46 protein-coding genes (2 of these 46 only partly in view) are annotated in these 57671 nt (G+C 33.9%); 18 read left to right on the plus strand and 28 right to left on the minus strand.

Going from position 1 to position 57671, the window contains the following annotated elements; genetic code table 11:
• The 10 genes in view from murC to AC1EUV_RS01160 are tightly spaced (at most 13 nt apart) and all read right to left on the minus strand, a layout consistent with a single transcriptional unit that may run on beyond the window.
• On the minus strand, positions 1-247 hold the start of the coding sequence (gene murC / locus AC1EUV_RS01115; protein ID WP_480196812.1) for a UDP-N-acetylmuramate--L-alanine ligase. Its footprint begins 1103 nt before the window's first position; only the first 247 of its 1350 coding nucleotides appear in the window; the start codon lies at positions 245-247; the stop codon falls past the left edge of the window.
• Entirely contained in the window at positions 244-1335 is a 1092-nt protein-coding gene (murG, locus tag AC1EUV_RS01120) for an undecaprenyldiphospho-muramoylpentapeptide beta-N-acetylglucosaminyltransferase (protein ID WP_480196813.1), read from the minus strand. Before murG ends, murC begins: the two co-directional genes overlap by 4 nt.
• Positions 1319-2524, minus strand: coding sequence for an FtsW/RodA/SpoVE family cell cycle protein (locus AC1EUV_RS01125; RefSeq protein ID WP_480196814.1), 1206 nt, complete (start codon positions 2522-2524; stop codon positions 1319-1321). Before AC1EUV_RS01125 ends, murG begins: the two co-directional genes overlap by 17 nt.
• Positions 2525-3859: a UDP-N-acetylmuramoyl-L-alanine--D-glutamate ligase gene (murD, locus tag AC1EUV_RS01130; RefSeq protein ID WP_480196815.1), complete on the minus strand. Its 1335-nt coding sequence runs from the start codon at positions 3857-3859 to the stop codon at positions 2525-2527.
• 1 nt (position 3860) lies between these two features.
• Positions 3861-5096 carry a phospho-N-acetylmuramoyl-pentapeptide-transferase gene (gene mraY / locus AC1EUV_RS01135; protein ID WP_480196816.1) on the minus strand — a complete coding sequence of 412 codons (1236 nt, stop codon included), beginning with the start codon at positions 5094-5096 and terminating at the stop codon, positions 3861-3863.
• Positions 5097-5109: 13 nt separating this feature from the next.
• Complete coding sequence (locus tag AC1EUV_RS01140; RefSeq protein WP_480196817.1) at positions 5110-6573, minus strand: UDP-N-acetylmuramoyl-L-alanyl-D-glutamate--2,6-diaminopimelate ligase; 1464 nt, start codon at positions 6571-6573, stop codon at positions 5110-5112.
• Between the two features lie 3 nt (positions 6574-6576).
• Positions 6577-8556 (minus strand): penicillin-binding protein, encoded by a 1980-nt coding sequence (locus tag AC1EUV_RS01145; protein WP_480196818.1) that lies wholly within the window; start codon positions 8554-8556, stop codon positions 6577-6579.
• Positions 8557-8561: 5 nt separating this feature from the next.
• Positions 8562-8882 carry an FtsL-like putative cell division protein gene (locus AC1EUV_RS01150; protein ID WP_480196819.1) on the minus strand — a complete coding sequence of 107 codons (321 nt, stop codon included), beginning with the start codon at positions 8880-8882 and terminating at the stop codon, positions 8562-8564.
• Positions 8882-9787, minus strand: a complete 906-nt coding sequence (gene rsmH, locus AC1EUV_RS01155; protein WP_480197537.1) for a 16S rRNA (cytosine(1402)-N(4))-methyltransferase RsmH — start codon at positions 9785-9787, stop codon at positions 8882-8884. The genes AC1EUV_RS01150 and rsmH overlap by 1 nt, the downstream gene beginning before the upstream one ends.
• Positions 9762-10235, minus strand: coding sequence for a division/cell wall cluster transcriptional repressor MraZ (locus AC1EUV_RS01160; RefSeq protein WP_480196820.1), 474 nt, complete (start codon positions 10233-10235; stop codon positions 9762-9764). The genes rsmH and AC1EUV_RS01160 overlap by 26 nt, the downstream gene beginning before the upstream one ends.
• A gap of 237 nt (positions 10236-10472) precedes the next feature.
• Between AC1EUV_RS01160 and AC1EUV_RS01165 the strand changes: the two genes are divergently transcribed.
• The 3 genes from AC1EUV_RS01165 to AC1EUV_RS01175 are packed head-to-tail and all read left to right on the plus strand — an operon-like array spanning position 10473 to position 12542.
• Positions 10473-11237 carry an alpha/beta fold hydrolase gene (locus AC1EUV_RS01165; RefSeq protein ID WP_480196821.1) on the plus strand — a complete coding sequence of 255 codons (765 nt, stop codon included), beginning with the start codon at positions 10473-10475 and terminating at the stop codon, positions 11235-11237.
• 11 nt (positions 11238-11248) lie between these two features.
• Positions 11249-11854, plus strand: a complete 606-nt coding sequence (gene yihA, locus AC1EUV_RS01170) for a ribosome biogenesis GTP-binding protein YihA/YsxC (RefSeq protein ID WP_480196822.1) — start codon at positions 11249-11251, stop codon at positions 11852-11854.
• Position 11855: 1 nt separating this feature from the next.
• The gene (locus AC1EUV_RS01175) at positions 11856-12542 is read left to right on the plus strand and encodes an RluA family pseudouridine synthase (RefSeq protein ID WP_480196823.1); all 687 of its coding nucleotides are present in this window, start codon (positions 11856-11858) and stop codon (positions 12540-12542) included.
• Here AC1EUV_RS01175 and AC1EUV_RS01180 read toward each other — a convergent pair whose 3' ends face one another.
• A complete protein-coding gene (locus AC1EUV_RS01180) occupies positions 12543-14084 on the minus strand; it encodes a hypothetical protein (protein WP_480196824.1) in 1542 nt (513 codons plus the stop codon).
• Positions 14085-14238: 154 nt separating this feature from the next.
• Between AC1EUV_RS01180 and AC1EUV_RS01185 the strand changes: the two genes are divergently transcribed.
• Genes AC1EUV_RS01185 through leuB form a run of 4 tightly spaced genes read left to right on the plus strand, consistent with a single transcriptional unit; the run spans position 14239 to position 18526 of the window.
• Positions 14239-15411 carry a 2-isopropylmalate synthase gene (locus AC1EUV_RS01185; RefSeq protein ID WP_480196825.1) on the plus strand — a complete coding sequence of 391 codons (1173 nt, stop codon included), beginning with the start codon at positions 14239-14241 and terminating at the stop codon, positions 15409-15411.
• Positions 15412-16809, plus strand: a complete 1398-nt coding sequence (leuC, locus tag AC1EUV_RS01190; RefSeq protein ID WP_480196826.1) for a 3-isopropylmalate dehydratase large subunit — start codon at positions 15412-15414, stop codon at positions 16807-16809. It begins immediately after the preceding gene.
• 3 nt (positions 16810-16812) lie between these two features.
• Positions 16813-17400 carry a 3-isopropylmalate dehydratase small subunit gene (leuD, locus tag AC1EUV_RS01195; RefSeq protein ID WP_480196827.1) on the plus strand — a complete coding sequence of 196 codons (588 nt, stop codon included), beginning with the start codon at positions 16813-16815 and terminating at the stop codon, positions 17398-17400.
• A 7-nt stretch (positions 17401-17407) separates the two neighbouring features.
• Positions 17408-18526: a 3-isopropylmalate dehydrogenase gene (leuB, locus tag AC1EUV_RS01200; protein WP_480196828.1), complete on the plus strand. Its 1119-nt coding sequence runs from the start codon at positions 17408-17410 to the stop codon at positions 18524-18526.
• A gap of 103 nt (positions 18527-18629) precedes the next feature.
• Here the strand turns inward: leuB and AC1EUV_RS01205 are convergent, their stop codons facing one another.
• Genes AC1EUV_RS01205 through ilvD form a run of 6 tightly spaced genes read right to left on the minus strand, consistent with a single transcriptional unit; the run spans position 18630 to position 27020 of the window.
• Positions 18630-20228 carry an NADP-dependent glyceraldehyde-3-phosphate dehydrogenase gene (locus AC1EUV_RS01205; protein WP_480196829.1) on the minus strand — a complete coding sequence of 533 codons (1599 nt, stop codon included), beginning with the start codon at positions 20226-20228 and terminating at the stop codon, positions 18630-18632.
• Between the two features lie 41 nt (positions 20229-20269).
• Positions 20270-21532: a threonine ammonia-lyase gene (gene ilvA, locus AC1EUV_RS01210; RefSeq protein ID WP_480196830.1), complete on the minus strand. Its 1263-nt coding sequence runs from the start codon at positions 21530-21532 to the stop codon at positions 20270-20272.
• A gap of 4 nt (positions 21533-21536) precedes the next feature.
• A complete protein-coding gene (gene ilvC, locus AC1EUV_RS01215; protein WP_480196831.1) occupies positions 21537-23036 on the minus strand; it encodes a ketol-acid reductoisomerase in 1500 nt (499 codons plus the stop codon).
• Between the two features lie 17 nt (positions 23037-23053).
• The gene (ilvN, locus tag AC1EUV_RS01220; RefSeq protein ID WP_480196832.1) at positions 23054-23572 is read right to left on the minus strand and encodes an acetolactate synthase small subunit; all 519 of its coding nucleotides are present in this window, start codon (positions 23570-23572) and stop codon (positions 23054-23056) included.
• 2 nt (positions 23573-23574) lie between these two features.
• Complete coding sequence (gene ilvB / locus AC1EUV_RS01225) at positions 23575-25308, minus strand: biosynthetic-type acetolactate synthase large subunit (RefSeq protein WP_480196833.1); 1734 nt, start codon at positions 25306-25308, stop codon at positions 23575-23577.
• Between the two features lie 35 nt (positions 25309-25343).
• A complete protein-coding gene (gene ilvD / locus AC1EUV_RS01230) occupies positions 25344-27020 on the minus strand; it encodes a dihydroxy-acid dehydratase (RefSeq protein WP_480196834.1) in 1677 nt (558 codons plus the stop codon).
• A gap of 524 nt (positions 27021-27544) precedes the next feature.
• On the opposite strand from ilvD, the gene AC1EUV_RS01235 reads away from it, so the two are divergent.
• The 4 genes from AC1EUV_RS01235 (at position 27545) to katG (ending at position 32202) form a co-directional block, all read left to right on the plus strand.
• Complete coding sequence (locus AC1EUV_RS01235) at positions 27545-28072, plus strand: DUF4252 domain-containing protein (protein ID WP_480196835.1); 528 nt, start codon at positions 27545-27547, stop codon at positions 28070-28072.
• A 1-nt stretch (position 28073) separates the two neighbouring features.
• Complete coding sequence (locus tag AC1EUV_RS01240; RefSeq protein WP_480196836.1) at positions 28074-29114, plus strand: alkane 1-monooxygenase; 1041 nt, start codon at positions 28074-28076, stop codon at positions 29112-29114.
• Between the two features lie 13 nt (positions 29115-29127).
• Positions 29128-29862 carry a nitroreductase family protein gene (locus AC1EUV_RS01245; protein ID WP_480196837.1) on the plus strand — a complete coding sequence of 245 codons (735 nt, stop codon included), beginning with the start codon at positions 29128-29130 and terminating at the stop codon, positions 29860-29862.
• Positions 29863-30003: 141 nt separating this feature from the next.
• Positions 30004-32202 (plus strand): catalase/peroxidase HPI, encoded by a 2199-nt coding sequence (gene katG / locus AC1EUV_RS01250; protein WP_480196838.1) that lies wholly within the window; start codon positions 30004-30006, stop codon positions 32200-32202.
• A 335-nt stretch (positions 32203-32537) separates the two neighbouring features.
• On the opposite strand, the gene AC1EUV_RS01255 is transcribed toward katG, so the two are convergent.
• The 11 genes from AC1EUV_RS01255 to AC1EUV_RS01305 form a co-directional block, all read right to left on the minus strand.
• Positions 32538-33008: a hypothetical protein gene (locus AC1EUV_RS01255; RefSeq protein ID WP_480196839.1), complete on the minus strand. Its 471-nt coding sequence runs from the start codon at positions 33006-33008 to the stop codon at positions 32538-32540.
• Positions 33009-33012: 4 nt separating this feature from the next.
• Positions 33013-33903 (minus strand): mechanosensitive ion channel family protein, encoded by an 891-nt coding sequence (locus tag AC1EUV_RS01260; protein ID WP_480196840.1) that lies wholly within the window; start codon positions 33901-33903, stop codon positions 33013-33015.
• Positions 33896-36283, minus strand: coding sequence for a penicillin acylase family protein (locus tag AC1EUV_RS01265; RefSeq protein ID WP_480196841.1), 2388 nt, complete (start codon positions 36281-36283; stop codon positions 33896-33898). Before AC1EUV_RS01265 ends, AC1EUV_RS01260 begins: the two co-directional genes overlap by 8 nt.
• 219 nt (positions 36284-36502) lie before the next feature.
• Complete coding sequence (locus AC1EUV_RS01270) at positions 36503-38275, minus strand: cytochrome c oxidase subunit I (protein ID WP_480196842.1); 1773 nt, start codon at positions 38273-38275, stop codon at positions 36503-36505.
• 22 nt (positions 38276-38297) lie between these two features.
• Complete coding sequence (locus AC1EUV_RS01275; protein WP_480196843.1) at positions 38298-39341, minus strand: cytochrome c oxidase subunit II; 1044 nt, start codon at positions 39339-39341, stop codon at positions 38298-38300.
• A 22-nt stretch (positions 39342-39363) separates the two neighbouring features.
• Positions 39364-40941: a quinol:cytochrome C oxidoreductase gene (locus AC1EUV_RS01280; RefSeq protein WP_480196844.1), complete on the minus strand. Its 1578-nt coding sequence runs from the start codon at positions 40939-40941 to the stop codon at positions 39364-39366.
• Positions 40942-40973: 32 nt separating this feature from the next.
• Positions 40974-41531 (minus strand): c-type cytochrome, encoded by a 558-nt coding sequence (locus AC1EUV_RS01285; RefSeq protein ID WP_480196845.1) that lies wholly within the window; start codon positions 41529-41531, stop codon positions 40974-40976.
• A 6-nt stretch (positions 41532-41537) separates the two neighbouring features.
• The gene (locus tag AC1EUV_RS01290) at positions 41538-42062 is read right to left on the minus strand and encodes a DUF3341 domain-containing protein (protein ID WP_480196846.1); all 525 of its coding nucleotides are present in this window, start codon (positions 42060-42062) and stop codon (positions 41538-41540) included.
• Between the two features lie 2 nt (positions 42063-42064).
• Complete coding sequence (nrfD, locus tag AC1EUV_RS01295; protein WP_480197538.1) at positions 42065-43798, minus strand: NrfD/PsrC family molybdoenzyme membrane anchor subunit; 1734 nt, start codon at positions 43796-43798, stop codon at positions 42065-42067.
• Positions 43799-43817: 19 nt separating this feature from the next.
• Positions 43818-46877: a TAT-variant-translocated molybdopterin oxidoreductase gene (locus AC1EUV_RS01300; RefSeq protein ID WP_480196847.1), complete on the minus strand. Its 3060-nt coding sequence runs from the start codon at positions 46875-46877 to the stop codon at positions 43818-43820.
• 50 nt (positions 46878-46927) lie between these two features.
• Positions 46928-48136 (minus strand): c-type cytochrome, encoded by a 1209-nt coding sequence (locus AC1EUV_RS01305; RefSeq protein ID WP_480196848.1) that lies wholly within the window; start codon positions 48134-48136, stop codon positions 46928-46930.
• A 223-nt stretch (positions 48137-48359) separates the two neighbouring features.
• Here AC1EUV_RS01305 and AC1EUV_RS01310 point away from each other — a divergent pair, with 223 nt between their 5' ends.
• The 7 genes from AC1EUV_RS01310 to AC1EUV_RS01340 all read left to right on the plus strand — a co-directional run.
• On the plus strand, positions 48360-48758 hold the full coding sequence (locus AC1EUV_RS01310; protein ID WP_480196849.1) for an SPOR domain-containing protein: 399 nt from the start codon (positions 48360-48362) through the stop codon (positions 48756-48758).
• Positions 48759-48833: 75 nt separating this feature from the next.
• The gene (gene ruvB / locus AC1EUV_RS01315) at positions 48834-49856 is read left to right on the plus strand and encodes a Holliday junction branch migration DNA helicase RuvB (RefSeq protein WP_480196850.1); all 1023 of its coding nucleotides are present in this window, start codon (positions 48834-48836) and stop codon (positions 49854-49856) included.
• 133 nt (positions 49857-49989) lie between these two features.
• Positions 49990-50595 (plus strand): hypothetical protein, encoded by a 606-nt coding sequence (locus AC1EUV_RS01320; RefSeq protein WP_480196851.1) that lies wholly within the window; start codon positions 49990-49992, stop codon positions 50593-50595.
• 183 nt (positions 50596-50778) lie between these two features.
• Positions 50779-54867, plus strand: a complete 4089-nt coding sequence (locus AC1EUV_RS01325) for a hybrid sensor histidine kinase/response regulator transcription factor (protein WP_480196852.1) — start codon at positions 50779-50781, stop codon at positions 54865-54867.
• 172 nt (positions 54868-55039) lie between these two features.
• Complete coding sequence (locus AC1EUV_RS01330; RefSeq protein WP_480196853.1) at positions 55040-56104, plus strand: class I SAM-dependent methyltransferase; 1065 nt, start codon at positions 55040-55042, stop codon at positions 56102-56104.
• 102 nt (positions 56105-56206) lie between these two features.
• Positions 56207-57169: an alpha/beta fold hydrolase gene (locus AC1EUV_RS01335; RefSeq protein ID WP_480196854.1), complete on the plus strand. Its 963-nt coding sequence runs from the start codon at positions 56207-56209 to the stop codon at positions 57167-57169.
• A 76-nt stretch (positions 57170-57245) separates the two neighbouring features.
• Positions 57246-57671, plus strand: partial view of a hypothetical protein gene (locus tag AC1EUV_RS01340; protein ID WP_480196855.1) — the 5' portion only. 240 nt of this gene lie beyond the right edge of the window; the window shows 426 of its 666 coding nt (coding positions 1-426); its start codon is at positions 57246-57248; its stop codon lies off the right edge, out of view.

A 57671-nucleotide genomic window follows, 5' to 3' on the forward strand; every position in this document is an offset into this window, starting at 1 on the left:
TAGGTATAGCGGGTGTATAAACAACAATTGAATTTTTATTATTGAGAAATTTTTCATCTATTAGCGAAACTTCATCTTGGTAATTGATTTTAATTCCCAAATCTTCGAGTGCTTTTGTATTTACCGATTGAACACGGTCATAGCCAGAAATAAGTACACCGTTTTTATGGAAATATCGAGCTAAAGCACTCATACCGATTCCACCGATTCCTATAAAATATATACTATGTATTTTTTTTAAATTCAACAGATCAAGGCTTCTATTTCGTTTACTATATCTTTTGTGGCATTAGGTAATGCTAATTGCTTTATATTCTTACTTAATTCTTCTTGTTGTTCCTTATCATTAATCAGTTTGTCCATTAAAGGTTGAAAAGTCTCAAGCTTACTTTCTTTAACTAATAAAGCTGCATTTTTAGAAGACACCGCTAAAGCATTCTTAGTTTGATGATCTTCTGCAACATTAGGAGATGGAATAAAAATTACAGGTTTACCAACTATGCATAGTTCAGATATAGAACCAGCACCAGCTCTACTTATAATTATATCTGCCGCTGCATATGCTAAATTCATATTGTTTAAGAATGCATGCGTCTGAATTCCATTTGAATCGCTATGCTTTTTGTATTCATCTATATATAATTTACCCGTTTGCCATATGAGTTGAATGTCATTTTTCATGAACCAATCTACTTGATTCTCTATCAATTTATTGATTGCTCTAGCGCCAAGACTTCCACCTAGCACTAAAACAGTTTTCTTTGTGTCATTTAGCTTAAAAAAATCTTGCGCTTCTTTTCTTTGATCTGAAACTTCTAATAAGTCTTGTCTTACCGGGTTGCCTGTTTTTACAATTTTATCTTTTGGGAAAAACCGTTCTAATCCGTCATACGCCACACATATTTTGTTAGCTTTTTTCGATAGGATTTTATTTGTAATACCTGGATATGAATTCTGCTCTTGAACCAATGTTGGGATTCCTTTTCTATTGGCCATTTGTAATGTTGGTCCTGATGCAAAACCGCCAGTACCAATTACGACATCAGGTTTAAATTTTCTAATAATACCGCTGGCTTTCCATAAACTACTTATTAATTTAAATGGAAACATCAAGTTCTTAAGTGTCAATTTTCTCTGGATACCAGAAATCCACAATCCTTCGATTTCGTAACCAGCTTGTGGTACTTTTTCCATTTCCATACGGTCACTAGCTCCAACAAATAAAAATTTTGCATTTTTATACCGCTCTTTTAATTCATTGGCAATCGCTATTGCAGGATAGATATGCCCTCCTGTACCTCCTCCACTAATCAATATGTTAACCGATCGCTTCATGTAAAACATTTAGTGGATTATCATCGTCATCTAGTTTTTTATTCTTAGCAATTTTTGCTTCTCTATTTGCACTAACACTTAGTATAATACCAATAGCAAAGCAAGTCATCCAAATAGATGTACCACCCGCACTCATTAATGGCAACGGTTGACCTGTTACCGGAAATAACCCTACCGCAACAGCCATATTTATTAAAGCTTGAAAAATGATTGGTATACCAACTCCTAAAACTACCAGTGTACCAAAAATTGTTTCTGTTTTTGTAGCGACTATAACTATTCTAAACAATAATGCTAAGTACAAAATCATTAAAAACAAGGCTCCAAAAAGGCCAAATTCCTCTACTATAATTGCATAAATAAAATCTGATGATGACTGTGGTAGAAAATTCTTCTGAACACTTTTACCTGGGCCCTTACCTTGAATTTCACCTGAAGCAATGGCAATTTTTGCTTTCTCGGCTTGATAATTAGCTTCAGCATCTGATGTTGAAAAGTTTTCAATTCTACTTACCCATGTATTAATTCTACTTCCTTCAAAAGCGCTTGGAAAGGCTTTAGCCGTTAAAATAAATATTGTAAAAACTAAAACGCCTATCCCAACAATTGATGTCAGGTATTTTATAGGATAACCCCCTACAAAAGATAACATTAAAATAGATGCAAAAATAATTGCAGTTGTTGAGAAGTTAGCTGGTAAAATAAGAACTAAAACAATTCCTATCGGAAGCCAAAATTGCCATAAGCTATCCTTAAATTTGATGATTTTTTCCCTATTTCTGGATAAATATCTTGCTACAAAAATCATAATAATAACTCCTGCTAAAGTAGAAGTCTGAAAACCGAAACCGACAAACGGTATTCGAATCCATCTACTTGCATTAACGCCACCAACTTGAGCGCCTTGCATTAGGGTATAAATTAGCAAGACAATAACCACTGGTATTAACAAAACAGACAATCCACTAAAATAACGGTAAGGTATTTTATGTGTGGCATATACAATTAAAAAACCTAGCAATAATAATACAGCATGTTTAAGTAAATGCCCTAAAGTTGTACCATTATCTACAACATATACAAGATTAGTGCTAGCACTATAAACCGGGAGAAAGGAAAATATTGCCAACAGAGCTATAATAGCCCAAATGGTTTTGTCACCTCTAATATTTCCGAGGATTCTAGTCATTTACAATTGTCTAACCGCTGCTTTAAATTGTCTACCTCTGTCCTCATAATTTTCGAAAAGATCGAAACTCGCACACGCTGGTGATAACAAAACAGAATCGCCTTTATCTGCAATTTTATATGCTACTTTTACAGCCTCTTCAGCTCCTTGTGTATCAACAATAAGATCAATAACATTATTAAAAGCTGCATGAATTTTTCTATTATCAATACCTAAACAAATAATAGCTTTCACTTTTTCGTGAACCAATGGTAACAAATCTGTATAATCGTTCCCTTTATCTACACCACCAACTATCCAAACTGTGTCAGATTTCATACTCTCTAAAGCATAGAATGTTGCATTAACATTTGTAGCTTTTGAATCGTTTATGTATTGAACTCCGTTAATCTTCAATACCGGTTCTAAACGATGTTCAACACTGTCAAAATTTTCTAAACTTTCTCGTAGTGTTTCGTTACGAACCTTTAATAAAGTAGAGGCCATGGCCGAAGCCATCGCATTTTTTGTATTGTGCTTTCCTTGCAATGCTAGTGATGTTATACCCATTGTAAATTTATTTGAATCAGTTTGTATTATTATGTTATTATTATCTATATAAGCGCCTTTTTCTAACTTTTTAGTTAACGAAAAAGGCAGCAATTGTGCTTTTACTGAATTGTTTTTTAACCATTCTAAAATTGCCTCATCATCTGCATCATAAATGAGAAAATCCTCCTCATTTTGATTCATTGTTATTCTGAATTTTGAATTGATATAATTCTCATACTTATATTTATATCGATCTAAATGATCTGGAGAAATATTTGTTATGATTGCTAAATGTGGTGCAAAATCTATTATACCATCCAATTGAAAACTACTCAACTCTAGCACGTAGTCATCATATTCATTATCTGCAACCTGCAATGCAAAACTATCACCAACATTTCCCGCTACACCAACATTTAACCCTGCGTTTTTAAGGATGTGATGGGTTAACAATGTTGTGGTTGTTTTACCATTACTACCTGTAATCCCAACTATAGTTGCATCAGTATACTTACTTGCAAATTCTATCTCAGAAATCACTTTTATACCCTTTTCCAAAAGCTGCTGAACTAATGGCACATTATCTGGAATACCAGGACTTTTCATTACTACATCAGCATCGAAAATTCGATCTTCAGAATGCTTTTTTTCCTCAAAAGCAATATCATTATGTAAAAGAACTTTCTTGTATTTATCAGCTATTACTCCTTTATCAGAAACAAAAACGTCATATCCTTTTTTATTAGCTAAAATTGCTGTACCGACACCACTTTCTCCTCCACCTAAAACAGCAATCTTTTTCATACTATCTCACTTTCAATGTTATTATCGACAGTACTGCGAGCATAATCCCAACAATCCAAAATCTTGCAACGATCTTACTTTCGTGATATCCTTTCTTTTGAAAGTGATGATGTAACGGGGACATGAGAAAAATGCGTCTTCCTTCACCATATTTTTTTCGTGTATATTTGAAATAACTTACCTGCATCATTACAGAAAGTGTTTCTGCGAAGAAGATTCCTGCGAGAATTGGCAGTAAAAATTCTTTACGGACTGCTATTGCCAACACTGCTATAATTCCACCTATGGTTAAACTACCTGTATCACCCATAAACACCTGTGCTGGATAAGTGTTATACCACAAGAATCCCACTAAACCTCCTACAAATGCACTGATAAACACTGTCATTTCACCAGAATAGGGTATGTACATTACATTCAAATAATTTGCAAAGATGATATTACCAGATACCCAAGCAAAGACACCCAAAGCTGTAACAATTATAGCCGAAGAACCTGCAGCCAAGCCATCTATACCGTCAGTTAGATTAGCACCATTTGATGTTCCAGTAATGATAAATACCACAATAAGTACAAAAAGTATCCAACCGTATTCTTTCATCCCATCACCTAACCAACTAACCAATGATGAATAATCAAATTCATTATTCTTTACAAAAGGAATTGTTGTTTTTAAAGATTTATGCTCTTTTTCAAAAAGTTCTGAAGGATTTACAGTTTGCAACTGAACTTGTTGAGGAGCTGGTAATTGCTTCTTTTCTTTAACCACCACACTGGGTGAAAAATAAAGCATGCATCCTACGAAAATTCCTAAACCTACTTGTCCTAAAATTTTGAATCTTCCTTTAAGTCCATCTTTATCTTTCTTAAAAACTTTTATATAATCATCAATAAACCCAATGAGCCCCATCCAAAGTGTAGAAACTAATAATATGATGATATACACATTACCTAATTCGGCGAAAAGCAATACCGGAATTACCGTTGCTAAAATGATAATAACACCGCCCATTGTTGGTGTACCTGTTTTTTCCTTTTGACCTTCTAAACCTAAATCTCGAACTGATTCACCTATTTGAAGACGACGTAACTTATCTATAATACGTCTACCGAAAATGGTTGATATTAAAATTGAAAAAACAAAAGCTAGAGCAGAGCGAAAAGATATGTATTGAAACAATCCTGCTCCAGCTAGTTCGTAATGTTTTTCCAAGTATTCAAATAAATAATACAGCATATGGTTTAGCGAGTTATTTTTCTAATTCTTTAAGAATTTTGATTACAATTTTATAATCATCAAAGTCAGTTTTAATTCCATTCACTTCTTGATATGTTTCATGCCCTTTGCCAGCTATTAATACGATATCACCTTTTTCTGCCATCTTACCAGCAGTTTTAATAGCTTGCTTTCTATCTACTATAGAAATGGTCTTTTTATAATTTTGTGGCTCAACACCAGCCTCCATATCATCAATAATCAATTGAGGATCTTCGGTTCTTGGATTGTCTGATGTGAAAATTGCCTGATTTGAAAGTTCTGAAGCAATATGCGCCATTTTAGGTCGCTTTGTCTTGTCTCTATCACCACCACAGCCAACTACTGTTATCACCTTCTCGTTATGGGTTCTGATAGTATTTATTGTTTCTAGCACATTTTTCAATGCATCGGGTGTATGCGCATAATCTACAATGGCTGTTACTCCTGAATCTGAAATCACATATTGAAACCTACCACTAACACTTTCTAAACCACTTAATAATCGTAGGTTCTCTATTTGTTCTACCCCTAATAAATCAGCCGTTGCATAAATTGCCAACAAATTATATGCATTAAATGTTCCAATAAGCTTGGTCCAAACTTCATTATTATTAATTGCAAGTAATAAACCTGTCAATTGATTTTCAAGAATCTTTGCTTTATAGTCTGCTATAGTCTTTAAAGCATACGTATATTGCTTAGCATCTGTGTTTTGCAACATGACCTTCCCATTCTTATCATCTATATTTACCAAAGCAAAAGCTGATTTGGGTAATCTATCGAAGAATGATTTCTTTACATCTCTGTATTCTGCAAATGAATTATGATAGTCTAGGTGATCATGAGATAGGTTTGTAAAAATTCCTCCTGCAAATTCTAATCCTTCTGAGCGTTTTTGATCGATGCCATGTGAGCTCACTTCCATAAAGCAGAATTCTACATCAGCCTGAACCATTTCATCCAAGTATTTATTTATAGTAACTGGATCTGGAGTTGTATGGGTAGCAGGGAATTCTTTTTCATCTACCAAGACTTTAACTGTAGAAAGTAAGCCTACCTTATATCCAGCGTCCTTAAATAAATTATAAAGAAGTGTTGCTATTGTTGTTTTACCATTAGTACCGGTAACTCCAATTAACTTTAATTTTTTTGAAGGATTTTCATAAAAATTAGAAGCCGAAATTGCCAATGCTTTATTCGCATCATCGACAACAATATATGTGACATTTTGAACTCTTTCTTTTGGAATTTCTTCACAAATAATTGCTCTTACACCTTTATCAATTACATCATCAATAAATTTATGACCATCTACAACAGAACCTCTAATCGCTACAAAAACACTATTCTTTGTTGTCTTTCTTGAATCAAACTCAATACTATCTACCATTAAATCTGTGTTACCATACACAGATTCTAATGCCACTTTATACAATATGTCTTTTAAACTTTTCAAGATTTAAGACAGGTTTAATTTGATGATTGATCCTTTTTCAATTTTATTTCCAGCTTTTATAGATTGCGCTTTGACTTTTCCCGTTCCGTCCGAATCAACTCTTAAGCCTAAATTCTCTAATAAAGCAACTGCATCCATACCCGACATATTCTTGAGATTAGGCATAGCCACATACTCTTTTCTTAGCTTTTCATTGTATTTCTTGAAATCTTTATTTACCAATTGATAGTCAAACTCAGTTTTATTAATTTCTTCTAACAACGGTGTGTCTGTATATATTTTCTTGGCAATTTTTTTGAAAACAGGAGCAGCAACTACATTACCATAATACCCTATTTTTTTATCTGGTTTATGGATGACTACAATACATGAATATTTAGGATTATCAGTAGGAAAGTAGCCAACAAAAGAAGATATATATTGTGTCTTACCCGTCCAATATTCTGTTTGACAAGTACCAGTTTTACCCGCCATCGAATAATTTTTATCATAAATATTCTCTGCGGTACCACGCTTTACAACATTTTCCATCATTACCTTTGCTTTCTCTATAGTTTCTTGAGAACACACTTTAGGATTAATAACTTCGCGCTCAAAACTGTGAATTAGTTTATTTTGGGAACGCACCTCTTTAATGAATCGAGGTTTTACCATTTCACCATCGTTAGCAATAGCATTATAAAAAGCTAATGTTTGTAAAGGTGTAATACTCACACTATAGCCGTGAGTCATCCACGCTAAGGTTGTTCCAAACCACTGGTTCTTATCCTCAGGATTTCGAAACTTAGGTTCACCTTCTCCTTTGATAGGTACATTTAACTTATCACCTATATTCATCCGGCGAAGACCTTCAATAAATTTTTTAGGATTATTCTTATAGTTATCTTCAATTATCTTAACTATACCGACATTAGAAGACACTTCAAACACTCTAGCCGCAGAAATTTTACCATAACCACCTCTATGAGAGTCTCTTACCGTTCTATCGTAAATTTTTAGAGTTCCACCTTCTGTGTCTATAACAGCTCCAGTATCAATGACTTTATCTTCTAAAGCCACAATCATGCTCATTAATTTAAAAGTAGAGCCAGGCTCGTGTGACTCGCCAACTGCGTGATTTAGACGTTCATAATACTTACCTTTTTTATCACGTCCAAGGTTTGAAATGGCTTTTACTTCACCCGAATTGGTTTCCATAACTACCACGGTTCCGTGGTCTGCACTATATTTTTCTAGTTGTTCTAGTAAAGCATGATGTGCTATATCTTGAATGTTTAAATCTATGGTTGTATAGACATCTTTACCATCTATTGGTTCAATCTCATTATTATCATTTAAAGGTTTCCACTGACCTTTTGCTATTTTTTGTTTGAGTCGCTTTCCATTTTTTCCTTTTAAATACTCTCTAAAATTACCTTCAATCCCAACACGACCTCGATAATCATCATAACCCACATAACGTTCAGCTATTTTACCTATTGGGTGTTCCCGCACTGTACGCTGTTCAGCTATTAAGCCACCCTTATAAGCTCCTAGCTTAAAAATGGGAAACTTCTTTATTTTCTGATATTCATTATAACTGAGGTTTCGTGTAATAAATAAATATCTGTTCTTAGTTTTTCTAGCTTTTCTAATTTTTGTTTCCCAAGCCCCTGATGTGTTTCCTAACATTTTTGAGAGCTCTTTGCTCAGCCCTTTTATACCTTCTTCGAAATTCTCACTAGAAACAGTAACGGCATCCATTCTAATATCGAATTTCGAAACTGAAGTAGCTAATAAGCTTCCGTCCGCAGTATATACGTTACCTCTATTAGCTGGAATTTCGAAATTACGCACTGTTCCTTTTTCAGCTTGCTGCCTATAAAAATCACCTTTAATAAATTGAATATCAATTAATTTATAGGTAATTGCTAGTGCAAACAAGAACATAAAACCAGTTAACAAGTAAAGTTTATTGAGTATGTTCTTTTTCTCAGTTGCCAATTATTCTATTTTTTTACTTTGATTTTTTTTGGTGGATTTTCTGAAATGAATAATCCTTTTTCTGCTAATTTTTTGGTGATGGTAGATTCCATTTTGAGCTTCATTAAATCAGACCGTGTGGCAGTAAACTCGGACCTCAATTCTCTATACTGTTTGTTTAATTGAGCTATTTTTTGAACTTTCTTATCAATGCTATGTGAGCTAGCAATCATTACTAAAGCCAACACCGCCAAAAAAATGAGAAGCCTCCAGTTTTTGGGCGCATCCTCATCTACAAGAAACTTTCCTTTTAATAAATCGTAGACTGTTTGTTTAAAATTTGCCATTATAGTTTGGTTGCTACTCTAAGCTTAGCACTTCTTGCTCTATTATTTACTTTTATCTCTTCTGCCGATGGTGTTATAAGTTTTCCTTTTTTAAAAGGTACTGTCACATTACCGAAAAAATCCTTTTCAGGCTCTCCTTCAAACAAACCACTTCTTATGAAGCGCTTGACCAATCGATCCTCTAATGAATGGTAAGAGATTACACTTAGCTTTCCACCCTCATTCAATAAATCAATTGTTTGTTCCAGAAATTCTTTCAACACTTCTAACTCTTCATTTACTTCAATTCGAATTGCTTGAAATATTTGAGCCAGTATTTTATGTTCTTTGCTTTTAGGAAGAAATCGCTTCAACACCTCTTTTAATTGAAAACTAGACTCCATTTTCTCCTCATCTCTAGCCTCAACAATTGCTTTTGAAATAGTTCTTGCATTTCTTAATTCACCATACTGGAACAGAATATTACTTAGCTTTGTTTCTTCATACTCATTAATGACATTATAGGCCGAAGTTTCACTGTGCTGATTCATTCTCATATCTAACTCTGCATCAAATCGAGTAGAAAAACCACGCTCAGCTACATCAAACTGATGTGAAGAAACGCCTAAATCCGCCAGAATACCGTCCACTTTCTTTACACCATGAAATCGAAGAAATCTTTTTATATATCTAAAATTCTCATTGATCAAGGTAAATCGATCATCATCAATCATATTTTGCAAAGCATCTTCATCTTGATCAAAAGCAAATAACCTTCCTTGATTATTCAATCGACTTAAAATTTCTCTTGAGTGACCACCACCACCAAAAGTGACATCAACATAAATTCCGTTCGGATCAATTTCTAAACCATCAACACTTTCAAAGAGCAAAACTGGATTATGATAACTCATCATCCACAATATTATCAGCACCTAATACTTCTTCAGTTAAGTCTGCAAACTCATCAGCATCGTAATCAATTGACTTTTCATAACGCTGTTTATCCCATATCTCAATACTATCACCCATACACGCCAAAACAACATGCTTAGAGATCCCAGCAAAATTGTGCAGATCTTTTGGTATTAAGAGCCTACCTGACACATCTAAATCAATCACTTTAACACCAGCAGTAAACTTTCTAATGAAATTATTATTCTTTCTTCTATACCTATTTAACCCCTTAACTTTTTGCATCTCTAGATTCCATTGAGTCATAGGATATAATTCTAAACAAGATTCGAAAATCGAACGTTTTAACACAAAGCCACCTTGCAACACAGAAGCCAGTTGCTTTTTAACCTGAGAGGGCACCATTAACCGACCCTTCACATCGGCTTTACACTCATATGTACCATTTAGATTGATCAATCGACTCTTGCTTGCTTAAAATTTTTACTGACAAATATACTGTTTTTTACCACTTTTTACCATTTTTTACCACTTTGTTAATAACTTTCTAATTTGAATATTATTGTACTGATTAACAATTAATTACAGTGGCGTAAGTTTCTAATTAGAGAAAAGGCTTTAGTATTTTGAAGAAAATCTGTACTTTGAACCAAAATAGTTACTTTTGCAACTAGCTATAAACCGACGAATTATTTAATGGGTGACAATTACAAAAAAGAAGGAAAATTCAGCTACTTAGAATCTGGTGAAGGCAGGCCTATTATTATCTTACATGGATTAATGGGAAACCTAAGTAATTTTGACGGTGTTTTTGACCACTTCTCTACAAAAGGATATCAAGTTCTAATGCCAGAACTCCCCATTTATACACAACCACTACTTAAAACAAACGTAAAGAACCTCGCCAAGTTTATAAGAGAGTTTACGCAATTTAAAAAACTAGAAAACTACATTCTTTTAGGAAATTCTTTAGGAGGGCATATTGCACTTTATTACGCTAAGCATTACCCTGATAATGTTTCTGGAATTGTACTTACAGGAAGCTCTGGTTTGTATGAAAATTCTATGGGTGAAAGTTATCCTAAACGTGGTGATTATGAATACATAAAGAAAAAGGCACAAGATGTATTCTATGATCCAGAAATTGCTACTAAAGAAATAATCGATGATGTATACGAATCTATCAATGACCGTAACAAACTTATAAGAACCTTAGCCATAGCTAAGAGTGCTATAAGACATAATATGTCTAAAGATCTACCTAATATGGCTATGCCAGCTGGACTAATCTGGGGAAAAGATGATACGGTAACACCACCTGATGTCGCAGAGGAATTTCATAAGTTATTACCTAATTCTAGCCTGTATTGGATAGATAAATGTGGACATGCTCCAATGATGGAACATCCTGAAACTTTTAATACGCTTCTCGACGAATGGCTTGCTAAAGAAAAGCTATAAAATTTTGCACGATGAAAATTAAGTCGGCCGAATTTATAATTAGCAACACAAATGTTGCTAAATGTCCTAAAGAACTTTTACCAGAATACGCTTTTATAGGTAGATCGAATGTTGGCAAGTCTTCACTTATCAATATGCTAGTTAACAATAAAAATCTAGCAAAAACATCAGGTAAACCTGGAAAGACCCAGTTAATCAATCACTTTAAGATCAATGAACAATGGTTTTTAGTTGACTTACCTGGTTATGGATACGCTAAAGTTTCTAAAACACAGCGTGCCAAATTCCAACAATTTATTACAGACTATTTTCTAAAAAGAGAACAGCTAACTTGTTCTTTTGTTCTGGTAGATGCTCGCCATAAACCCCAAAAAATAGATCTAGAATTCATGCAGTTTTTAGGTGAAAATGGCATACCTTTTTGTGTTATTTTCACTAAGTCTGATAAATTAAAACCTTCACAACTCAATAAGAATTTACAGACCTATCGACAAGAAATGCTAAAGGTCTGGGAAGAAATGCCACAGCATTTTGTAACCTCAGCTTCGGCTAAAATTGGCCGTAAAGAACTATTAGACTTTATTGATAATGTAAATGAAGATTTAAAAGCCCAATAATATGGCTTCAACTCTTACAAACCTTGATGTACTTTACGAAGATAATCATCTAATTGTTATCAATAAAAAGATTGGCGATATTACTCAAGGAGATAAGACAGGTGACAAACCCTTAAGTGATATTGTTAAACAATATATAAAAGAAAAATACCAAAAACCAGGTAACGTTTATTTAGGAGTTGTACATCGGCTAGACCGCCCTACAAGTGGCGCTATTATTTTCGCTCGAACTTCTAAAGCACTAGAAAGATTGAATAAAATGCTTCGTGATAAAAAGATTAAAAAAACCTATTGGGCTATTGTGAAAAATAAGCCTAAAAAAGAAACTGACACACTTATTAACTATTTAAAAAAGAACCCCAAAAACAATAAATCAACAGTTTTTAAAAAAGAAACTCAAAGCAGTAAAAAAGCAATTTTATATTACAATATAATCAAAGAATTAAACAACTATTATTTGTTAGAAATTGATTTAGAAACTGGTAGACACCACCAAATAAGAGCGCAACTTTCGGCTATGGGCTCTCCTATAAAAGGAGATCTTAAATATGGTTTTAACCGAAGTAATAAAAACGGTGGAATACATTTACATGCCAGAAAGATTGAGTTTGCACATCCCGTTTCTAAAGAGCAAATTAGCTTAGAAGCCCCATTACCTGATGACGCTGTATGGAATAGCTGTTTATAGCTACCTCTTCATTTTTAAAAATTTTTCCTGAACAATCTCTGCCACTGGTCTATTTTCAATTTTACTTTCTAGCCAAGATAAAATATCTAAGTATAAGAATGATCTACGCTCATAAGGGTCGTCTTCATAGAGCTTTAATTTTTTATGTAGCTTTTTAAACTCGCCCTTAATCTGATGTGGATATACATTTCCCAATCCTTTTAAAAAGTTTATCATCTCTTTTTGTACTTCATGAAGATCATCCATTTTTAATAAAAACTTGTATGTACTTTTAAGTTGCACTTCTAAATGGTAATCCATTCCTGCTTCATAATGTGTTACTAAGCTTAAAATTCTAGAAAAACACAGTAAGTCTTCCCTCATTTTAAGTGATCTATTATTGATAATCAATTCTAAGAATTCAATACATTTTTTATGATTTCCTGCTCCAAAATACAAGCAAGCAATTTTATAATAAAACAGCATTACATGATGCTCATCAATTCTATTATTATATTGCTTTATTCCTTTTAATATTTCATCTACTAATAAAAACCCCTCTTCAAAAGCACCTTCCATAAAATGCAAATTGAGTTTGTTATTGTAGAGATATAAAAAACTTAACGCTTCTATATTATCATCTTTTGGGAAATTTTCAGCGTTTATTACTCCTTCCAATTGTACTAATGATGATTTAAATTTGGAATGATGTCGTAATAAAAACAATGACTCTAACAAATAATGATTTCCTTTAAGAAAGAATACAGGGTTTAAATTGATCATTGATTTATATTTATAAAATAGATCAACCCATTTTGCAGCATATTTATAACAAGACACAAAATCTTGTATTAAAAAACTATACCATAAATATGATTTATAGAGCCATAATCGTTCTCTAAAACCTAAATCAATAATATTGTATTTAGGCATTCTAGCTTTAAAATAATTGGTAACTATTTTATATTCTTCGTCATTTCTAACATAGCCCGTCTTAAGTAAAATACCGTATAGCTGTAATGATAAGTTTGACAATTTACTTGCCATTACATTTGCTAAACTCAAATCTTTAGCCTGAACGACAAGTTCGTCTGCCCGACCACTCATACTTCTAGTAATGTATTGTGATTCAATTATTTTTTCAAGTTCTACAATTTCAAAAGCAATATTCTTCTCTTCATGTTCAACGGCTTGATTTTTTGCTTTATCTAAAATCTTCAAACTCTGTTTGTACAATCCTTTATGATATAAAATAGTAGCAAAGTCTAATTGTTCTCTAATTTGGATTCTAACATTTCGATGAGACGGGTTTAACCGTAAACTAATCAAAATTTGCTTGTATAAATGCGCCTTTAAATTTGCCAACTGTGCCTTTTTAACCACATTACTTTTTAGAATTGCGGCTTCATCATACTTAGTCATTTTATCCAATAAATTGAATAATGCTAGAAATTTCGAATCAGAATTTACCCCCAACCTACCAACATATAACTTAAACTGACGCTTTTCTGACTTAGAAAGTGACTTTACTAAAACAAACAAATTATCTTTTTGTTGATTCATCGTTGTATCAAATAAACATATAAATCGTTAACTGAAAGCGTTTTAACTATCAAGATTTTATTTTAAACGTTGTAAAAAGTTCAATCTTAAACCGCCTTTACATCTAACCAAAATATAATTTTGTGAGTGAATAAAGAAATTTAAATAAAAATTAATGGCAAAAAATAAAGTTGACATTTTTGATACAACCTTAAGAGATGGTGAGCAGGTCCCCGGATGCAAGCTAAATACTGAACAAAAATTAGTAATTGCTCAACGTCTAGACCTATTAGGTGTTGATATTATTGAAGCCGGTTTTCCAATTTCTAGCCCTGGTGATTTTTCCTCAGTACAAGTCATATCAAAAATAGTAAAAAATGCTACCGTCTGTGGACTAACAAGATCAGTGAAAAAAGATATTGAGGTTGCAGCAGAAGCACTTAAATATGCTGTAAAACCAAGAATTCATACAGGTATTGGTACTTCTGACTCCCACATAAAATATAAATTTAAAGCCACAAGAGAACAAATTATTGAGCGTGCCGTAGCTGCAGTTTCTTATGCAAAATCTTTTGTTGAAGATGTAGAGTTTTATGCAGAGGATGCTGGCAGAACCGATAATGAATTTTTAGCTCGAGTCTGCGAAGAAGTTATTAAAGCTGGTGCCACTGTTTTAAACATACCAGATACAACCGGATATTGCTTACCTGAAGAATACGGAGCAAAAATGAAATACCTTGTAGATAACGTAAAAGATATCGATAAAGCCACTTTATCATGTCATTGCCATAATGATCTAGGTTTAGCGACTGCAAATTCAATCTCTGGTGTTATAAATGGTGCACGTCAAATAGAATGTACAATTAATGGAATTGGTGAACGAGCTGGTAACACTTCTCTAGAAGAAGTCGTAATGATTTTAAAACAACATCCTTATTTAAATTTAGACACCAATATTAACACACAACTTTTGTATGACACCAGTCAAATGGTATCAGAAAACATGGGTATGATTGTACAACCAAATAAGGCAATTGTGGGCTCTAATGCATTTGCACATAGTTCTGGTATTCATCAAGATGGTGTAATCAAAAATCGTGAAACGTACGAAATCATTGATCCTAAGGAGGTAGGTGTCACAGAATCGTCTATTGTATTGACAGCTAGAAGCGGAAGAGCTGCTTTGGCCTATAGAGCAAAAAAAGTAGGTTATGAACTTACCAAGTTACAGTTAGATGAAGTATATGCCACCTTCCTAAATTTTGCTGATAAAAAGAAAGAAATAGAGGATAATGATATACATGCCATTATTAAAACTAGTAATCTAGGAACTTCAATCTACGCTTAAATGGGGAAAACATTATTTGATAAAGTTTGGGATGCACATGTAGTCGATTCTATAGAAAACGGACCGCAGATATTATACATTGACAAACATTTAATTCATGAAGTTACCAGCCCTCAAGCATTCAACGAATTAAGAGAACGTAAAATTCCTATCGCCAGACCAGATAAAATTGTAGCGACAGCAGATCACAATACGCCTACTATAGATCAACATCTACCGGTAAAAGATTTACTGTCTAGAAATCAATTAAAACAACTTACTGAAAACTGTAAAAAGAATAATATTACTCTTTACGGATTAGGTCATAAATATAATGGAATTGTACACGTAATGGCTCCAGAATTAGGTATCACTCAACCAGGAATGACCATGGTTTGTGGCGATAGCCATACATCAACTCATGGTGCATTTGGAACCATCGCATTTGGAATTGGCACCAGTCAAGTTGCGCAGGTTTTCGCAAGTCAATGTTTATTGATTACTAAGCCCAAAAAATTACGTGTAAATGTAAACGGAAAACTAAAGAAAGGTGTACTACCAAAAGATGTTATTCTTTATATCATTGCCAAACTAGGTACTAATTCTGGTACCGGGTTTTTTTGCGAATATGCTGGAAATGTATTTGAAGAAATGTCTATGGAAGGTCGCATGACGGTGTGCAACATGAGTATTGAAATGGGTGCGCGGGGTGGCATGATTGCCCCTGATCAAACTACTTTTGATTATATAAAAGATAGAGAATTCGCCCCTAAAGGAAACGAATTAGATAAAAAAGTAACTTCTTGGAAAACTTTAAAAACTGATAATAATGCTGTTTTCGACCAAGAATACCACTTTGATGCCGAAGACATTGAACCAATGATTACATATGGAACAAATCCAGGAATGGGGATTAAAATCACTGAAAATATTCCTAAAGATAACGATGCTTCTTTTGAAAAATCATTGCAATATATGGGTTTCAAAAAAGGTGAATCGCTCTTAGAGAAACAAATAAACTATGTATTTATTGGTAGTTGTACCAATTCAAGAATTGAAGATTTTAGAATAGCTGCGCAATACATTAAAGGGAAGCAAAAGGCAGAAACTGTAAACGCATGGTTTGTTCCTGGGTCACAGCAAGTAGCAAAACAAATTCAACAAGAAGGTTTACTAGAAATTTTTGAATCTGCTGGTTTTAAATTGCGACAGCCAGGTTGTTCAGCTTGTTTAGCCATGAATGATGATAAAATACCCGAAGGTGAATATTGTGTCTCCACCTCAAATCGAAATTTTGAAGGTCGTCAGGGACAAGGCTCTAGAACTATTTTAGCTAGCCCTTTAGTCGCTGCGGCTACTGCCGTGGCAGGAAAAATTGTAGATGTAACACAAGAAGTAAAATCATTAGCTCTATTGTAAATTATGGAAAAGTTTAAAAAATTAATAGCAACAGCTGTTCCTTTGGCGATAGAAAATATAGATACCGATCAAATCATTCCAGCTCGTTTCTTAAAAGCTACTGATAAAAAAGGATTTGGTGAAAACGTTTTTAGAGATTGGCGGTTTAATAAAGATGGTAGTGTAAATCATAAATTAATATTGAATAATACACGTTATAGCGGAAGTATATTAGTAGCTGGTACTAACTTCGGTTGTGGCTCTAGTCGTGAACATGCAGCTTGGGCCTTAGCTGGTTATGGATTTAAAGTAATTATTAGCAGTTTTTTCGCCGATATTTTTAAAGGAAACGCTTTGAATAATGGCATCTTACCAGTTCAGGTGTCAGAAAAATATCTCCAATTTTTATTAAAAGAAGTTACTGAAAATCCTCATACAGCAATAGAAGTAAACTTAGAAGAGCAAACCATAGGAATTCAAGGAAGTCATATTTCAGAAGCTTTTGAAATAGATCCATATAAAAAATTATGTTTGATTAATGGCTATGATGACATTGATTATTTGATTAGTAAAAAAAATAAAATTGAAGCCTTTGAAATGGCAAATCAATAAATAAGTTATGAAATTACAAATAGCAGTATTACCAGGTGATGGTATCGGTACTGAAGTAACCGAGCAAGCAAAAAAAGTATTAGATGCAATTGCACATAAATTTGATCATACTTTTTTATATAAAGAAGCTTTAGTTGGAGCTATAGCAATAGACAAAACTGGAAATCCGTTACCAGAAAGAACATTAGAAGCATGTTATAATGCGGACGCTGTTCTATTTGGTTCAATTGGTGACCCCAAGTATGACAATGATCCTTCTGCCAAAGTGCGCCCAGAACAAGGCTTATTAAAATTGAGAAAATCATTAGGCTTATTTACAAATATTCGCCCAGTAAAAGCATACGAGCAATTACTAGATAAATCTCCCTTAAAAAAGGAAATTATAAAAGGGACAGATTTCACCATTTACCGAGAACTCACAGGAGGCATTTATTTTGGAAAAAAAGAATTAAGTAAGGATGGAAAAACAGCTTCAGACCTTTGCGAGTATAGTGAACATGAAATTGAACGTATAACACATTTAGCTTTTAAAGCAGCTCAAAACAGGAAGAAAAAACTAACATTAGTAGACAAAGCCAATGTTTTAGAATCTTCGAGACTGTGGCGTAAAGTAGTCACTGAAATTGGCAAAAATTATAGTGATGTTGAGCTTGACTTTTTATTTGTAGATAATGCTGCAATGCAAATTATTTTAAACCCAAGTCAATTTGATGTAATCTTAACCGAAAATATGTTTGGAGATATTATTTCAGACGAAGGCAGTGTTATTGGAGGTTCCATAGGGCTATTAGCTTCTGCATCTATTGGCGAAAAATATGCTTTGTTTGAGCCTATACATGGATCTTACCCACAAGCAAAAGGAAAGGGTATTGCAAATCCAATCGCTTCTATTCTATCTGCTGCTATGCTATTAGAGCATTTTAATCTACATACTGAGGCTGAATTGATTAGAAAAGGAGTAGAAAAATCACTAAAGCTAAAAATAACTACTCCGGATATCAACACTGAATTTGATAATGTAACAACCGAAAAAGTTGGTGATTTTATAGCTGATTATATTCAGTACCCAGAAGACACTAATATCAATTTTCAGAATATTCACATTGGGCAATCGACTATTATATGATCTTTTTGAATTAGTAAATTTTAGTAGTGGTTTGGTTAAAAAAAGAGCACATGCAATTTGCAAGTGCTCTTTTTGATTTTATACTTACCCCGTTTAGCTACTTTTAAAGAATGTAGTCTGTACTTACAAAGTTTGACTTCTTTGAATCTAGTAAATCTTCTAAGATTTGATTATTATACTCATTATCTTTTGAAGCAATAAATGTTCTTATAGAAAAACTACGTAACGCGTCATGCACACTTAATGTAGCTACGGCAGAATCTTTTCTTCCGGTAAACGGAAAAACATCAGGTCCGCGTTGGCAAGAACTATTTAAATTCACTCTACAAACTAGATTTACCAAGGTATCAATCAATTGTGATAATTGAGCAACATCTTTCCCGAAAAGGCTTACTTGCTGACCATAATTTGATTCAGCTATATCATCTAGTGGATCGTCTACATTTTTAAATGTTCTAATAGGTACCACAGGACCAAATTGTTCTTCTTCATACACCTTCATCTCTCTTGACACAGGATACAGCACTGCAGGAAAAATAAAATTATCTAATATTTCACCTCCTCTTTTATTAATAACCTCAGCTCCTTTATCCTTCGCGTCATCAATTAGATCTTGAATATATTCTACTTTACCAGGCTCTGGTAAAGGTGTTAATTTTACTCCTTCACCCCATGGATTTCCAAATTGCAAGGCATCAACTTTTTCTGAATATCTCTTATTGAATTCTTCGGCTATATCTTCATGAACATATACAATTTTTAATGCAGTACAACGCTGACCGTTATACGATAAGGTACCTGCTATGCATTCATTTACAGCTAAATCTATATCTGCATCTGGCAAAATAATGGCTGGATTCTTTGCTTCTAACCCTAGAACCAATCGTAACCTATTTGATTTTGGGTGCAAGCTTTGTAGTGCATTTGCAGAAGAACTATGTCCAATTAATGCTAATACATCTATTTTCCCTGTTTTCATAATAGGTGATGCCACTACTCTGCCTCTACCATATATAACATTAACTACCCCTTTCGGGAAACATTCTTTAAATAATTCCAACAATGGAGTAATCAATAAAATACCATGTTTTGCAGGTTTAAAGACAGTAGTATTACCCATGATCAATGCCGGAATTAGCAAGCAAAATGTTTCATTTAGTGGGTAATTATAAGGGCCTAAGCATAATACTACTCCTAAAGGTCCTCTGCGAATATGAGCATGTATACCTCCATTCTTTTGAAAGCGAGCACTATCTCGATCCATATTCTTATAGTCTTCTATGGTATCGTAGATATAGTCAATGGTTCTGTCAAATTCTTTTTCGGCATCGGCTACTGTTTTGCAAATCTCCCAAACTAAATATTTTACTACTTGTTCGCGAGTATCTTTCATTTTTTCAACAAAGAGTTCCATTCTACCTATACGATCAGCTACTTTCATAGTTGGCCACTCTCCTTGCCCTTTATTGTATGCCACAACGGCTGCATCTAATGCCTCTAAGGCTTCTTTTTCACCAAGTTCAGGCACTGTTCCTAAAAAGGTTTTATCCTTTTTATCATTAGAGTCTGTAGTTAGAATAGGTGAGTAAACCTCGGCTTTCTTACCCTCCCACTTTATTAATTGATTATTAACCAAATAAGTATTTTGATGAAATGGGTTCTCTAATTGAAATCTTTGAGGTATATCTTTTATTGCTGTCATACTACTTTATTTTTAATCACTTATTACAAAGTTCGTAATAATTAAACTAGGTATTGAAATAAATCGGGCTTATCATTTAAATATTCACCAAAAAACGCTTTCTGTTTCATTCTTAACATTAAAGGTGCTAAATCATTTTTGCTTTCTAGTTGAATACCAACTATAGCTGGACCATTTTCTCTACTGTGCTTTTTAGAATATTCAAAATGAGTTATATCATCGTTAGGACCAAGTATTCCATTCACAAACTCTTTCAATGCTCCTGCTCTTTGCGGGAATTTTACTACAAAATAATGCTTTAAACCGCGATATAATAAAGCCCTTTCTTTAATCTCAGCAGTTCTAGTAATATCATTATTACTACCACTAACAATACAGACTACATTTTTACCTTTAATTTCTTCTTTATAAAAATCTAAAGCCGCCAAGGTTAATGCTCCGGCTGGTTCTACAACTATAGCGTCTTTATTATACAAGTCTAAAATAGTTTGACACACTTTCCCTTCTGGAACAGTAATCATATCATTTAGATTCTCTTTGCAAATTCTAAAGGTTAGTTCTCCAACTTGTTTTACAGCCGCGCCATCTACAAATTTTTCTATTTTATCTAAAATAACGTTCTTATTAGCTTTAATAGCATTTAGCATAGAAGGAGCACCTTGAGGCTCTACGCCAATAATTTTTGTCTGAGGAGATAATAATTTAAATACACTAGATAACCCAGCCGCTAAGCCACCTCCACCAACTGGAACAAAAACATAGTCTAGCTGCTCTTTAGATTGTTCTAAAATTTCTAACCCAACTGTCGCTTGACCTTCAATAATTTTTTCGTCATCAAAAGGATGAACAAAGACTTTACCTTGAGCATTACATTCTTGCTTCGCGGCAGCAAAAGCATCATCAAAAGTGTCACCCGTAAGACGGATATCTATAAACTCTCCGCCAAACATCTTTACCTGCTCAACTTTTTGTTTAGGTGTAGGTGAAGGCATAAAAATTGTTCCTTGTATTTCTAATTTATGACACGCAAAAGCTACACCTTGAGCGTGATTACCAGCACTTGCACAAACCACTCCCTTCTTTAAGTCATCTTCTGATAATGAACTAATTTTATTATAAGCTCCTCTAATTTTATATGAACGAACTTGTTGTAAATCTTCTCTTTTAAGTAAAATTTCAGCATTAAATTCTTTAGAATAATTAAAATTTAGCATTAACGGAGACACTGTAACTACATCTTTCAATGTAGTTACAGCTTTCCGCACTTCAACCAATTTAGGGGAGTATGTGGTTTTAATTTTCATACAGTTAAGCTAAAATAGCTTCTTCCTTTTCTTTTGTTTTAATAACTTTCATTGCGGTCATAGCAGAACGCAACACTTTACCAGTGGCTTCTATCGGATGATTTCTAATAGTGTCATTTACAGCTATAAGCTTTACATTATCTACTTCATTTGATTCGGCATATGATCTACCAATTACGTCTGTAGATACGGAACTCATAAAGTCCTCTAATAAAGGCTTGGCTGCATGATCAAATAGATAACAACCATATTCAGCTGTGTCAGAAATGATACGATTCATTTCGAATAATTTCTTTCTAGCTACTGTATTGGCAATCAATGGTAATTCATGTAATGACTCATAATAAGCCGATGCTGAAATAATACCAGAAGCAACCATCGTATCAAAAGCTAGTTCAACACCTGCTCTCACAAAAGCAACCATTAGCACACCATTGTCAAAATATTCTTGCTCAGAAATAAAAGACTCAGTAGCTGTAGTTTTTTCAAAAGCTGTTTCACCGGTTTCAGCACGCCATGTTAATAAATTAATGTCATCATTAGCCCAATCTTCCATCATGGTTTTAGAAAAATCACCTGACACTATATCGTCCATATGCTTCTCAAACAAAGGCTTTAGTATAACTTTTAACTCTTCTGATAATTCAAATGCTTTAATCTTTGCTGGATTTGACAAACGATCCATCATATTGGTAATACCACCATGCTTTAAGGCTTCAGTAATAGTTTCCCAACCATATTGGATCAATTTTGCAGCATAACTTGCATCGATACCTTCTTCGATCATCTTATTGAAAGATAAAATTGAAGCCGTTTGCAATACACCACATAAAATAGTTTGTTCACCCATCAAATCACTTTTTACTTCGGCTACAAAAGACGATTGTAAAACACCCGCTCTATGACCTCCTGTAGCAACTGCATACGCTTTTGCTTGAGCCCAACCTTTATTTTCTGGGTCATTTTCAGGATGCACGGCTATTAATGTTGGTACGCCAAAACCTCTTTTATATTCCTCTCTAACTTCTGAACCTGGGCACTTAGGCGCTACCATAATTACTGTTAAATCCTTTCGAATTTGCATTCCTTCTTCAACGATATTGAAACCATGAGAATACGATAATGTTGCTCCTTGTTTCATTAAAGGCATAACTGAATTCACCACGTCGGTATGTTGTTTATCAGGTGTTAAGTTTAATACTAAATCTGCATTTGGTATTAACTCTTGATAAGTTCCTACTATAAATCCATTGGAAGTTGCATTTTCATAAGAAGCTCTCTTTTCTAAAATTGCTTGTTCACGTAGCGCGTACGAAATATCTAAACCTGAATCGCGCATGTTTAAACCTTGGTTTAAACCTTGAGCACCACATCCAACAATAACTATCTTTTTATCTAATAAAACATCTACGCCATCTTCAAATTCTGAAGATTCCATAAATCTACATTTAGATAATTGGTCTAACTTCTGACTTAATGAAAGCGTATTAAAATAATTTGTCATTTTATATTTTTTAATTTTTATAATTCTTGTAATAATTCTGAAATTGCCATTTTTTCACGTGTTATTGAAATCCGTCCTGAGCGTACAAATTGCATCAATCCGTAAGGTTTTAAGCGCTCATATAATTTATCAACATGGTCTTTTGTACCTGAAGCTTCAATTACAAAAAAATCTTCGGCAATAGTGACAATGTTCGCTCTTCTAAATTTAAGCTTGCGCTGTATAAGTTCATCATACAAATGCTCAGTAGAAATTTTGAACAAAGCTGATTCTTGAAAAACAGTTTCTTCATCAGTATGATAATAGGCTCTTATTACTTCAATTTGTTTTTCTAATTGACCAACAATCTTTTTAACCTGTAGTTCAGTCATCTTGGCAACAATTACAAAACGATTAACATCTTCAATCTCAGATCTAGAGGTAGTAAGACTTTCAATATTAATATGTCGTTTTAAAAAAATAGCAGAAACTCTATTTAATAAGCCTATATTATTTTCGGTATAAACCGATATGGTAAATATTTTTTGATCTTCCATAATTAACTTAATCTTATGTCTGAAACCGATGCTCCGGTTGGAATCATAGGGAACACGTTATCTTCTTTTTCTACACATACTTCTAAAAAATATGCCTTATCTGACGCTATCATTTCTTGAACAGCATCACTTAATTCTTCTCTTTTTGTCACTCGTGTTGCATTGATATGATACCCTTTAGCGATAGTAATAAAATCAGGATTTATCATTTCAGTTGACGCATAACGTTTGTCAAAAAATAACTGCTGCCATTGACGCACCATACCTAAAAAATCATTATTCAGAACCACTATTTTCACCGCAGCGCCTGTTTGCAAAATTGTACCTAATTCTTGTATCGTCATTTGATAACCTCCATCACCAATAATAGCTACAACTTCTCTTTCTTCTGCTCCCATTTTTGCACCAATTGCTGCTGGCAAAGCAAAGCCCATAGTACCTAAACCTCCAGAAGTAATATTACTTTTTGTCTGATTAAATTTTGCGTAACGACAAGCTATCATTTGATGCTGACCAACATCAGAAACAATAATAGCATCACCATCAGTAGCTTTATTAATTTCTTTTAAAACTTCCCCCATAGTTAAACCCTCTTTCTCTGGATAAAGGTCATTTTTGATAACCTTATCAAACTCAATAGCATCATATTTCTTAAACTCTTCTAGCCAATTAGGATGTGAATTAGAGTTCATTAAAGGAAGTATTTCAGCTAAAGTTTCTTTAACATCACCCTGTACCGCAACTTCGGTCATTACATTCTTGTCAATCTCGGCAGGATCAATTTCAAAATGAACAACCTTTGCTTGTTTTGCATATGTACTTAAATCTCCTGTTACACGATCGTCAAAACGCATTCCGACTGCAATTAAAACATCACATTCATTCGTTAATTTATTTGGCCCATAATTACCATGCATACCAACCATACCAACATTTAAAGGATGTTCTGTAGGCAAAGCTGACAACCCTAAAATAGTCCATGCTGATGGTATTCCAGTTTTTTCTATCAAAGCTTTAAATTCTCCTTCCGCTTTTCCTAAAATTACACCTTGTCCAAAAACAATCATTGGTTTTCTAGCACTATTAATTAATTCTGCTGCAGCTTTTAATTGGTTCAAATCAACCTTAGGTTTTGCTTTATAACTTCGTACTTCAGTACATTTTTTATATTCGAAATCAAATGTTTCGAACTGGGCATTTTTAGTAATATCTACTAATACTGGCCCGGGTCTACCCGAACGTGCTATATAAAATGCCTTAGCTATTATTTCAGGAATTTCTGACGCATTTGTTATTTGATAATTCCATTTTGTTACAGGTGTCGAAATACCTACAATATCAGTTTCTTGAAAGGCATCAGAACCCAATAAATGTTTACCTACCTGACCTGTAATACAAACCATAGGTGTAGAATCAATTTGAGCATCTGCAATACCCGTTACCAAATTTGTTGCTCCAGGCCCTGAGGTTGCTATTGCCACTCCCACTTTTCCAGTTGCTCTTGCAAAGCCTTGGGCAGCATGTGTTGCTCCTTGTTCATGACGCGTTAATACATGGTGTAGTTTATCTTGATACTTATACAATTCGTCATAAACTGGCATAATCGCTCCACCTGGATATCCATATATTAAATCTACTCCTTCTTCCAACAGACATCGTACCACAGCTTCGGCTCCAGATATATGATTTTTTTTATCAGTAGTTACTTTTCGTAATGTTTTTGTTTGTGTTGACATAGTATTCTTTTGTAATATTTCCGTTTACGCCAGAGTTAGAATTCATCAGTTACGCATCCATTTGAGGCAGATGAAACCGTTCTTGCGTATTTATATAACACTCCTCTTTTTATTTTTAAATCTGGTGCTTTCCATTGTTTTCTTCTTTGTTGCAATTGATCCTCTGATATTTCTAAAGCGATACTATTTGTTTCAGCATTTATAGTAATAGTATCTCCATTTTTCACCAAAGCGATGACACCTCCTTCTTGTGCTTCTGGTGTAATATGACCTACAACAAAACCATGAGTGCCTCCAGAAAATCGACCATCGGTAATTAAGGCAACTTCTTTCCCTAAACCAGCACCCATAATAGCTGCCGTTGGTTTTAGCATTTCTGGCATTCCTGGGCCTCCTTTTGGGCCTTCGTAACGAATAACCACAACATCCCCTTTTTCTACTTTACCATCTCGAATACCATCGTTGGCATCATATTCTCCTTCAAAAACTTTTGCTTTTCCGGTAAAGATTAATCCCTCTTTGCCAGTAATCTTCGCGACAGCACCTTCTTTTGCAAGATTTCCGTATAACATTCGTAAATGCCCAGTTTCTTTAATAGGATTTTCTAATGGCTTTATTACATCTTGCCCTTCTGTTAGATCTGGTACATTTGCTAGATTTTCAGCTAAAGTTTTTCCTGTTATCGTTAAACAATCACCATTTAACAATCCTTTTTGTAATAGATATTTAAGCACAGCTGGTATTCCACCAACGGTATGAACATCTTCCATTAGATATTTACCACTTGGTTTTAAATCTGCCAGAAATGGTGTTTGATCTGAAATACGTTGAAAATCTTTTAGTGTAAAATCTACATTTGCAGCTTTAGCAATTGCCAAAAAGTGCAACACAGCATTTGTTGAACCTCCAAGAACTGTTATCAATCGAATAGCATTTTCTAAAGACTCTTTTGTAACTATATCTGATGGTTTGATATCTCTTTCTAACAAAATTTTTAGTGCTTTACCAGCGGCTACAGATTCTTTTTGTTTATTACTTCCAATAGCTGGATTAGAAGAATTGTAAGGTAAACTCATGCCCAAAGCTTCAATAGCCGACGCCATAGTATTGGCAGTATACATACCTCCGCATGCTCCAGCACCAGGGCAAGCTTTTTCAATAACATTCTGATATTCTTTTTCATCAATTTTCCCTGCTACCTTCTCTCCCCAAGCTTCAAAGGCGGAAACTACATCTAGTTTTTTACCGTTATGACAACCCGATGCTATGGTCCCACCATATACTAAAACTGATGGTCGATTTAAGCGCAGCATAGCCATTAATGCCCCTGGCATATTTTTATCACAACCTACTACAGTAACTAAACCGTCATAGCTCATAGCTTCTACAACTGTTTCCATAGAGTCAGCAATAACATCACGTGATGGTAATGAAAAACGCATACCCGGAGTACCCATAGAAATTCCATCAGAAACCCCAATAGTATTAAAGATTAGCCCAACTAAATTAGCCTGCTCTGTTCCTTCTTTTACCAACTTAGCAAGATCATTTAAATGCATATTACATGGATTACCTTCGTAACCTGTACTTGCAATTCCTACCAAAGGTTTTTTTAGATCTTCTTTGCTTAAACCAATGGCGTGAAGCATAGCTTGAGCGGCAGGTTGTGTTGAGTTTTGTGTGATTATTTGACTATACTTATTTAATTTCATTTATTGTTATTCGCTTATTTTAATTTCAAAACTAAATTTTATTCAAGGTTTTACTTGGCAAAACATTTATTCTTTAACTATTTTTATTTTTATAAAAATTAATTTAACCATTTGATTTACAGCATTTTATTTTATTTCTTTTATGATGTCTAATACTTCTTATTTTATAAAAAAGCCTGTATCTAAATTTGACACAGGCTCTTTTGAATTTATTCATTAGTTTTCTGCATCAAATCGGTGGTGAGATGATAATGACGATAATACAAAGAATGACTACTTGAAATTTCATATTGTTCTAAAACAAAAAAACCTTCCCGTTTTATTGGGAAGGCTTTATAAATTATATTGTAAATTTTTAAAATGGCATCCCTTATCCTTGTGAGTAAATCACAATGACATTAATAGAAATGATATTTAAATTTTGTTTTCTCATTTGTTGGGACAAATATTTGAAAATATTTTTCATTTTACAAAATAAAACTAAAACTTTATTTTTTTGTAGCTTTATATCAAACACTTACACCATGAAAAAGTTAAGCTTTGTATTAATTTTCTTTGTTCTTATCTCTTGCAGAAGTTACAATTCTATAAATATCTTCTACAATCAACATAAAAATGATGCAAATGTTACTGCAATTAGAGTTCCTCAATTTATGTTGAGCTTGATACGGAATGCTTCTCCAGAAATGAATAGCTTTATGGGGAATTTACGAGACATTCGTTACATACAGTTAAAGCCTAAAACAGAAGTTGAAAGTTCGAGTATAAATAATCAAATAAATAACTTAATAACTACCAATTTTATAGAAGTTTTTAGAAAAAATGAAGATCCTATTAGAACACTCATTAGTGTTAGAGAAAACAAGGATGTTGTTAAAGAAATTATGATCTACAAAACAGCTCCTAAAAGTAGCTCTGTGTTTTATATGAACGGTAATTTTGATCCAAATCAAGTTCGAGAGTATGCTAAAGACGGTAATTTTGAAAAACTGTCAAATACCTTTATGCAACAATATAATTTAGTGCCAGACAATTCTACACAACAAAAATAAAATGCTGAAAAGAATAAAGTACTTCTTGGTCTATTTGTTGCCCATAACTGTTTATATCTCTTTTACATCTAAAGGGTGGCTAACTTTTTTACCAGTATTAGTCTTCTTTGGGTTAGTTCCTGTTTTAGAGTTTTTCTTTAAAGCTGATGGTGAAAATTTTGATAAAGAAACCGCCAAACTTGAAAAAGAAAATAAACTATATAGCTGGATACTATATCTAACAATACCTATTCAATTTGTAATGTTATTCTACTTTTTTAAAGTAATTCAAGAACCAGGATTAACAATAATAGATTATACTGGGCGCATTTTTGCCATGGGCTTAATGTGTGGTGTAATCGGTATAAATGTTGGGCATGAATTAGGTCATCGATTGAACAGAATAGATCAGTTTTTCGGTGAATTGTTATTATTAACATCATTAAACACACATTTTTTACCGTATCACAATGGAGGGCATCATTTTAATGTAGCTACACCTAAAGACGCCGCCACTGCTAGAGAAAATGAATCTCTTTATATTTTTTGGATTCGTTCACATTTTATGAGTTATACAGAAGCATGGCAATTGGAGAATAAACGTTTACGAGAAAATAATCTTCCTACTTTTTCTTTAAAAAACAGAATGGTAAACTATACCATTGCTAATATCTTAATGCTTTCTGCTCTGTATTATTTCTATGGATTGATGGCTTTAGCAGCATTTATAGCGGCCGCTGTAATAGGTATTTTATTATTAGAGACTGTAAACTATATTGAACATTACGGGTTGCTTCGTAAGAAAAATGAATATGGGCATTATGAACGTGTAAAACATTCACATTCTTGGAATTCTGATCACATTATTGGCAAATTAATGCTTTTTAATTTATCGCGTCATTCTGATCATCATTACAATGGAAGCAAACCATACCAAGTTTTAAAATCGTTACCCGAAAGCCCACAAATGCCAACTGGCTATCCAGGCATGATGATACTTTCTTTAATTCCTCCTTTATGGTTTAGATATATGAATCCTAAAGTAGCTAAATTCAACGCATAATTCCCACCAAAACATGATTCAAGAAAAAACAGTTTCAGAAGCTGTAAACCATAGACGTTCTGTTAGAGTGTTTGATGCTGAAAAATCATTAGACACAAATAAAGTTAAGCAGTGTATAGAACAAGCATCATTAGCCCCAAATAGTAGTAATATGCAACTTTGGGAATTTTATCATATTACATCTAAAGATATAATTACTAAAATCGCTCCGTATTGTTTTGATCAAAATGCTGCAAAAACTGCTCAACAATTGGTTGTTGTAGCTGTTCGTAAAGATCTTTGGAAAAAACGTGCTAAAGCAAATTTAGATTATATCAACACTATTTATCCTAAAAGTTCTAAAGCTGAGCAATCTAGCAGAGAGAAGGTAATTAGAAATTATTATGGTAAATTGATTCCTTTTGCTTACGCTGACTTTTTAGGGATCTTTGGTTTATTAAAATATTTAATGATTCTTATCACAGGATTATTTAGACCTATATACCGTGAAGTGAGAAATTCTGATATGCGTATTGTGGCTCATAAAAGTGCTGGACTAGCGGCACAGACCTTTATGCTTAGCATGGCATCACTTGATTATGACACCTGCCCGATGGAAGGCTCAGATACCTGGCGTGTAAAACGCCTTTTAGGGTTACCATTAGGTGCTGAAATAAATATGATTATTGGTTGCGGAATTAGAACTGAGAAAGGAATTTATGGCGACCGTTTTCGTATTCCTTTTAAAGAAATTTACAAACAGGTTTAAATTAGTAATCTTTAAAAATTTGAATCCTTATAAATTGCATTTATAAAAGGATAAATTTTATAAATCAACTCTTTCTCTTTTTTAAGAAAGATTGGCTAATTTTATAGGAAACTTTCTAATAACATCTAAATCCTTCAAAATATGGATACTAATGATAACAATAAAGACATTGCAAAATGCCCATTTATGAGTGGCGAATTGAAACGCAATGCAGGTGGAGGAACATCAAATAGAGATTGGTGGCCAAATGAATTAAAGCTTAATATTTTAAGACAACGTGCAGTTAAAAACGACCCAATGGGTAAAGGTTTTAATTATGCTGAAGCATTTAATAGTATAGATTATGCTGCATTAAAACAAGATGTGGTTGACTTGATGACCGATTCTCAAGATTGGTGGCCAGCAGATTATGGGCATTATGGTGGGTTTATGATTCGTATGGCTTGGCATAGTGCAGGTACTTATCGCGTTGGTGATGGTCGTGGTGGTGCTGGAACAGGTACACATCGTTTTGCACCATTAAACAGTTGGCCAGATAACGGAAATTTGGATAAGGCACGCTTATTATTATGGCCCGTAAAAAAGAAGTATGGAAACAAAATTTCTTGGGCAGATCTAATGATTCTAGCAGGTAATTGTGCTTTAGAATCTATGGGATTCAAGACTTTTGGTTTTGCAGGTGGTCGTGAAGATGTATGGGAACCTGAACAAGATGTGTATTGGGGCTCAGAAACTGGGTGGTTAGACAACGATGATCGCTATGATACTAGTGATGGTGACTTAGAAGGCCATTTAGGCGCAGTACATATGGGGTTAATTTATGTGAATCCTGAAGGGCCAAACGGGAATCCTGACCCTTTAAAATCTGCACATGATATTAGAATTACTTTCGGTCGTATGGCCATGAATGATGAAGAAACTGTTGCTCTTGTTGCTGGTGGTCATACTTTTGGTAAAGCGCATGGTGCTGCAGATCCTGACACATATGTAGGAGCAGAACCACATGGTGCTGCAATTGAAGAAATGAGTACAGGTTGGAAGAACACTTATAAATCTGGAGTATTACAAGATGCTATTACGAGTGGAATAGAAGGTCCATGGACACCAAACCCAACGCAATGGGATCATTCTTTTTTCGATGTCTTATTAAATAATGAATGGGAATTGACAAAGAGTCCTGCTGGTGCACACCAATGGACACCAACGGCAGCATCTAATGCACCAATGGCTCCAACACCTGACGGTAATGGCAAACAAGCTTTAATGATGACTACTGCAGATATGGCTTTAAAAAGAGATCCAGGTTTTAGAGAAATCTCAGAACGTTTCCATAAAGATCATGCTGCATTTGAAGACGCATTTGCAAGAGCTTGGTATAAACTAACGCACAGAGATATGGGACCAATAGATCGTTACTTAGGCCCTGAAGTGCCTAGTGAAGAACTAATTTGGCAAGACCCTATTCCTAAGGTAAATTATACCTTAAGTGACTCAGATATTGAATCGTTAAAAAAGATGGTTTTAGCATCAGGTTTATCTGTTTCAGAGTTGGTAAAAACAGCTTGGGCTTCTGCATCGACGTACAGAGGTTCTGATATGCGTGGTGGTGCCAATGGTGGCCGTATCCGATTAGAACCTCAACGTAGTTGGGAAGTAAACAACCCAACAGAATTGAATAAAGTATTGAATGTGCTGGAAGGTATCCAGAAAGAATTTAAAGGAACTATTTCTATGGCAGACTTAATTGTGTTAGCTGGTAATGCTGGTGTAGAAGAGGCTGCAAGAAATGCTGGTCGAACTATTGAAGTTCCGTTTACTCAAGGGAGAGGAGACGCTTCTCAAGAACAAACTGATTTAGAATCATTTAATCATCTAAAACCATTAGCAGATGGGTTTAGAAACTATATGAGATCTGATTTAAATGTTGCTGCTGAAGACCTATTAGTTGACCGAGCAAACTTATTGACACTTTCTATACCAGAAATGACAGCTCTAGTTGGTGGCTTGCGTGTTTTAGGTACTAATTATGATGGCTCTAAACATGGTGTATTTACAGATACTATAGGAAGTTTAACAAATGATTTCTTTACAAATCTGCTAGATTTTTCAATTACTTGGAAAGCTGCAACATCTGAAGACAAAGAATTTATAGGCCGTGATCGTAAAACTGGCGCTATGAAGTTTTCAGCAACTAGAGCAGATCTTATTTTTGGTTCTAATACAGAGTTAAGAGCAATTTGTGAGGTATATGGAGCTGATGATGGAGAAGATAGGTTTGTAAACGATTTTGTTGCTGCTTGGGCTAAAGTGATGAATGTAGATCGGTTTGATTTAAAGTAAATTAACAAGATAGATTATAGAAAAATAAATGAAGCCAGTTATATTTACTGGCTTCATTTAATATTTATAACCCTTTTTTCTTTTTAAAAAAATCTAGCGCTGTATTAAGCAGTTCTAGAAATTCTTTTAAAACGATTATAAACAGAATTAAATTTTCCATATTTAATTTTGTTTTGTTTTGTTTTGGTCAGGGGCAATATTTAGACTAAAAATAATTAAATAATAGTAATTCTTCAATGTTTTATATATTTAATTATCAACACATTGTGTATAATTCCTATTATCCAGAAGTATTTTAATGAATTTATATCTATTAGCACAAAATTTATGCTTTGTTAATTGTGGACACTATCTAACTTTTTAGAAATTAGTTGAGTCAACTTCTTTTTATTGAAGAATATTTTTGTAAAGGTGAAAGCAAGAATTATCCATAAAGCACCTGCTAATAAAAAACCGAGAGCATTGTTATTAAAATAACTACCTAACCATAATGATAATGCCACGGCACCGAAAATTAAACCAACACTTACAGCTAGAAAAGTAATAATGAGTGTCATAAGTGAAGACACAACTTTTGCAATTACTTTTGTAGAAGTTTCTATACCATGCTGTACCTGATGTTGCACATATGCTTTACCTTCTAATGCTAATTTTTCAATAGCATCAATGCCTAAAAACTTAAAGAAGTGCAATAAATATTGAATCGTTTTTTTAGTCTCCTCATCATTTTTAAGATCAGCTTCAACTGTTTTTTCTGCTGCTTTCAACGATTCTAATAAAATTGTCTTAATTGCTTGGCTATCCATATGCTTAAGATTTATCTGAAGTCATAATTGGTTTATCAAAAATGTTGACGCCGCCCTTTACTCCAAAATCTAACGTTGTCACAGCATAAGCCAATGATATATCTTCTTTTTCAAATCGTTTTTTTATTCGCATAACAATTTCACTCATAGCATTTAAATAATCTTTTTGGTGTGTAAACTTAATCCAAAAACGAACTTCAAAATTATAAGAGTAACTTCCTATTTCAGTAAAATAAAAATCAATTACCTCATCTTTTAACACGGCTTCAATTTTATCAACTTCTTCTAATGACGCCCTTTTTACTAAATCAAGATCATCACCATAAGAAACACCACTTTTAAATATTACGCGACGCTTACCAAAAGTTGAAAAATTAGTAAATGTATTATTATAAATGAGTTGATTTGGCACAAAAACTTCTTGACCTGCAATAGTCTTTATTGAAGTAGTAATCCAACCAATATCTTTTACAGTTCCAAAAGTGCTATCTATATCTACCCAGTCTCCATTTTTAAAAGGTCTCTGTATGTTTAGCAATAATCCGGCAAAAGCATTAGAGGCGATATCTTTAAAGGCAAAACCAGCAAGAATACCAACTATACCTGCTCCAGCTAGTAATTTGGTAAGCACGCTTTCTAATCCGAGTACTTCTAAAGCAAGAAAAACACCCGACATTAAAAAGAAAAAATAAATTACTACAGAAATTATATGTGCAGCATTTGCCTGCTTTTTAAATACTTTAGAATAGAATTTTAAACTTAATCTTCTTACAATCTTTGCAATAAAATAAAATGCAATAAGCACTACTATTGCCAATAGAATTTTGGGCAAATAGTTGAGCGTAGAATGCTGCCATTTCTCTAATAATTTGTCTATATCTTTTATACTATTCATTTTTATTCGTTGGTTCTAATAATAGCTTATTCTTAGATTTTTGAATAACATCTTTATTCAATAACATTGGCACAAATTCACCATCAACATATTTCTGAGCTTGATCTTTATAATGATCGCTAAACGGATTTCCTGATTGACCTGTCGGCGAAATACTCATACTATTTTCAATATCGGAAAAATCAATAACCCTACGTGTTGATGGACCGGAACTCACTTTATAATAACCTGTACTATCTAAATTAAACGCTAAATTGTTGATCACTTCTTTACCTCCATTTATAGGAAATGGCCCTACATTAAAATAGCTACGCAAATATTTTACCTGTCCGATAGGGTGATTATGCTCAAGCGTATGCACTCGATTCCAAGTCCAAGAATTAATGTTATCACCTAACTGATTTTCTAAGAATAACATTGCTTCTTTAAATGATTTTATAACTATATCATTCTTAGTCTCAATTTTATCTTTTGTAGTAATGTCGTCCCACCAAACAGATTGTTCTCGTTCCATTTGATTAGCCGCTACCTTCTTTTGTTGTGAAGTATTTAAAAAAGTGTAAAAAGTATCCCCCATTTCGTCCAAATAGGTATTCTCAAGCCATTCATAGATAAATCGATTATATATAGTTGGCGCAATACTTTCTAGATTATAATTACCATTCCATGCTTGTAAAATCTTTAGTACTTCTTTTTCTTTATCAGAAAATGAGTTGGTGTCAACATTCTTAAAAGCTCTTTCTATCATAGTAGGCGTCATAGAGCTCGTTACATCGTTAATCATTATCATAACATCTTTCTTAGTAAAGTCATTCTTAGTATCCAATAGATTAACAATACGTTTCGCTCGATCTTCTGGCTGATAATATCCTGGATATAAGATTCCAGCAATTGAATCCGGTTGATTATTTGCAGAATACACATAATTTGTAGAAGCATTAATTGCTTGAGGATTTTCTTCAAAATCTAAATATTCTTTTTCATCGTCTGTACTATTCCCGTTAAGGATCAATTTAGAATTGACATTATTTTTAAATTTATGAAGCTTACCCGAAGCAAACCAAGCAATATTATCTAAGGCGTCTCCGTACATAACATTCAATCCTGGTGCATGGATCATCGATGCTCCTTTTTTAAACTCCTCTAAAGAATTGGCATGTGACATTTGATAAGAAACGTCTAACATTTTATTTTCAAAATTAGTATAGACCCAATCCATAGCTATAGGTCTATCATCATTAATTTGTTCGACTACATCATTAACTATTGCTCCGTGTCTACTTATTCGAAGATCATATGACACTGTTTCTCCATCTTTTACTTTAATATTCTTCTTACGAATTTTATAATCTTTTGGGCCCTCTGGTGTAAGGTATTGTGCATCATTTTCTGGATTATTTTCTTCAAAATAGAAATCTAAATCATCGTTGGCGAACATGGTTAATCCATACGCATAATTTCGATTATGCCCTAATAAAGGAAAAGGTGTTAAGGCCAAATTATAGCCGTACATTTCATAATCTGGTGTAACAATATGCGATTGATACCAGACCGCTGGTTGTGCAAAAGCAATATGCGGATCATTAGCGAAGATCACTTTACCATTCTTTGTTTTTTCTGGGCCAATCACCCAACTATTACTCCCAATAAATGGTGGTACTGGTAATTGCTCATAAATTTCATTAACGGCTTTTGCCAAACGACTTTCAAATATTGAATTTTTCTCATTGTTAATTAGCGTAGTTGTACTATCTATTACAACTTCTAATTCCATTAAGTAATCAGCACCTAACTTCTCTTTGATTTCAGTTAGAACTGGTTCTGTTTTATGAGCAATGGCAAAACTGAACCCCATATACCCTATTACATTATAAACATCTTTAAGTGTATACTCCTCTTTTTCTAGGCCTACTAAATAAAATTCTACAGGCGTTGGACCCTCTTTAATAAATTGATTAATACCATCTAAATATGCCATTGCCAATTTATAAGCGTCACTATTTTTATCAAGATTTTTTATAATTTCTTCAGCTGCTTCTTCGATGCCCAGACTAGAAAAAAACTTATCATTTCGCAACATCTTTTCACCAAATAGTTCCGAAAGTCTTCCGGCGGCTATTCTTCTAATTAATTCCATCTGCCACAATCTATCTTGCGCGTGTACATAACCAAAAGCTCTCCTTGCATCTAATTCATTTTGAGCATAAATATGTGGTACTCCATAATCATCATAGAAAACTTCAACCTTATCTTTTAACTTATTAAGTTCAAGGTTGCCTTCATAATCTGGTCTTAATGTTCTAGAAAATAACCATAGAGCTAAAGCCACCAATATGACTAAAATTAAAAAAAACTTTAAAATGATTTTTAGGAATTTCATTGGTGAATAAGTTGTTTATAATATTTTTAAAAATAGGCAATTAAGAGGAAATAAATTATCCCTTTTTTATTTACTTTTAATCACGAGAAGCGGAAGGGGATTTATATACCGCGACTTATTGGCGCCCAAACAATCTTTTTGGGTGCCTTTTTGGAGAAATAAAAAAACCTCATAGTAAATGCTATGAGGTTTTTCAATATATAAAACTGTTGTTATCTTCTAAAATTCTTCTTCGCCTTCACGTATAGGAATGTTCTGTGGCGTAAAGTCTTGCCCGCCCCAAAGCTCATCATTCGCATCTCTCTTACTATAATCATATGCCCAACGATGTACATGAGGAATTTCGCCTGGCCAGTTACCGTGCATATGTTCTACAGGCGCTGTCCATTCTAATGTATTAGATTTCCAAGGATTCATAGGCGCTTTAGGTCCTTTCTTCATGCTAAAGAAGAAATTAGCTAAGAAAATCAATTGCGCCAAACCACCGATAATAGCAAATACTGTGATTACCTGATTGATATGCAATAAATCATCAAACATTGGGAATGCTGTATTGTTATAATATCTACGTGGTAATCCAGCCAAGCCCGTAAAGTGCATTGGGAAGAATACTCCATAAGCAGCAATTGCCGTTAACCAAAAATGTAAATACCCTAAATCTTTGTTTAGCATTTTACCATACATTTTAGGATACCAGTGATAAATACCCGCAAACATACCAAACATTGCAGAAATACCCATTACCAAGTGGAAATGCGCTACCACAAACATGGTATCATGCACATTAATATCTAATGCACTATCGCCAAGTATTAATCCTGTTAAACCACCTGAAATAAATGTAGATACCAATCCGATAGAAAACATCATGGCAGGGTTTAACTGAAGATTACCGCGCCAGAGTGTAGTGATATAATTAAATGCTTTTACCGCTGATGGAATTGCAATTAATAGTGTTGTGAATGTAAATACTGATCCTAAGAAAGGATTCATACCTGTTACGAACATATGGTGACCCCAAACAATGGTTGATAAGAAAGCGATTGCAATAATAGAACCGATCATAGCACGATAACCAAAAATAGGTTTTCGTGAATTGGTAGCTATTACCTCTGAGGTTAACCCTAATGCTGGTAATAAAATAATATATACTTCTGGGTGTCCTAAGAACCAGAATAAGTGTTCAAATAAAATCGGAGATCCTCCTTGATAATGCAATACTTCACCAGAAATAAATATATCCGATAAATAGAATGACGTACCAAAACTTCTATCGAAAATCAATAATAACGCAGCTGACAATAATACAGGGAAAGAAATAACACCAATAATAGCGGTAATAAAGAATGCCCAGATAGTTAATGGCAATCTTGTCATTTTCATCCCTTTTGTACGTAGGTTTAATACTGTTACAATATAATTTAACGACCCTAATAACGATGAAGCAATAAAAATAGCCATTGACACTAGCCAAAGTGTCATACCTAATCCTGAACCAGCCATAGCTTGAGGTAAGGCACTCAATGGCGGATATACGGTCCATCCAGCAGATGCTGGTCCTGTTTCCACAAATAGTGAAATAACCATTACAACACTAGATAAAAAGAACATCCAATACGACAGCATATTCAAAAAGCCTGATGCCATATCACGCGCACCAATTTGTAATGGAATTAACAAGTTACTAAATGTACCACTTAAACCAGCTGTCAATACAAAGAATACCATAATAGTACCATGTATTGTTACTAATGCCATATACATATCTGGTGACATAACACCACCTTCACCACCTCTACCTAAAAAGGCTTCAATAATGCTAAATTCTTGTTCTGGATATGCCAATTGCAAACGAAATAGCATTGACATAAAAATACCAATAATACCCATGATCATACCAGTAATTAAATACTGTTTTGCGATCATCTTATGGTCTTGACTAAAGATGTACTTTGTTACGAAAGTTTCTTTATGATGATGGTGATCTGACATATCTCTACTACTTTATTATCTTTTATTTTAAACTTTGTGCTAATGTTTTTTGAGTTGCAATCCATTTATTGAACTCTACTTCTTCTTCAACAACAATTTTCAACTGCATGTTATAATGTGAAGCACCACATATCTTATTACATAACAAGATATAATCGAACTCAACAGGATCTTCTCCTTTAGCCTCTCTTAACTTATTAATATTTTCCCATTTAGTTTTAGTATCTGGGTACTCACGCATTTCTTCAGTAGTAAGCGTAGGTGTAAAAGCAATTTGAGTTGTCATACCTGGTACACAGTTCATTTGAGCTCTAAAATGTGGCATGTAAGCTGAATGTAATACATCTTGAGAACGTAATTTAAAAATTACCTTTCTACCTTTCGGTAGGTGTAATTCTTTAACAAAAGATGTTGGGTCTGGCGTTAATGGTATATCATCTGCTGCATTTTTATCAGACATATCAACACCCATTGTATTTATACCTTCTATATAACGAACGTTGGCAGAACCTAATACATTATCTTCACCAGCATAGCGTGCTTCCCATTGAAATTGTTTCCCATATAATTCTACAATTAGTGGATTTTCGGCATCAGAAGCATCCATTACTTGGTTCCAAGTCCACAACCCATAAATAATTAAGAATGTTAAAACTACGGCTGGCGTTACTGTCCACCATAACTCTAATTTATGACTATCAGCAAAGAAATAAGCTTTTCTACCTTCTGTTCCTCTATACTTCCAAGTAAAATAGAATATTAAAAATTGTAAAATAAACTGTATTACCAAAATCATTGTCATAGTAATCTTAAATAATACATCTATATGATAGCCTTCCGCTGAAGCTGATAGTTGAGGTAATAACACATCTTTACCACCATACATACTCCATAACATCAATCCATATAAAAAGCCCATAAGACCTAACATCAACCATCCGTTAATATTATTCTCTCTTGGAGTAGCTGTAGCATTTTCAGTTTTAGTTAAACCTAATAACTTCACAAATTGCCAACATGCAACTGTTAGTGCTACAAAAATTATAATAAAAAATAATGCCTTCATCTGTTATAGTTGATAATTTTCTTTAGTAATGAAATATTTCACTTTCCTTCATTAATGGATTTCCTTTCGCCAGTAATGGTGCTTTTGTTAATGCATTGAACACAACATATATGAACAAGCCTAAAAAGAATAATATTCCTCCTATTTCAGGAATACCAAAATGCCAATTGCTACCCACAGTACCCGGCGCTACCATTACAAATACATCTAAATAATGACCTGCAAGAATAACCAAACCTGCTAATACCACAAACCATGGTACTCTTTTATAATCACTATTCATTAATACTAATATTGGGAATACGAAATTCATAATTAACATACCAATAAATAATGGCTGGTATGTGCCTATTAAACGAGGATAGAAATATGTTGTTTCTTCAGGGATGTTAGCGTACCATTGCAACATAAACTGAGCAAAGAATAAGTATGTCCAGAAAATACTAAATGCAAACATATACTTAGCTAAATCATGTATATGGCTATCATTTACAAAAGGTAAAAATCCTTTAGCTCGTAAATAAATTGTTACAAAAGCAATTACTGTAATTGCAGATACAAACATACTGGCAAACACATAGAAAGGATATAATTGGCTAAACCAGTGATGATCAATAGACATTAACCAATCGAAAGCCATAAATAATTCTGTTACTAAGAATACTACTAAAAATACCACAGAAAGTGTAAAGTTTCTCTTATATGGTTTTAAGTCTGAAGCTTCATCTTGAGCTCTAGAATTCTTAATTATAAAATGTCTGAAACCGATCCATATTAATACATAAATAAACGATCTAATTACAAATCCAGGAATATTTAACCACCAATCTTTTACTTCCATAGCATAATCGTAATTTTCTGCTGTAGGATCGATACTAGTATACATCCAAGCAAACATATGATTGCCATGACCTACTGATGAGTAGATTAAAAATGCCAAAACGATTATAGAACCTGGTACAATGTATGCAGAAACGCCTTCCATTACTCTAAACACTACTGGAGACCAACCAGCCGTAGCCGCTCTTTGAATACAGTAATATACAAATGCACAAACACTAAGTAGTAAAAAGAATAACATTGGCACATACATAGCTGTCCAAGGTCTGTTCTTTGCAAATGTTAATTCGTGTTCTAAATGAGCTTGTTCATCAACTTCACCATGTCCACCTCCGTGACCATCATCTTTTTTAGCTCCATGAGCATCCGCTGCAATAGTATGAGATTCTTCTTTATGCTCATCTGTTCCTTCTGCATCGCTATGATTCGAATCTTGTGCTTCTTCTTCTTGTGTTTCAGTAGCATGATCTTCAGTGTGAGTTGAATCTTGAACAACTTCAACTATATGCTCGACTACTTCTTTTAAATCTTCTTTATGTACAGCAGCAATTTGTTCATCGATTGCTTTTACAGGATGTGCTTCGTCTTGATGAGTTTCAGCGGAAGCGTGACCGCCACCATGACCATCATCTTTATGAAGCATTTCTTTTACCTCTTCGGTAGTTGTTGGCGTAGTAAGAAAACCATAACCTATACCTAAAGCACCCAAAATCATGAACGCCAGTGCTAAGGTTTTTAATCTACTTGAAAATGTGTACATATCTATAATATTCGGATAATCCGTTTTATAATTTATTTTAACATATCGTTTCTTAACTTCTCAACATACTGTACTACTTGCCAGCGCTCAGTAGCATTTAGCTGTGAAGAGTGAGACCCCATTAAGTTTCTACCATGCATAATTACGTAGTAGATGCTCCCTTCTGTAAGTTCTCTATCTTTATAATTAGGTATCCCTAAAAACTTTTCATTTTGCACTAATGGCCCTTGTCCGTCTCCTTTAGCACCATGGCAAGAAGCACAATAGATATCGTACATTTTTTTACCATTAGTTAAATTTGCTTCAGTCACTTTTAAAGGAGACCTTAAAGAGTCTTTTGCTCTTACATATTCTGCTTCAGAATTCAGATAATCAAAAGGTACATTACCCCTAGCTATTGTTCCCTCAACAGGAAGTTGAGCAGATGTTCCGTCTTTAAATACTGAATCTGCAGCATAGGTATCATAAGGCACAGCATTATACATATCAGTGTCTGCCATATATTGTACTTGTCTTTTTCTTTTATCAGCACAAGATGCTAACATTAAGATGGCTACAAATACTACTATTATTTTTACAAAGCTCTTCATAAATTATTAGTGCTTTTCTTTTACGTTAATCTCTATTGCTCCAGTATTTTTTAATAAAGAAGCTAATTCATCTTCGTTACCATGAACCGCAACTTCCATCAAGAATTTATCATCAGTAGTTCTTGGATCTGGGTTTTCAGCTTTTCTAAATGGCCATATTTTACTACGCATATAAAATGTAATTACCATTAAATGCGCTGCAAAAAATACTGTCATTTCAAACAATATAGGTACAAAAGCAGGCATATTCATATAAAATGCAAAACTTGGTTTACCACCAATATTTTGTGGCCAATCTTGAATCATTATATAATTTAAGAACCAAGCAGCGAAGCTTAAACCTGTTAAGCCAAACATAAATGCGGTGATACCCATTCTTGTTGGTTCTAAGCCCATAGCTTTATCTAAACCGTGAACCGGGAAAGGTGTATAAACTTCCTCTATATGATGGTGTGCTGCACGAACATCTTTAACGGCTTTCATAAGCACATCATCATCGTCATACAAAGCGTGAATTACTTTTGAACTCATAATTAAGATTTCAATTTTTTAGCTTGACCTGCCCAATCATCACGTTCTGCCCTACCAGGGAAAGAACCTGTAATACTATCTAACAAGTCATATTCTTTTTTAGTCATTTTACTAACCTGATCAAATGTGAAGATTCCAATTTTGTTTAAGGTTTCTTCCATTTTTGGCCCCACACCGCTGATCTTCTTTAAATCATCAGCCGTTTGCGTATCGGCATCAAATAAACCAATACTACCTAATAAGCTACTTGCTTTATCAGAAATATCATCTATAATTGAAGATTCTTCTTCAGTCTCTACAGCATCTGATTGTGAGTCTGCAGAAGAATTACCTAATACAACGTCTTTACCAGTTTCTCTTGCTCTCTTATAATTATCACCAGTAGATTTTAAGATAGATTTTACCTCTGCCTGTGCAATTACAGGGAATGTTCTCGCATATAATAAGAATAGTACAAAGAAGAACCCTAAAGTACCTATAAAGATACCTATGTCTACAAATGTTGGTGAAAACTGTGTCCAAGAGGAAGGTAAATGTCCTCTTGATAAATTGATTACAATAATATCGAAACGCTCAAACCACATACCAATATTGATAAAGATTGAGATCACAAATGTCCAGATATAATTTGTTCTAATTTTTTTGAACCAAAATAATTGTGGAATCACCGAGTTACAAATAATTAACGACCAGAATGCCCACCAGTAAGGTCCTGTTGCGGCACCTACTGATAAATATACAAAGTCTTCGTAACTACTACCTGTGTACCATCCAACAAAGAATTCTGATAAATAAGCAACAGTTACAATACCACCAGTAACTAAGATTACCTTGTTCATATTTTCAACATGTACTCTAGTAATATAATCCTCTAGATTACATACTTTACGCATAATTAATAGTAATGTTTGCACCATGGCAAAACCAGAGAACACTGCTCCTGCAACAAAGTACGGAGGATATACTGTACTATGCCATCCAGGTATTACCGAGGTGGCAAAGTCAAAAGATACAATGGTATGCACAGAAAGCACTAATGGTGTTGCCAGACCTGCTAAAACTAATGATACTTCTTCAAAACGTTGCCAATCTTTTGCTCTACCAGTCCATCCGAAACTTAATAAACTATATATTTTCTTCTGAAAAGGTTTTGTAGCTCTATCGCGAATCATTGCAAAATCTGGTAATAAACCTGTCCACCAGAATACTAATGAAACTGTAAGATATGTTGAGATTGCAAATACATCCCATAATAATGGTGAGTTAAAATTTACCCACAATGCACCTAATTGATTCGGAATTGGTAATACATAAAAACCATCCCAGATACGACCCATATGAATCAATGGAAATAAACCCGCTTGAACAACCGCAAAAATGGTCATTGCTTCTGCTGATCGGTTAATACCCATTCTCCATTTCTGACGGAATAATAATAGTACTGCCGAAATTAAGGTTCCGGCATGACCGATACCAACCCACCAAACGAAGTTTGTAATATCCCAAGCCCAGTTAATTCTATTATTTAAACCCCAAACACCAATACCTGTACCGATGGTATAAGCAATGGCTCCGAATCCCCATAAAAAGGCTGCTAATGAAATAATAAAGGCAATCCACCATTTTTTATTGGCTTTTCCTTCAATAGGTCTAGCCACATCAACAGAGATATCATGATAACTTTTATCTCCTGTAATGATTGCTTCTCTAATAGGTGCTTCGTAATGACCCATAATTATATCTTATTCTTAATTATTATGCTTCGTTTGTATTTCTTACATCTAATTGATAGAACACATTTGGCTGTGTACCCACAAAATCTAATAAGTGGAATGTTCTCTCATCTTCTTTAAGATGTGCTACTTTACTCTCTTCGTTATTTACATCTCCAAATACCATAGCACCAGTACTACATGCATTTGCACATGCTACTTCAAACTCATCTTTTTCAACAGGTCTTCCTTCACGTTTTGCTTTAAGGATTGTTGACTGTGTCATTTGAATACACATAGAACATTTTTCCATCACCCCACGAGAACGTACTACCACATCCGGGTTTAGTACCATTCTACCTAAATCATTGTTCATGTTATAGTCAAATTCGTTATTATCAAAATATTTAAACCAGTTGAAACGACGTACTTTATAAGGACAGTTATTGGCACAATAACGTGTACCAACACAACGGTTATATGCCATTTGATTTTGACCTTGACGACCATGTGAAGTTGCCGCTACCGGACAAACTGTTTCGCAAGGAGCGTGATTACAATGTTGACACATTACTGGTTGAAAAGTAACATCTGGATTATCAGATGGTACAGTCTGTGCATTAAAGAATTCACCTGAACCAAAAATACCTTCTTCTTTACCTCTTTCATCAGTCATTTCAGAAGAATAATATCTATCAATACGCAACCAGTGCATATCTCTACTCTTACGTATCTCTTCTTTACCAACAACAGGTACATTGTTCTCTGCATGACATGCTACAACACAAGCCGCACAACCAGTACAAGATGCTAAGTCTATCGATAAATTGAATTTAGGACCAACATTATCTTCAAATTTGTCCCATAAATCTACTTTCTCTAAACCAACTGACTGATGCTCTAATTGAACATGAGGTGCAGGATTCCAATCGTGTTTTGGTTTATTTACAAAATCAGCTAAAGTTGTTTCTCTAATGATTTCATCTCTACCCATCAACGTATGTTGTAACTGAACACAAGCAAAACCATGTTTACCTGCTACTTTTTCAATCGTTACAGGTTGATTAGTTGAAAAGTTCTGATATAAAGGATAAGCATCTACACCTATCTTCATATTATCATTAACACCATCTACTCTACCATAACCTAGCGCAAAGCCAATAGAGCCTTGAGCTTGCCCTGGTTGAATATAAGCCGGAACATTTTCTACAGTTACACCATTAACAGTAACATTTACTAAGTTACCATCTAATGCTCCATTAGAAACTGTCCAGTTCTCTATACCATACTTAGCAGCGTCTGGTGCCGAGATTGTAATATAGTTATCCCAAGAAGTTCTCGTAATTGGATCTGGCAATTCTTGCAACCAAGGATTGTTTGCCATTTTACCATCACCTAAACTTGTTTTGGTATATAAATTTAATTCTAATTCAGCTGATTGTACATTCGCTAAAGCTGAAAGCGCAGCGGCAACATTTACAACAGGAGTTTCTTCTCCCTCAGCTGTAGCTGTATCATTTGTTGCTGATGAAGCAGTAGAAGCGAACACACCATCATGCAGCGCTTGATTCCATGATGTACCACCTAAAACATTAGATGTCCAATATGCTTTAAGATAATCATAGTAAGATTGACCTGAACCAATCCATTTTAATAAACTATCTTGAAATTGTCTTGTATTATGTAAAGGTCTAATTGTTGGTTGTGTTAACCCGAAATGACCTTTCTTAGTTTGCACATCTCCCCAAGCCTCTAAGTAATGTGGAGTTGGAGCAACATATTGTGATGCCTTAGCTGTAGCATCATCACTAGATGAAAAAGCTACAGAAAGTGAAACATTTTTTAAAGCTTCAGAGAACTCAGCACCGCTAGCTAATGTATATGCTGGGTCAGCATTATAAGTAAGTACAGCACCCACAGTACCCGCTTTCATATCGGCTATTAGCTTAGCAACTTTAGTATCACTACCACTTCTTACATATCGTGGTGCAGAAGTATCAATAACCTTGCTACCTATAGCTTTATTTAAAGCCAATGCTACTAATTGAGCATCTTTATTATTTGCTCCGGCAACAACAACGGCTTTACTGCCAGCTTTCTTTAGTTGCGCAGCCGCCTTAGCTACGTTTTCATCAGATGGAGTTGCTCCATTTATAAGAGCATTATATAAATCGTGTAATACTTTCGCTTGTTGCGAAGGTTTTACCATATATCTTTTATCAGCATTAGCGCCTGTTAATGACATATTCGATTCAAACTGAATATGACGGGACATTTTTCCATTTTTTGGAATACGCCCTTTTGAGTAACTAACTTCAAATCCGCCACCTTGCCAATCTCCTAAGAAATCTGCACCCACAGATACAATTACATCTGCTTTACTGAAATCATAATCTGGCAATGCTCTTTCACCATACATAGCTTCAAAAGCATCTAATGCTCCAGATTCAGAAATAGCATCATATGAAACATGCTCTGTATTAGGATATAATGCAGTAAAGTCTTGAACTAGCTTTGCAGTGGATGGACTTGCTAATGTTCCCGTAAGGAATACAATCTTCTGATTTCCTCCTTTCAAGGCATTCAACTTAACAGCTATTTCGCTATCTAAGGTAGTCCAATCAGCATTATTACCAGCAGCTTTAGGTCCTTTTAAACGATTGTTATCGTATAAATTTAAAACCGAAGCTTGAACTCTTGAATTTGTATCTCCACTAGTCTTTGCCAATTTATTTGGCTCAATTTTAATTGGGCGCCCTTCACGAACTTTTACAAGCACGCTAGCAAAATCAGTTCCGTCTGCAATAGCAGATGCATAATAATCTGGCACTCCAGGCACCACATTATCTGGCTTTACTACATAAGGAATCGACTTTATTACTGGGCCTTCACAAGCAGCTAACGAAGCGGCAGCTGTTGTAAAACCAACATACTTTAAAAAGTCTCTACGTGAAGTATCAGATTTTTCTAAAGTTTCTTTATCACCAAGAAATTCATCTGTAGGAATACTTTCTGCAAATTCGTTTTGTCTCAGCTTTTCAACAATAGAGCTGTCTTCTTTAAGCTCTTCAACACTTTTCCAGTATCTCTTGTTTGATGCCATATTAAATTGACTATTTATATTGACTAATGTCTAATTCTTAAAATTAATTTCTAGTAGTGACACTTACCACATTCTTTACCACCCATCTGAGCTACCGTCACTTTCTCTACACCGTATTTTTTAGATAATTCTTCGTGAATTTTAGCGTAGTATTCGTTACCTTTTAGGTCAACTTCTGTTTCTTTATGACACTCTATACACCAACCCATAGTTAATGGTGAAAATTGATATACTTCATCCATTTCTTCTACCGGACCGTGACATTTCTGACACTGTAAATTACCAACTGTTACGTGTTGTGAGTGATTGAAATATGCAAAATCTGGAAGGTTGTGAACACGTGTCCATTTTACTGGCTTTTGTTCATATCCTTCTATATATGCTAGTTTTTCTTTATCAAAGCCAATAGCATCGTATATCTTTTGAATCTCTGCATCTAATTCAGGCTTTCCTAAAGTTTCTCCATTAAATTCTACAGTAGCACCCTCAGCAACTTCTTGTATTGATTTATGACAATTCATACACACGTTAACCGATGGTATACCAGATGTTTTACTATGTTTAGCCGAAGAGTGACAGTATTGACAATCTATTTTATTCTCGCCAGCATGTATTTTATGTGAAAAAGCAATTGGTTGAATTGGCTGATAACCCTCGTCTACACCGATACTCATCAACGCTCCATATCCATAATAGGCCGTTGCCAACAATAATGCAATAGTTGTCACTAACTTTAAGAATTCATTATTACTTTTAAGATATACCCACAATGTTAATAGTAGTAATACAAAAAGAACAATATAAGTCATCCATGCTGTAGAAGGTTCTTCTTCAACAACATCTCCGTCCGTCGTTGTAACAACCTTTTTATCTACATCACCATAAGTTGTATACGCTAAAATTGCATCAATATCATCATCAGATAACTGAGGAAACGCTGTCATTACCGAGCCATTGTATTCGTTAAAAATATCAATTGCATCTGCATCTCCACTAGCTCTTAAAGCAGCATTATCTTTAATCCAAGCTTTTAACCACTCATTGGTTCTTCTATCTTCTATCTCACCTAACGCGGGTCCAATTAATGTACCCTCTAACTTATGACAAGAAGCACAATTAGCATTGAATATTTTTTTACCCGTTCTAACCTGAGTAGAATCAATTTCTTGTGCTGAAAGCTGAAGTGAAAAAAGTAAAAGTAGTGTAAGACTTGAAAGGAATAATCTTAAGGTTTGATTGTGTTTATGCACACTTTTCATATTATAATGTATATTTCTGTCTTGTTTGGTACGATTTTTTCTTTAATACCAGTGGCGTAAAAACACAATTAGGTCTGGTCAAAAGATTTGACAAAAATACTATTTATATGCATTACACAAAATCCAAAAATAATGTTAAATGTAATTTATAATAATTCTAAATAAGCTGTTTTTTTAAATAGCTAAAATCAAAGTTTTATTTTTGCATAAATAATCATTCATAATGAGAAAGTTAACTCTTAAATACAGGTTTCTTTTAACAATATTTACATTAATTTTTACCGTTAGTTGCTTTGCGCAAAGTGAAGGAACCATAAAGATTGAAAGCAGCCAAAGCATCAAGCAATTAATTGATATGAAGAGAGCCTATAACAAAAGTCTTAAATATGTTAAAGGCTATAAAATTCAATTATTCTATGGCTCAGAAAATGCAGCTATAGATGTAAGAGATAAATTTAAAACATCGTTCATTGACATCAGTTCTGAATTAAAATTTCACTCGCCTTACTGGAAAGTTTGGGTGGGATCATATAAAACCAGATTAGAGGCAGATCGTTCGCTAGTAGAAATCAAAGAAGGATTTCCTAGTGCCATTATCGTACCTGCAAAAATTAAAATCTAATATCTTTTAAAATTAAAACAAAAAGCATCCTTAAAAATTAAGGATGCTTTTTTATTTTCATATATATTTGTTTTCATGAATGAGCATTTAAATCCTTCGAGTGAAGATTATTCTAGCGAAGAATTAGATATCGAAAGAAAACTACGTCCACTAAGTTTTGATGATTTTACTGGTCAAGAACAAGTACTTGAAAATTTAAAAATATTTGTAGAAGCAGCAAATCAACGTGAAGAAGCGTTAGACCACACACTGTTTCATGGACCTCCTGGATTAGGTAAAACCACGCTTGCTCATATCTTAAGTAACGAATTAAATGCAAACATTAAAGTAACTTCTGGTCCTGTTTTAGATAAGCCTGGCGATTTAGCAGGACTGCTCACAAACCTTGGTGAACGTGATGTTTTGTTCATAGATGAAATTCATCGTCTTAGTCCAATAGTAGAGGAATACCTGTACTCCGCCATGGAAGATTACAAGATCGATATCATGATCGAATCTGGGCCCAATGCAAGAACAGTCCAAATCAATTTAGAGCCGTTCACATTAGTTGGTGCTACTACTAGATCAGGATTGTTAACCGCTCCTATGCGAGCTCGTTTTGGTATTAGCAGCAGATTGCATTATTATAAAACTGATTTGCTTACAACAATTGTTCAACGTAGTGCAAAAATTCTTAACGTACCTATATCTATGGAAGCTGCCATAGAAATTGCTGGCAGAAGCCGCGGTACACCAAGAATTGCAAACGCATTACTTCGAAGAGTACGTGATTTTGCTCAAATAAAAGGTGATGGAAATATTAATATAGAAATTGCCAAATACGCTTTAAAGGCCTTAAATGTTGATGCACATGGATTAGATGAAATGGATAATAAAATCCTTTCAACCATCATAGATAAATTTAAAGGAGGACCAGTTGGTATTTCTACACTTGCCACTGCTGTAGGTGAAAATGCTGAAACCATAGAGGAAGTATATGAACCTTTTTTAATTCAAGAAGGTTTTATTATGCGTACACCTCGAGGTCGTGAAGCTACCGAATCTGCCTACAAACATTTAGGACGGATTAAAACTGGTGGCCAAGGTGGATTGTTTTAAATTTCAATACCTAAATTCTATATTTTATGTTTAATGCAACGTAAGTGTTAGCATTTGTGACCTCCCTTCTATTCGAGCGAAAACATTCTTCAGAATTTTGACATAACTATTTTATTAACTAATAACTCATGTTATGAAAAATTCAAAGACAAACATTTTTAAGAACTTAGTAGTAAGCACAATCGCAATTATGCTAATTGGCTTTACATTCTTATCATGTTCTTCAGAATCTGAAAGCGAAATTTTAACTGAAGAAAAAGCAGCCAATATTGATCGTTTAACAACTTGGCAAGAACAGGTTGCTTTCTTAAAGAAAAAGATGAGACGCTTTCACAATTTTCAAGTAGCACAAGCACAAGGCTACACACAATTAGTAGGTCCGCCACCAGATATGTACGTACCTAATATGGGATACCACTATCTTAATCCAAACAAAGTTAATGGTGAGTTTAACTTATTAGAGCCCGAAATCTTAGTATATCATAGAGATGAAGAAGGCAATATGATCTTTGGTGCTGCCGAGTATTTAGTGCCTATTCCAGGATTAGCACCTCCTTTCTGTGTTGACAATGGAGAAGTACCAGTACCTAATAGCTTTATTGGAGATCAGGATGAGTGGGAAGTTAATTGTGGCGCCAGCGGCTATACCTTACATGCATGGGTTGGCTTAGAAAATCCTATGGGTGTTTTTCACCATACAAATCCCTTGGTACCAGCCAGTGATCCTACATTAAATTAAGTTTTTAAGAGCTTTTAATTATCATATAAAAGACTGTTTTTTAAACAGTCTTTTTTGTTCAAAAAAGTATACATATCCGACCAAAAATCACTTTTATTAATTTATTCTTAACTTTAATGGAACAAAAGCTATATAACAAACTATACTATAGCCTTATAGCTTAGAACTAAAAATCAGCTACAGGTGAACCTTCTTTATTCTTACATAAACAAGTTACGCTTACCTTTTATTTTAAGTTTATACTTTATTTCTTCTATAGTATATAGTTCTACATTTCAAGATAATGATAGCTTAAGAATTAAATACTTCACGCTTGAAGACGGAATGTCTCAAGTTTCATCAAATGATTTATTACTGGATAAATCAGGTTTTGTTTGGATAGCTACGCAAGATGGTCTTAATAGATTTGATGGTAATGAATTCAAGCATTATAAGTACATAGAATCAGACTCTACTTCAATCTCTGGCAACCTTGTAAATAAACTGCTTGAAGATTCTAAAGGAAATATTTGGGTTGGAACTATTGGCAATGGTCTCAATTATTTTAATCCGAATCTTGGCACCTTTCAAAGAATACAATTAGAAAATTCTAATGATGAAAATGAGATAATTTCTGCACTTGCCATCGATAATGAAGGAGTTGTGTGGATAGCCTCACGTATTTCTGGTCTTCATCGCCTTCAATACAAAGAAGATGGCACTTTCGCACAAACCAATTATTTAAAAAATCAGGCTTTAAGTGCTTTATTATTTGACGAACAAGGTTTTCTGTGGGCTGGTACTTATCAAGGAAATATTTATAAAATAAATCCTAAAAAAGATATTCCTTCTGAAGATCAGATTGAAGCTGTGGTCAAAGGACACGTACAATCTTTTTACAATACTGGTAATAATTTGCTTATTGGAAGTGATTTTGGCTTCTTTGTCTATGATTATAATACTCAAAAAGTAGAATTAATAGAACTTGAGGAGTCCGGTATTTTTAAAACCAAGCATGTTTTAGATTTTTTAGAACATGATACTAATTCTGTTTGGATAGCAACAGGTAATGGAGTCTATATATTTGATTGGTTACAAGGTAAGGTACTCCAAAAAATACAATATTTAGAAAACGGTATTGGTCTCAGCAATAATACTGTTCAATCTTTATTAAAATTATCCGACAAACAATTACTTATAGGTACAGCAAACTATTTAAACTTAATAGATTTTAACCCGCTTTATTTTAAAAATATTTCAAAAGATCAGCGAGGAAAACACCTTCTTAATGATAATGTTATTTTTTCAATTTTTAAGGATGAACATGGTTTATGGATAGGTACTTCAGATGGAGGGCTCAATTTAATTAAAGATGATAAAGTTTACTTTATAACTGAAGACGAAAATAATCCTACAAGTATCTCAGGTGCTGTAGTAAGGGCAATTGTTAAAGATGAAGATAATCAAAGAATGTGGTTAGCAACAACCAGAGGTCTTAATATGATTGACTTAAAAGATTTTGATCCTGAGAATCCTATGTTTAGAGTATTCCATCAAAATCCTAACGATAAAAATTCAATAAATGCAGATTTCTTAAAAGATCTTGTTTTAGATAAAAACAATAATGTTTGGGGTGCCACTTATGGACATGGAATTTTTCGTCTAGAAATGGACAGGTCTGGAAATGTCAAAATAACTAGATATAAGAATGATGGAAACAATCAAAATTCATTGAAGAATGATTTTATTCACACTATTACAGTAGATAAAGAAAATACTATTTTTATTGGTTCTCAAGGCGGTTTAACTAAACTTCGTTTTTCAGATAACAACTATAACGATCCAAAATTTGAAAACTATTACAAAACTTCAGATTCTCAAAATCCAATATCTCATAACTCAGTTTATGATATTTTAATCGATAAAAAGGATCGCATATGGTTAGGTACAAGACATGGTCTAAACCTTTTTTTAGGCAATAATGAATTTAAATCTTGGGCAGAGCAAGATCAATTTCCTAACGCAGTTGTTTACACAGTACAAGAAGACGATTATGGCAATATTTGGCTTGGCACTAATAACGGTTTAGTTAGATTCGATACAGAAAATGAGGTTTTCTCTCATTATGGAATAGAAGACGGCATACAAAGCAAAGAATTCGATATTCATGCAAAATTTAAAGACCAAGAGGGTAATGTATATATGGGTGGTATTGGCGGTGTAACGCATTTTAATCCTTTAGAATTAGAAAACATCGATAGTCCAAAGCCTCTTTATTTCTCTCAACTACGTATTAAAAATGAAGAAATAAATTATAATAACGGTTATAAAAGCATATTGAATGCTCCTTTATTAAAAGCAAAAGAACTAACCTTTAAGTATAATCAATTTCCATTTTATTTAGAATATTCTTCTAAAGATTTCCGCATTCATAAAAATATTGAGTTTGCTTATAAATTATTACCAACTGATGATACTTGGAATTTTATAAAAGACCCAGAAGTACAGTTCTTAAACCTAAAACCCGGTAATTACACACTACAGATCAATGGGTTTTCTAGAGGGAAAGAATGGAATCAAAAACCTCTTGAAATGAGTTTAGTCATTCTACCCCCGTGGTGGGCAACCTGGTGGGCTTATTTGCTTTACGCTGGTGTAATTTTATCGCTTGGCTATTATTTTTATAAGTTTCAAATTTCTAGAAAATTAGCGGTAGCCGAAAGTGCAAAACTCAAAGAATTAAACACACTTAAAAGTAATTTATATACCAATATTACGCATGAGTTTAGAACTCCACTTACGGTAATCTTAGGACTAGCAGATACTATAAAAATAGATTTAAAAGAGCATAAATATAATACTGCTAATGACGGATTAGAGATCATTGAGCGCAACGGTAAGGATCTTTTACAATTGGTAAATCAACTATTAGGGCTAAGCAAAGTTGATAGTGGCACTATAGAATTAAGTTTAATACAGGCAGATATTATTCCTTTTTTAAGGTATGTATGCGAAAGTTTCCAATCATTAGCAAAAACTTCCAACATCGAAATTGTTATTTATACTGAACAAGATGAGTTAATGATGGATTTTGATGATAACAAACTGCAAATTGTAGTATCTAATTTATTATCAAATGCTATTAAGTTTTCCCTTAATTACGAGAAGATCATTTTTCACACAAAAAAAGAAATAGTGGATAATGAGGAGTTTCTAATAATCAAAGTAAAAGACAATGGTATTGGTATTCCTGCAAAAGCATTGCCTCATATTTTTGATCGTTTTTATCAGGTAGAAAACGCTTTTTCTAAAGCTGGTAAAGGCACTGGGATTGGGTTGGCACTAACTAAAGAATTGGTAGAACATATGAGTGGCTCTATTACGGTTAGCAGTAATGAACGAAAGGGAACCGAATTTACCGTAACAGTTCCTATCACTAATAACGCCACAACTGTTACTAAAAAAATTAACCAACCTATTAATCATGTAGCAAATACTAACAATGATCAAGAGTGGTCTTTACAACTTTTTGATAAAGATACCAATCTACCAAAGGCCTTGATTATAGAAGATAATAAAGATGTAGTTTATTATTTAAAACTTTGTCTACAAAATAAATACCATTGTCTTTTTGCCAATAATGGCAATAAGGGGTTAGAAAAAGCCTTTGAAAAAATACCCGATATTATTATTTGCGATATAATGATGCCCGGCAAAGATGGCTATGAAGTCTGCAACATATTAAAAACTGACGAACGAACAGATCATATACCTGTTATTTTACTAACGGCAAAAGCTTCAAAAAAAGATAGACTTAAAGGGTTAGAACACGGTGCCGATGCCTATTTAACCAAACCATTTTTTAAAGCTGAATTATTAACTAGGTTAGATCAACTTATTCTTTTACGTAAACGCATGACGCAAAATTTTGCCAAAAATAAATTTTCGCAAATCGTAAATTCAAAAGAGGAGAATCCTGAAACAAAATTTCTTCAAAAAGTTATTAAAACTATACATGATGAAATTGATGATCATACTTTTGGCTCAAGACATATTGCACAAAAACTTCGATTAAGTGAATCTCAAATTTACCGAAAGTTAAAAGCCATTACCGGAAAATCAACGGCTGTTTTTATTCGTTCTGTGCGTTTAGAAAAAGCAAAAGAGCTACTTCAAACTACACAAAAATCTGTTTCTGAAATTGCTTACGAAGTTGGTTTTAACGATCCATCATGGTTTAGTAGAGCATTTAAGGAAGAATTTGGCAGCAGGCCAAGTGCAATACACAAATAATTATCAATCAGATAGTTAATCACACTTCATTTCACCATCATGACAAAATAGTGCTAGACATTTATGCCTCTTGCACAAATACTTCTACAAATAAACAAATAGGTAAAAGCGCTTCCTAACTCCCATATCTAGCTTGCGGTAAAATTATTATTCATCTTTTAATATTACAGAAATGGAAACATTAGAAATAAACGAAAATAAGTTAAACACCTTATTAGGTAAAATGGTTACCGAGATGGGAGCCGCTGCTATTGGTCCACTAATTATTATTGGAGATAAATTGGGTATTTATAAAATTATGGAAAAAGAGGGCAAAGCTACCTCTACCGAATTAGCGGCTGCATCTGGTGTTAATGAAAGATATTTAAGAGAATGGTTGTCAGCTCATGCTGCATCTGGTTATGTTGAATACGATGAAGCTAATGAAATGTTCTCACTTTCACCCGAGCAAGCTTTTGTGTTTAGTAACTCAGACAGCCCTGTTTTAATGACTGGTGCATATTATGCTATTTCTTCTATGTACCACGATGTACCGACTATGGAAAAAGATTTTAAAGTTGGCAATGGAGTTTCTTGGGGCGATCATCATAGTTGCTTGTTCTGTGGTACAGAAAAATTCTTTAGACCATCTTATGCTTCTAATTTGGTTCAAACCTGGTTGCCTGCTTTAGATGGTGTTATAGAAAAATTAGAGAGTGGCGCAAAAGTAGCTGACATAGGTTGCGGTCATGCCGCTTCTACAATGATTATGGCAAAAGCATTTCCTAATTCAGAGTTTATAGGTTTCGACTTTCACCAAGGCTCTATAGATCATGCTACGGCCCACGCCAGAGAATCAGACTTAAATAATATTTCTTTTCAAGTAGCAACTGCCAAAGACTTTACTGGTAATGACTACGATTTGGTATGCTTTTTTGATTGTTTGCATGATATGGGAGATCCTGAAGGAGCTTGCAGACATGTTAAAAATTCCTTGAAACCAGATGGTACATGTATGATTGTTGAACCTTTTGCAAATGACACTTTAAAGGAAAATATAAATCCTGTTGGAAGAGCATTCTACTCATTCTCAACATTGTTATGTACACCTAATTCTATGAGTCAAGAAGTAGGCCTAGCTCTCGGTGCTCAAGCTGGAGAAAAAAGGCTAAGAGAAGTGGCTATAACCAGTGGTTTCAATCATTTTAGAAGAGCCACAGAAACACCGTTTAATTTAATCTTAGAGGCAAGACCATAATTTAGTTAATAAAAATGTTAGATACAATACAAATAATATTATGAAGAAATTTATTCTAGTAATACTTATGCTATTTTGATACTTATTTAAAACTATTCAATTATGAAAACAAAAATGATAGCTGCATTAATCTTTGGTCTATTAGTACTAATGGGTAGTTGCAAAAAAAAGCAAGCAACTGCAGTTGAACAGAATTCGCAAGTGGAGGAAACTGCAACCACACCAAAACTAAAATCTGTTCTAGTTAACGATTACATTATTAACTATTTAGATATTGGGAAAGGCGAACCTGTGGTTTTTGTGCATGGTGGTGTAGGTGATTATCGAACTTGGGAGGCACAGATGGATGACTTTTCTAAAAAGTATAGAGTTATTGCTATTAGCAGACGTTACGCCCATCCGAACAAGCAAGAAGCAAATGAGTCAAATGATTATAGCGTTACTCCTCATTCAAAAGATCTTGCAGAGTTTTTAAAAACACTCAATCTTGGCCCTGTTCATTTGGTGGGGCACTCTTATGGAGGCTATACAACTTTAATGACAGCTCTTGAACATCCAGAATTAATACGTAGCCTTACCCTTGGAGAACCTCCAGTAATGTCATTACTTCAAAATATTCCTAATGGAGAAAAAATTGGAAATGACTTTGTTATAAACACTTTAATTCCAACTGCTGAAGCCTTTAAAAACAATAACAATGAAAAAGCTGTAGAATTATTTATCGGAGGTGTTTTAAATGATAGTTTGTATTACTCTAAAGCGTCTCAAGAACAAAAAAATTTAATGATGGATAACGCATTTGGGCTTAGAGGCGTTATTTTAACTGAAAATCCTTTCCCTCCACTAAGTTGTGATGATATTAAAAAGCTAAAGACCCCAACATTACTTATAAAAGGAGATAGATCTCCAAAGGTGTTAACAGTAATAACTGACGTACTAGCTTCATGCATAGACAAAAGTGAACTTAAAACTCTCTCAAATGCTTCTCATGGTTTAGAATATGAAAACCCAATTGAGTTTAATAAAATGGCTCTCGATTTTATAGATAGACATAAAGCTAAATAATTGCGAATTGATCTTTACCTGAAACTTAAATGTTTCTTGATTAGACCCTTAAACTAAATCTTTTAAAAACTTTATTATGAAAAATTTAATGAAATTAGGTACACTAATAATGGCCTTAATATTCTTTTCTTGTACTCAAGAAGACGTGATTGACACTTCTTCTAGCCTTAAAAAGGCTAATAAATCTACTGAAGATATTTTTAGGTATGATGGTACCATAAGAGGTACTTCTACAATTCACCGTAGCAATAATGGTGTAACTGTAAATTATAAAACTACTGGGTTAAAACCAGGAAATGCTTATACGTTATGGTTGGTAGTTTGGAATAATCCTGAAAATTGTATCACACCAGGCTCATGTATTGATCAAGATTTTCCAAATTTTGCTAATGTTGGGCTAGAAGTAATTTATGGCTCTGGTCATGTAGTTGGTAATAATGGAAAAGGTAACTTCTCAGCACATTTGAAAGCTGGGGATATTTCAGGCTCAGTAAACGAAGAT

This window comes from Maritimimonas sp. 2304DJ26-3 (assembly GCF_056591635.1).

Bases quoted from the DNA above. Each gene is read 5' to 3' on its own strand.
- AC1EUV_RS01245 (WP_480196837.1), top strand. From the start codon at position 29,128: ATGATTCAAGAAAAAACAGTTTCAGAAGCTGTAAACCATAGACGTTCT.
- AC1EUV_RS01320 (WP_480196851.1), top strand. From the start codon at position 49,990: ATGAAAAATTCAAAGACAAACATTTTTAAGAACTTAGTAGTAAGCACA.
- AC1EUV_RS01255 (WP_480196839.1), bottom strand. From the start codon at position 33,008: ATGGATAGCCAAGCAATTAAGACAATTTTATTAGAATCGTTGAAAGCA.
- AC1EUV_RS01150 (WP_480196819.1), bottom strand. From the start codon at position 8,882: ATGGCAAATTTTAAACAAACAGTCTACGATTTATTAAAAGGAAAGTTT.
- AC1EUV_RS01310 (WP_480196849.1), top strand. From the start codon at position 48,360: ATGAGAAAGTTAACTCTTAAATACAGGTTTCTTTTAACAATATTTACA.
- ruvB (WP_480196850.1), top strand. From the start codon at position 48,834: ATGAATGAGCATTTAAATCCTTCGAGTGAAGATTATTCTAGCGAAGAA.
- leuD (WP_480196827.1), top strand. From the start codon at position 16,813: ATGGAAAAGTTTAAAAAATTAATAGCAACAGCTGTTCCTTTGGCGATA.
- AC1EUV_RS01285 (WP_480196845.1), bottom strand. From the start codon at position 41,531: ATGAAGAGCTTTGTAAAAATAATAGTAGTATTTGTAGCCATCTTAATG.
- AC1EUV_RS01185 (WP_480196825.1), top strand. From the start codon at position 14,239: ATGGCAAAAAATAAAGTTGACATTTTTGATACAACCTTAAGAGATGGT.
- katG (WP_480196838.1), top strand. From the start codon at position 30,004: ATGGATACTAATGATAACAATAAAGACATTGCAAAATGCCCATTTATG.
- AC1EUV_RS01305 (WP_480196848.1), bottom strand. From the start codon at position 48,136: ATGAAAAGTGTGCATAAACACAATCAAACCTTAAGATTATTCCTTTCA.
- ilvN (WP_480196832.1), bottom strand. From the start codon at position 23,572: ATGGAAGATCAAAAAATATTTACCATATCGGTTTATACCGAAAATAAT.
- AC1EUV_RS01240 (WP_480196836.1), top strand. From the start codon at position 28,074: ATGCTGAAAAGAATAAAGTACTTCTTGGTCTATTTGTTGCCCATAACT.
- AC1EUV_RS01165 (WP_480196821.1), top strand. From the start codon at position 10,473: ATGGGTGACAATTACAAAAAAGAAGGAAAATTCAGCTACTTAGAATCT.
- ilvA (WP_480196830.1), bottom strand. From the start codon at position 21,532: ATGAAAATTAAAACCACATACTCCCCTAAATTGGTTGAAGTGCGGAAA.
- AC1EUV_RS01260 (WP_480196840.1), bottom strand. From the start codon at position 33,903: ATGAATAGTATAAAAGATATAGACAAATTATTAGAGAAATGGCAGCAT.
- AC1EUV_RS01180 (WP_480196824.1), bottom strand. From the start codon at position 14,084: ATGAATCAACAAAAAGATAATTTGTTTGTTTTAGTAAAGTCACTTTCT.
- AC1EUV_RS01335 (WP_480196854.1), top strand. From the start codon at position 56,207: ATGAAAACAAAAATGATAGCTGCATTAATCTTTGGTCTATTAGTACTA.
- mraY (WP_480196816.1), bottom strand. From the start codon at position 5,096: ATGCTGTATTATTTATTTGAATACTTGGAAAAACATTACGAACTAGCT.
- AC1EUV_RS01280 (WP_480196844.1), bottom strand. From the start codon at position 40,941: ATGTACACATTTTCAAGTAGATTAAAAACCTTAGCACTGGCGTTCATG.
- AC1EUV_RS01235 (WP_480196835.1), top strand. From the start codon at position 27,545: ATGAAAAAGTTAAGCTTTGTATTAATTTTCTTTGTTCTTATCTCTTGC.
- AC1EUV_RS01265 (WP_480196841.1), bottom strand. From the start codon at position 36,283: ATGAAATTCCTAAAAATCATTTTAAAGTTTTTTTTAATTTTAGTCATA.
- AC1EUV_RS01270 (WP_480196842.1), bottom strand. From the start codon at position 38,275: ATGTCAGATCACCATCATCATAAAGAAACTTTCGTAACAAAGTACATC.
- AC1EUV_RS01125 (WP_480196814.1), bottom strand. From the start codon at position 2,524: ATGACTAGAATCCTCGGAAATATTAGAGGTGACAAAACCATTTGGGCT.
- ilvB (WP_480196833.1), bottom strand. From the start codon at position 25,308: ATGTCAACACAAACAAAAACATTACGAAAAGTAACTACTGATAAAAAA.
- leuB (WP_480196828.1), top strand. From the start codon at position 17,408: ATGAAATTACAAATAGCAGTATTACCAGGTGATGGTATCGGTACTGAA.
- AC1EUV_RS01290 (WP_480196846.1), bottom strand. From the start codon at position 42,062: ATGAGTTCAAAAGTAATTCACGCTTTGTATGACGATGATGATGTGCTT.
- AC1EUV_RS01330 (WP_480196853.1), top strand. From the start codon at position 55,040: ATGGAAACATTAGAAATAAACGAAAATAAGTTAAACACCTTATTAGGT.
- AC1EUV_RS01300 (WP_480196847.1), bottom strand. From the start codon at position 46,877: ATGGCATCAAACAAGAGATACTGGAAAAGTGTTGAAGAGCTTAAAGAA.
- AC1EUV_RS01275 (WP_480196843.1), bottom strand. From the start codon at position 39,341: ATGAAGGCATTATTTTTTATTATAATTTTTGTAGCACTAACAGTTGCA.
- yihA (WP_480196822.1), top strand. From the start codon at position 11,249: ATGAAAATTAAGTCGGCCGAATTTATAATTAGCAACACAAATGTTGCT.
- ilvD (WP_480196834.1), bottom strand. From the start codon at position 27,020: ATGAAATTAAATAAGTATAGTCAAATAATCACACAAAACTCAACACAA.
- leuC (WP_480196826.1), top strand. From the start codon at position 15,412: ATGGGGAAAACATTATTTGATAAAGTTTGGGATGCACATGTAGTCGAT.
- AC1EUV_RS01205 (WP_480196829.1), bottom strand. From the start codon at position 20,228: ATGACAGCAATAAAAGATATACCTCAAAGATTTCAATTAGAGAACCCA.
- AC1EUV_RS01175 (WP_480196823.1), top strand. From the start codon at position 11,856: ATGGCTTCAACTCTTACAAACCTTGATGTACTTTACGAAGATAATCAT.
- murD (WP_480196815.1), bottom strand. From the start codon at position 3,859: ATGAAAAAGATTGCTGTTTTAGGTGGAGGAGAAAGTGGTGTCGGTACA.
- murG (WP_480196813.1), bottom strand. From the start codon at position 1,335: ATGAAGCGATCGGTTAACATATTGATTAGTGGAGGAGGTACAGGAGGG.
- ilvC (WP_480196831.1), bottom strand. From the start codon at position 23,036: ATGACAAATTATTTTAATACGCTTTCATTAAGTCAGAAGTTAGACCAA.